Raw genomic sequence first — 52,483 nt, 5'->3', positions numbered from 1 at the left:
GAACAGGGGTTTCGCGAGGTGCTTCAGCGAGGGCAGGATCATCAAGCCGCCTCGTCTTTTTTCAGCGATCCAGGGATCCCCGCTGGACGGGATGACCCCAACAGAAGCGTGTCGGACGCTTTCGCAGCGGCCGGCTCTAGGCACGCCGGAGTTGAGGCCGCCGCCCCGCCAGTGTTAGCTGCCAGCCAACAGCAGATCCGGCCCTCGCCGGATGCGCTTGACCAGGGCAACCACCTGCCACCCCAGTGAGTCATCACCAACAATGAACATTCCACAGCGCTGTTGTGGCCAGCGGAGACGCAGAGGGCCCTGAATACGCCGCAAGCCGTCGCCATTCAGCAGCAGCTGAGCGAAATCGGCAATTCAGGCGGCCGCGTGCCGATGCAGCCTCCCATCCAGCAGTTGGGTGAATTGCCATTGGAAGGGGTACCCGTTCAAGGGATAGGGGCCGAACACATCCGAAGCCTGCATGCGGAGGCCGCGGCCTCCGCGAGGTCTGAGGCGCCCCGCTGCGATCGACAACTCCATAATTGTCTCATTCGCCGTCCCCAAAGGCTTCTCCCATGGGACTCATCGCGTCCCAGGCGCGATGCTCTTTTTCTTGGACCGCCATGACCCCTTGCCGGATGCGGAAAAGCCGGAATGGAACTACGATATTGAAGGTCATCACGGCTACACCGCCGGAAGCCCGGAGGGGCGCAACGACTTTTGGCTCGTCCATCGCGGTCCGATAAGTGAAGCTGCAGCGGCAGCAGTACCGGCAAGGGCTCCAGGACCCGCCTTGCCAGCGACCGCCAGGCTGTCAGACACCTATCGGGGTGTCCGTTAGTCGATCTGACCACCTCCTCCGATGCTCAGATCGGAGCTTTTCCGTCAGGCTCGTCCAACCTCCCCGATGGGGCGGTGCTCGGTGCCGACCTGCTGAGCGACGCGCATATCCACAGGGATTACCGGTTGCTGGAGCAGGACCTGCAGGAGGCCCACCCAGCGCTCGCCGCCCGAACGCGGCTGATGGATGCGTCGGTCTCCCATCTACTGCGCCGTCATGACGTGGACGTGCAAAGTAGGTTGTTGTCCATCTATCATCAAAACGACGCCCCAGCCGACTTCGTGTTCCTGCCAGTGAACCGTGCCGATCCTATGGATCCGGCGCCGGATCTTCAACGCATCCACCATTGGTCGCTGCTGCTCGTTGATCGCCGCGACCCGGAAAGAGCGGCCGCCTATCACTACGATCCATCCAGCACGATGGACAGGGACACAACGACGCGGTTGCAGGAGAGCTCGCAGCAAGACTGGACGCGCCCACTCTGGTGACACCCGCCATGGCCCGGCAGAACAACGGTGTTGATTGCGGCGTCTTCGTGGTGGACGGCACGCGCGAACTGGTTCATCGATTGGGAACGAAGAGCGGCCAGACCAGCAGCTGCCGCTGCACCTCAACTACCTCGTCGCGATCGGCAGGCGCTGCAAAACCGACTGAGGGGAGGGGCGCTGCCGCACGAGCTTACCGCAATCCCCGCGGAAGCTTTTGTAGCAGCTGGGTCGCAGGTGCAACACGCAGTCTTGTAAGAGCAGCAAGCCCGACAAGTCGCGCCAGCGCCGTTTGAACGGCACTTGGGCAAGACGCGCGAGGCCCAGGACGGACTGACGAGTACACTTGACAGGAGCAACCTCGTGAACAGCGGGGGCGTCATCATAAACAATGAACATTACACAGCGCTGTTGATACCGGCGAAGAGGCAGAGGACTGATAATCCGCAAAGCCTCGCCATGGGGCGGCAACTGAGTGAAGCAACCACGACGTCCATCAGCCAAGCCTCCGATCAAGCCCGAGCGGACCTAATGGCTTCCTTCAGAAGCAGGGAGCGCTCCGACGCGGGGCGTTGAGCTCCATGGCTGGGGTCAAGCAGAACAGCTCTCTTGACGACAGAGGCGCTGATGCGATCTCCGGACCGGTAGCTCTCGCCGTAATTGATCAGGCTGGCACTGTTGGAAGGCTTGATCAGCCTCGTCAGCCAATCTCCTGAATAGCTCCTGTCAGGCGGCCAAGGTTCCGTAGCTAACGTCTACGTCAGCGTTGAAGAAGTACCCTGCACCACGGCATGTCTTGACTAGGCGAGGATTGGCCGCATCAGCCTCCAGCTTTCGGCGCAAGCGCATGATTAGGACATCGATACTTCGATCGTACACCTCTTCTCCACGCACACGGCTCGCGAGCAAAAGCCGTTCTCTGGATAGCACGTTGCGGGGGTTCTCCAGAAATGCGATCAAGAGATTGAACTCACATGCGGTAAGCTTGACCTCGCCACGCTCCGCACAGATCAGTCGCCGCTGCCTCACGCTGAGCTTCCAGGCCCCAAAGCGAAATGAGCGCTGCTCTCTGGTTCGCGGACTAGAAATGCGCTCGCGTAGCGCTACTCGAATGCGGGCCAAGAATTCGCGCATCCCGAAAGGCTTGGGAATGAAATCGGTTGCGCCGAGCTCCAGTGCAACCACTTTTTCCGCCTCATCAAGCCGGTCGCCGCTGATCACTATGATAGGAACATCCGATTTTGTCGTCAGATTGCGGACGATCGCAAGTCCATCCTCCCGGCCTAGGTTAAGGTCAACAACCACGAGATCGACTGGCTCATGTGAAAGAACATAGTCAAACTGCTTGCTATCGTGGACTGCGGTTACCTTCAGGGCATGCATCGTGAGATACTCGGCGATGAGGCGCCGCATTGCGGCATCATCGTCAATGACAAGAACATGTTTCAACGGCACACCTTCAATCTTGAATCCCCTTGTCTAAACCTGTTGCCGAGCAACCCTGGGGCACCGACCCAGAACAGCTGCCCCTTGATACCACTCGCCGTTGCGTGCGGCCAATGTGAGGCCGTGCTCGTCCTGGTCTTTTCATCCCTAGCGAATTGACCGCACCAAGGCAGCCCGTGGCCACCAGACAGGTCCAAGCGCCGACATGACCCTGCCGTGTGGTCCTTCGCTTTTTCGCTTCGAGCTCCCCCGTTGGTGCAGGCCTGCCAATACCACTCGAGTTCGACCTCATGGATGCCAAGTTTCCTGCTATGCCCTTGCATCCTCGTCATCCTGGAGTTTGCGGACCTGGATCATCTCGATATCCTCCGGCTCGTGGATCCAGCTCGGACATGGTTGAGCAGCGCGGCGTTTAGCTTGATCGGAGAGGCGGTCGGCGGAAGAAGACCGTGATTCGCTGCAGCGGCCTTGTGCCAAATAGTATGTCTCCTGCCAAGCCGGCTTCGTCCAAGGTGGCCGGCGGCCTCAAATGCTGTTCGGGCGACCGGCAGGTCGCCGGTTGCGGTGAACGTCCGGGCTAACATTTCTCAGTTACTGCAACTCCTCCATCTTGAGCGTGTCACTATGCTTGTCCATTGCGCCGTCGGACTCCGTCAATGACGTGCGGTTTTCTGCCGATGGGACTGTGCATGATCCACCCGTTGGCGGCGGCGGCCGAACAGCTGAACCAGGCTCGCACCAGGATGGGCTGCGCCGCCACGTCTTCCCAGTTGACCCTCGCCCCCGCGGATTTGCGCCTTCGAGCCAGCTTCGCGGACGAGCTCGCGTCTCAAGCAATGATCTGAGTGTGCAGGGCCGCGCATGGCTGCTCTTAAAGCACCGGCAGCATACCGGCAAAGTTGGGCTGCTTTATCGCCTTCGTCGATTCCCCACGGTGATCCCGAGCCTGAACAAACCCGCCAAGCTCCCCATTTTGTCCTTGGCTTGGCGCTGACAGAAGTACCATCCATGACGCCGAAGTCGCGGCCCACGGTCCAGGAGCAACGGACGGCCGGGACGAGCAATCCTGCACAGGAGTCATCGTACCAAGATGCTCCGGATGTCGCTGGCTGATCGGGCCCGCGCCACCCACGCATGCGCAAGATGCTCACCCACGCTGACACGAACACGGTCTTTGCTTCAGTTGAAACCGAAAAGCTGAACTTGAACATCACACAGTAACAAACCTCCCCGATAAGCGCGTGCCGGACAGGGCCAGAACCCGTCCGGCGGCTTGGAAAGGTAGGTGATAGGGAATGTTTATTGCAGCTTGGCCGCTGGCCATCGTCCTGTTGACATCCATGTCACTCCCAGCCGAGCCCGCGCCACTTTCTCCGCGTGAGTTCCGCAGCCTGTCGCGCAAATGCGCTCCCTGGGTTGCGCCGTCCACCCTCGCCGCGATTGCCAAGATTGAAAGTGGCTTTGAAACGCTGGTGGCTCATGACAACACCACAGGTGAGCAGCTTCGCTGGATAGACCACCTGGAAGCCACGCGGGGCATCAAGGAACGCCTCGAAGCACAACATTCTGTCGATGTTGGATTGATGCAGATAAACAGCAAGAACTTTCCCATGCTCAATCTCACGCCGGAAAGGGCTTTCGAGCCCTGCGCCTCGCTTTCGGCTGCCGCCCACTTGCTTGAAAGCCGGTATGCCGGCGGCACCACTGCTGTGGCACAGCAACTGGCGCTTCGCCGTGCCATCTCGGCCTATAACACGGGCGACGTCACGCGTGGCTTCGCCAACGGTTATGTACGCAAGGTCGAGTCGGCCGCAAAGGACATCTCAAGTCTCCTTGAGCGAACGCTGGAGCCGACTGCTCGAGATGTGCCGCACCTTGAGGCACCCGGTCGGAAAGCCGTGCCGCCTCTGCTCCAGCAGAGCCAACAGGCCAATAGAAAGAAGCAGCCCAACCAAGATTCTTGGGACATCTGGGGCTCGTATCAGCCAGACCGCTCCGGGGCCGATCCCTCCGGTCCGACAGGCAGCCAGGCTGCGAAAGCACGGGAACCCGCGAACCCGAACAAACTCGTATTCGATTGAAACATGGAGATGCAATGATGACGCCACTCAAGATACTTCGTGCGCTTAAAACGCGTGTTCCTTCGCCTTTTTCCATGCTGCGCATGGCGGCTGAATATGTACCGGCCGCTGCTGCAGGCGCGGCGTGGACGGTCTTCTCCAGCGGGCCAGCCGCGGCTCAGGTGACCGGAGGGACGGATCCTGCCAAGATGGTCCAGAATATCTGCACGTTCATACTTGGCCCCTTCGGACAATCACTGGCCGTGCTCGGGCTCGTAGCCATCGGTATCTCTTGGATGTTCGGTCGTGCTTCACTTGGCCTGGTTGCGGGTGTCGTTGGAGGGATCGTCATCATGTTCGGGGCCAGCTTCCTGGGCAAGGCGCTCATAGGCGGTGGCTGATGAGCGACCGGTTGGAAGCGAGCACCCTCTATGTGGCGGCGACGCGCCCCGCACTGTTTCTGGGGGTGCCGCTGACGCTGGCCGGATTGCTCATGATGTTGGCTGGGCTTGTTATCATTATCCTTCAGAACCCGCTTTACGAAATCGTTCTCGCGCCACTCTGGTTCGGAGCACGGCTGGTTGTTGAGCGTGACTATAACGCGGCAAGCGTCGTGCTGCTCTATTTGCAGACGGCCGGCAGAAGCGTGGACGGGCCGGTCTGGGGAGGCGCAAGCGTCAGCGCCAATCCGATCAGAGTGCCGAAACGCGGAAGAGGAATGGTGTAATGTTCGGCGCCAGCGGCCGGACCGAGAGGTCTGGCGAGATCTACCTTCCGTATGTTGGTCACGTAAGCGATCAGGTTGTCCTTCTGGAAGACGGATCCATCCTGGCCATGGCACATGTGAACGGTCTGCCCTTTGATTTGGAAGACGCTGAGATGCGCAACTCGCGCTGCCGCGCGTTCAACACTCTCTTGCGAAACATCGCCGATGACAATGTCTCGATATACGCTCATCTTGTGAGACACAACGATGTGCCGGCGCCGGCGCCACGCCAGTTTCAAAGTGCATTCGCTGGCAGTCTGAGCGAGGCCTACGAGCGTCGTGTGCTGTCGGGAAAGCTCTTTCGCAACGATCACTTCCTCACTTTGATCGTGTCCCCCCGCACCGCAATCGGCAAGATCGGCTTGCGGATTGCCAGGTCCCCCAGACGGAATGAGCACGATCTAGCCACCCAAATGCGGAGCCTGGAAGACCTCTGGCACATCATTGCTGGCGCACTCGGCGGTTACGGTCTGCGCCGGTTGGGCATTCGAGAGAAAGGCAACGTGCTCTTCACGGAAATCGGCGAGGCGCTTCGGCTCATGATGACTTGCCGGTTTCTTCCGGTTCCGATGGTTACCGGCTCACTTGGCGCCTCGATCTACACTGACCAGGTCATCTGCGGGAAGCGGGCGCTTGAGATTCGAAGGCCCGGGGATAGCTCCGTCGGATCATTGTTTTCGTTCCGTGAATATCCGGCGACGACGCGGCCGGGCATGCTAAATTCCTTGCTGTCCGCCAACTTCCCGCTTGTCCTGAGCCAGAGCTTTTCCTTCCTCACTCGCCCACAAGCTCATGCCAAACTAAGCCTTAAGTCCAGCCAGATGACGAGTGCCGGCGACAAGGCCCTCACCCAGATCAATGAACTTGCCGAGGCAGAGGACGCACTGGCAAGCAACGAATTCGTGATGGGTTCGCATCATCTGAGCCTGTGCGTCTATGCCGACAGCCTCAATAGCCTTGCAGGTCGCGCAGCAAGTGCCCGCGCACGGCTGGCCGACGCGGGCGCCGTTATCGTCCAAGAGGGCATCGGCATGGAGGCCGCATATTGGTCCCAACTTCCGGGGAACAACAGGTGGCGCACGCGCCCGGGGGCGATCACCTCACACAATTTTGCCGGGCTCGTCTCATTTGAGAACTTCCCAAGCGGTTCCAGTTCCGGCCACTGGGGCAATGCTGTTGCGCGCTTTCGCACAAACGGTGGAACTTCTTTCGACTACATCCCCCATGAGAATGACGTCGGCATGACGGCAATATTCGGGCCCGTTGGCAAAGGCAAGACGACGCTGATGACCTTTGTCCTCGCGATGCTTGAGCAAAGCTTGGTCGATCGCAATGGTGCGATCGTCTTCTTCGATAAGGATCGGGGTGGTGAACTGCTGGTGCGAGCCACGGGAGGGACATATCTTGCGTTGCGCAGAGGCGCTCCGAGCGGCTTGGCCCCTCTGCGTGGACTGGACAACACCTCCGCCTCGCGGGACTTTCTGCGCGAGTGGTTGATGGCCCTGATCGAGAGTGACGGCCGTGGTCCGATCTCGCCGGAGGAAAGCCGTCGGCTGGAACGCGGCATTGTTCGTCAGCTTTCGTTCGAACCCCCTATGCGCTCACTTGCGGGCCTGCGCGAATTCCTATTGCACAGCCCCTCCGAGGGCGCAGGAGCACGGCTGCAGCGGTGGTGTAGAGGGGGGGCGCTTGGATGGGCCTTTGACGGCGACGTGGACGAAGTAAGGCTGGATGCCTCCATTACGGGCTTCGACATGACGCAGCTCCTGGAATATGAGGAGGTCTGTGCACCGGCCGCCGCATACCTTCTGCATCGAGTGGGCGCTATCGTCGATGGTCGTCGGTTCGTCATGAGCTGCGACGAATTTCGATTCTATCTACTCAACCCCCAATTCTCGGCCGTTATCGACAAGTTCTTGCTCACGGTCCGCAAAAACAACGGCATGTTGATACTCGCAACGCAGCAGCCTGAACACGTTCTGGAATCGCCTCTCGGAGCTAGTCTCGTTGCGCAATGTATGACGAAAATTTTCTACCCATCACCGACGGCGGACCGAGCTGCGTATGTCGATGGCTTGAAGTGCACTACGCAGGAGTTCGAGGCAATCCGCCAGGGAATGGCAATTGGCAGCCGCAAGTTTTTGCTCAAGCGCGACAGTGGGAGTGCTGTTTGTGAATTCGACCTTGGGCAGATGCGCGAGTACGTAGCCGTACTCTCGGGGCGGGCCAACACCGTGCGCTTTGCCGACCAGCTTCGTGACCAGTACGGAGATGCCCCAAGTGGATGGCTCGACAAGTTCATGGCTCGTTACCACGAAGTTCAAGACTGATGGAGGAATATTCATGAGATTTGCCAAGCTTGCAGCAATAACGCTTGCTGCTTCCTTTCTGCTTAGCACACAGGCCCGGTCGCAATTTGTCGTCAGCGACCCGCTAACAGAAACACAAGTGACCTTAACAGCGGTTTCCAATGCGGCGATCCTTGAGAGGTCAATCGCGACGCTCGCTACCACGATCGAAATGGTGGATATGCTAAAGTCGTCATTCGGTGTCACGGGACTGCTAAGCTCACTGAACCAAGGAAATCACTACCCGTCGAGCAATAAGCTGGAGGGGCAGATGTTTGATGCTCGGGCGCCAGCTTCGATTGTGGCCCGTAACATTGCGCAGGACCCAAATCGGATAGTCAACGGCACCGATTCAGAAGCGAAACTGTTACAGGGACAAATCGCTGGGGCCGCCAATGCCGCAGCTATTGCAGCCGACACTTTGGGCATAATGGACAAGCGCCTTAAGGATAACGCCGGCACGCTTGGTCAGCTTTCCCGCTCGGGAAATATTATGCAGGCCACCGTGACCAACGGTCTGGTCCTTAAGCAGATTCACGATGCGATGATCCAAAATGCCCAGGCCACGAGTCTGCTGACGATGGCCACTGCACAAGCGAGCCTTCACACCGCTGAGGAGGCCGCCACGCAGCGTCGCGAACACCAGAAGACCGCTCGCATTTTTGACGCCCTCCCGTAAACGACGCTGAGTTCATCAGGCTCAGCTGCGCTGATCAGGGACAAATCAGGCTCAGGCAATGCATTTCTCACTTCATGCCCCATTCACGGTTATACACACGATCTTTCATGGGGCCTTTACGTTGGGGCTGCACAAAGTGCTTGGAAAGATCCAAGAAGCGGTCAGTGCGCCTCTGGTGGCGTGTGTCACGCTTTGGATAATAATCCAAGGCTTTCTGGTCATGCGTGGTCAAGTCGATGCGCGCGGGGGTATCTCGCGCGTAATCATGGTGTCGATTGTCGTCGCCCTTATCTTAGGGCAGGCCAACTATCAGTTGTACATTGAATCGGTCTTCGACGACACGATTCCGAGGTTGGCTCACCAGATCAGTGGCAGCGACTTGCCCTTCCTCGGTATCACCCAGAAGCTCGACATGATGTTTGCTAAAAGTCAGGCTGCCTTTCAGGTGATTGCTTCCGAAATTGGGCCAATGAATAGCCAGGACATACTTGCTTTCGAGGGAGCGCAATGGATTTTCTACGGCGCGCTGTGGACAGCGTTCGAGATCTACGATGCCGTTGGAATTCTGACGAAGGTGCTCTTGACGATCGGCCCTCTCGTTCTTGTAGGCTATCTTTTTGATCACACTCGAGACATAGCCACCAGATGGATCGGCCAACTGCTCTCGTATGGGCTGCTGCTTCTCCTCCTCAACATCGTTGCCACGATAGTTATCGTTGCCGAAGCAGCCTCGCTGCTAGTCATGATTGCGGTGATCAAAACATCGGGTGAGACAGCAGCAAAGATCATCGGGCTTTACGAGCTCGACATGCTTTTCCTAGCTGGTGACGCTCTGATCGTCGCGCTTCCGACGATCGCCAGCAGCATCGCCGGCGCCTCTTGGGGAGGTGCGAACCGACCTCTTAACAGCCTCAATCGCCACTTTGCCAAAACGGCGGGTGGTTAATCAATCGACAAGCTCGGTGCCAAAAACATGAAATATTGCCTACTTCTGTCAATCCTCGCTTTGGCCGCCTGCAAGACAAGCCATGGGCTTGCGACGTGCGCGGGTGCCCCATTCCAACTGAACGTGGGACAATGGGAAACCACCCCTGAGGATCTTCAGGTCGAATGCGCGGAAGAGCCAAAGTGAAATTTCCTGAACATGCCCTTCTGGTGGAGAGAGAAACGCTAGCCGCCCACTATAAGAAGGTGGAAGCGTTTCAAACTTCACGAGCGAAGTCTGCGCGGCGCCTGTCAAAGGCCCTGATAGCCTTTGCCGCAGCGGCGGTCCTAGGGAATGTTGCCCAGGCATTTACCATCGCTGCCATGGTCCCGTTGGCCAAGCTCGTACCTGTGTTCCTCTGGGTCCGGCCGGATGGGACCGTCGACAGCGAAGTGTCAGTCTCTCGACTGCCGGCAACCCAAGACCGAGCCGTCATAAATGCTTCGCTGTGGGAATATGTACGCCTGCGCGAGGGGTACACAGCAGATACAGCCCAATACGCCTATGACCTCGTATCCAGTTTCAGCGCGCCGGCTGTGCGACAGCAATATCAAGATTTCTTCAACTATCCGAATCCCACCTCGCCGCAAGTCACGGTCGGCAAGCGCGGCAAGCTCGAGGTCGGGCATATTTCCTCAAACGACATCAGTCCGGAAGTTCAACAGATCCGTTACAAACGTACGCTTGTTGTCGATGGGCAGATGCCGATAGTGACCACCTGGACAGCTACCATCCGCTACGAGCGCTTGACGGGTCTGTCTGGGCAATCGAGGCTCACCAATCCGGGAGGTTTACTCGTCACTTCCTATCAAGGCTCGGAAGATAGCGTATCGAACCTGGGCTATGTGCAGCCATGACAAAAAGAGCGTTTCTCGCGCTGGTCTGTTCACTCTTCTTAACGATGGAAGCGTCCGCGGAAGACACACCACTTGCCGGCAAGCATGATGCGCGGATGCGCTACCTGGCTTACCGTCCCGACGAAGTGGTGCGCCTATCTACCGCAGTGGGGGCAACGCTGGTTGTCACATTCGCGGCCAACGAGACAGTCGCAGCCGTGGCCGTTTCCAATAGCAAAGACCTGGCTGCGCTCCCGCGCGCCAACTATCTCTTTTTTAAGGCTAGCCGGATGCTCCCGCCGCAGCCGGTCATCGTGCTGGCCGAGAGTGAGTCCGGTACACGGAGATACGTCTTCAGTATTTCAACGAGAGCGATGCCAAAACTCGATGAGCAGCAACCTGACCTATACTACAGTGTGCAGTTCACCTATCCTGCTGATGAGGCTGCTGCTCAGAGAAAGGACGCAGAAAGGCGCTCGATTCTTGGTCAGGCCCGGGCGAAAGTGCTGCACGACGAGAGAGTTCAGGATTTGTTGAATCGGCCCGCCGCAACTGCCAGTCCGGACGAAAGCAATTTTCACTACGTCGCAAAGGGCGATCGATCGCTGGCGCCGCTGGAAGTTTTCGATAATGGCTTTACCACCGTATTTGGCTTCGCAAGCAATTCCCGCATACCCTCCCTCTACATTATCAATCCCGACGGCAAGGAAGCCGCTGCCAATTACACGGTCAAAGGGGACTATGTTGAAGTATCCGCAGTCGCCCGGGAATGGCGTCTGAGAGATGGCAATACGGTCTTGTCCATTTTCAACAGGGCTTATGATCCTGTGGGACGAGCGCCAGGGACCGGTACAGTGACACCCGACGTGTGGCGCGTTTTGAAAAGGCTCGGCCGATGAATGAAACCGGCCCACAGTCGGGACATGATGTCCATGCCTCCGGATCGATGGTCTCGGAGCCGGCCCGCCGGCATGTTTCGGGATTGCAGAAGTTGGCCGTCGCTGCTCTTGTTCTCATCTCATCTCTATCGCTCATCTGGCTCGGAGGTCGTCCCAGCACACAAGACGAACCAACTCAGCCAAAACCTCCAATTGTCGCCAACGCCGAGCCATTCCGCCCCGTGCCGATTGAGATTGCTCCCGAACCTCCAGCACCCGTACAGGCGGCGCAGGCAGGAGATCCTGCGCCATCCACGCCGCCTCCGGCGCCAGCTGATCCGCCGCCGGAGGAAACACCAATTTTCGCCTACAGTGGCAGCAGTCAAATGCCCAACGACGGTCAGCGGAGCGAAGACAACCATAGGGATGCTCCCGCGACCTCGGATGAGATTTCAGACGCTGGCGATCTGTCAGGGCGATTGAAGCCAGATATACAGGAGCCAAGCCGGGCCACACTTTTGCCGCACCCTGATCTCGTGATTACTCAAGGAACGATCATTCCCTGCATTTTGCAAACGGCAGTCGACACAAATTTACCGGGTTATGTGAAGTGCGTCTTACCCAAAGACGTCCGCGGCGCCACCAACAACGTGGTGCTTTTGGATCGCGGGACGACCGTGATTGGCGAGATCCAGCGTGGTCTCCAACAGGGGGATGCGCGTGTCTTCGTGCTGTGGACGCGCATCGAAACGCCTGACCATGCCCTCGTTTCGCTAGCATCGCCGGGCGCTGACGAGCTCGGCCGCTCCGGAATGCCTGGCACGGTGGATAATCACTTCTGGCAGCGCTTTGGTGGAGCAATGCTCATGAGCGTCATTCAAGGCGCGTTTCAGGCCGCCGGTCAATACGCTGGCAGCTCAGGTGGAGGAAGCGGCATCAACAGCTTCCAGAGCAACGCCGGACAAGCCGTTGACACGACCCTTAGAGCAACGATCAACGTTCCGCCAACTCTGAAGAAAAACCAGGGAGATGCTGTATCCATCTTTGTGGCTCGGGACCTCGATTTCTCAGATGTATACGATCTTAGAGCGACCGCCGTGGCGCCAGCCCCCCAACATCGCCAAGTTCGGAGAGACAACAATGCGATCGGAGGCTGACCCTCAATTGCGTTTGCTTCTCAACCCTGTTCTGAAATGGCTTGAGGAGCCAAGGACCGAAGAGGTCGCTATCAACCGGCCTGGGGAAGCCTTTGTCCGACAGGCCGGCGTTTTCACGAAACATCCGCTACCGCTATCTTATGACGATCTGGAGGACATCGCGATCCTTGCTGGAGCGCTGCGCAAGCAAGATGTCGGACCGCAAAGCCCCCTCTGTGCGACTGAGCTGCCGAACGGAGAGCGGCTGCAGATCTGTTTGCCGCCCGCTGTTCCCTCTGGAACAATAAGCCTGACGATACGGCGTCCCTCAAGTCGTGTGACCGAACTCAAGGAAGTTTCTTCTCGCTACGAATACTCGCGTTGGAATCAATGGCGGTCACGAAAGGAGCGCCAAGAGCGGCAGGACGAAACGATTCTTCAGCACTACGACCATGGTGACTTGGAGCAATTTTTGCGAGCGTGCGTTTGCGGGCGGCTCACGATGCTGCTTTGCGGACCTACTGGAAGCGGCAAAACGACAATGAGCAAGACTTTGATCAACGCTATACCCCCGCAAGAGAGGCTGATAAGTATCGAGGACACGCTCGAACTTGCAATCCCGCACGAGAACCATGTCCGGTTACTCTATCCGAAGGACCGAGCAGGCGTAGGTGCGGTGACAGCCGAGCAACTGTTGCAAGCCAGCTTGCGCATGCGCCCTGATCGAATATTGCTTGGCGAGATGCGCGATGATGCTGCTTGGGCCTACCTTAGCGAAGTCGTCTCCGGCCATGCGGGATCAATATCAACGATTCATGGGGCGGATCCGGTCCAAGGCTTTAAAAAGCTCTTTTCACTCGTCAAGAGCAGCCCGCAAGGAGCTGCTGTGGAAGACCACACGCTTCTTGACCTGCTGTCGGCTGCCATTGACGTCATTGTGCCGTTCCGTACCCACGGCGACCTGTATGAGGTGGGGGAGGTGTGGCTCGCCGCCGATGCCCGGCGACGCGGAGAGACAGTAGCCGACCTTCTTAACAAGCACTAAGGCTAGAGCACGTCGGGGATCGGTAAGTCGATTGTGATATGATGGCGTAATTTGTTCGGATTCAACGTCCACTTTGATTTGACGGAGGTGGATAATGGGAGGAGGACTGAGCGTAGACCTTCGGTCACAAGTCTTGAAGTCTTCGGGCGCCCTGTCGGCGCGGCAAGCTGCGGCACGATTCGACTGGGTGTATCGAGCGCGTCCGCTGAATTGCGCGGGCGACGCTCAGCGAGCTGGTGCCGATGCCTGCTTCAAAAGCGGCATCGACACCCGGCAGGTCGTACCCTTGATTTACCTAGCCGCGCTCAATGAGCGTCTTCAAAGCCGCCGAACGTGGTGCGGAATGACCGGTTGGTAAATCGGGAAGTGCCATATAGGGAATCCTCCTGGTATTGCCTCCAGGGGGTCCTCTCAATGAACAAAGCCGCAACCTGCCCTTGCGACCTCAGCTGGAGTTTGCGACGCAACCCATGTAGGAGGATCGATGCGCAGAGAAATCGCAGGCAGAGTCGGTGGCATTGTGGGCTGGCCGACCGACGGTTTCAGCCCGTCAACAGGTCTTCACATGTTCCATCCCCGACTATTGCAGGCGTGCGGCTAGAATGCCCGTCGCTCCTTAGCTGCCTCAGCCAGCCCAAGCCATCGCCATCTGGCAGAGCCAACTCCAGCAGGAGAATTTCATAGGTTGCGCACTTCGGAGATCCCATGCTTGGGAGCCAGGTCCAGCATGTCCGATCTATCCACATTACAAGTGCAACCCGTTTCGACGTTGACGCTTCAAAATTTTGGATCTTCATTAAAGGACACGCTCCAATCGGCGCATTCGATATTGAACGGAGGTCCATTTGCCGCTCGGAAAACTTACATCATCTCACTCGGGGCTCAGTCAAACTGGAAACAGCGTTCGGCTATCACGTGAACTGAGTGCGCTTCTGGCCATTAATGCAGACGACTATGCACCGATGGACGATCCGATTCTGTTTCTGGAATCTCGTGAACGTCGGCTATAGCATTGGTAAGAGCTGTTAAGTCCCGAGATGAAAAACAAACGAAAAAAATTGCAGCTGAGTATCCAGGTTTATTGAAGGATCGCTTACATGGCCGATGATGATATGTCCGACGTCGAGAATCCGGAGGTTTCTGCTGACGAAGTCGATGGTTCCGCTAGACGATTGTCAGCGCTTCGACTCAACGCAAATTGACGCTCCGACGCCGCCACGTATCAAGAACAACTACATAGTGTCGTTGGAGTTGAAAGGTTCATTCACGTCACTTGCTCAAACTCTGTAGAGGGCTGACTAACAAAGGAATAAGGATAAAGCGCAGGATCTCCCAGCGAGCGTAACGGAAAGGCTTCTGTCGCGTCGGGGGGCGAGTCCGGCAGCACCAGCGAGCCGCAGCGGCCGCGAAGCAGTAGAGCTGGCCTCGACACGCGAACTGTGGCGAGCCTAGGTAGATGTTGATGTTGATCCTACCCTATCACAGGATTTCGGGTCACTTCTTCGGTCAAAGGAGCAGCCATGGCTACCGTGAAAGTCGATATCAATAACTTCCAGTCGGAAGTTCTGGAATCCGCGGCACCCGTCGTCGTCGATTTCTGGGCCGAATGGTGCGATCCCTGCAAGATGATTGCTCCGAGCCTCGAGGAAATCTCCGTCGAGATGGAAGGCAAGATCAAGGTCGCCAAGCTCAACGTCGATGAAAACCCGGAACTCGCCGCCCGATTGGGCGTGCGCTCCATTCCGACGCTCGCGATCTTCAAGGGCGGCGAAGTGGCCGATTTCTTGGTCGGCGCCAAACCGAAGACAGCTCTTTTGAACTGGATTTCGAACGCTGCCTGATCGATATCGCTCAGTACCGCAATGAAAAGACCGTAGATTCGCCCCGTAAAGCGGTAGGGTTCACAGTGATTTATGGGCGTTTTGTACAGGGCTCAGCCCTTTGAGCTTCAGCCTGATGTGGAGCGATCGAGTGGCGAAGAAGCTTTTCATTGCGGGGTTGTCGAGGCAGTTGCCGTTGCGTGAATGCTGCGGCTTTCAAGCATGCCGTTGCAGGCTCGCGTGACCGCACTCAAACCAATGATGCCCTGTTGTTGACAGGCTTTAGGCGACGCGTTTTGCTGGATCGGAGAGGGAATATGGGCAGCACCGGAGAGCTGGTCGGACAAGCAGGGCGTCCTGATGGCGAAGGAGGCCCGCACCGCGTCTCCGACGCAATGTCGGACCAGCAGAAGACGCTCGAAGCGACGCTTGCCATCGCCGGCGCGGTGGTTGCCCGCGACGGCAATCTCGACGGATTTTCGGATCCAGAGTTGGCCGATTTGGTTAACAGCTTCAGCAGATGGCCGGACCAGCAGAAGACGCGTGAAGCGACGGTTGCCATCGCCGGCGCAGTGGTTGCCCGCGCCGGCAATCTCGACGGATTCTCGGATCAAGAATTGGCCAATCTGGTGAACGGTTTCGGCAAGTGGCCGGAAGAAGAAAAAGCACGCAAGGCGATCGTTGCCATCGCCGGCGAGCTCGGTTCCAAGGGCCGTCGCTTCAGTACTTTCAGCACGCCTGCGCTAGTCAGGATCGCCAACGGTCTGTCGCGGGGTATCGAGGGGGGAGAGACCGCCGGCGAGGTCGCCGAACCCGCCTTGCTGAAGGACCGGCTGCATCAGCTGGCGCACTACCTCCAATATGCCGAGGATCGGCTGCAGCAGGCCGATGTCCATGCTATCGCGAGTATATTCAAGGCGTTGGGCAAGGCGCAGTTGTTGGACGATCTCGGTGCGCTGGCACAGCCGGGGCTGGACAGGCTCGAGGTGTTACGTGCCGCTCCCGGGTTTAAGCTCGACAACAACCTCGAGACGATGGGCAATCTTTGCGCCTCCCTGCTGCCACTAGCTCGCAGCCCGAAGCCGGCGTTGCGCTGGCACCGCAGGTCGGCGCTGAACCTGCTCAACGCCATCCAGCCGGTGGTGGAACACAAGATCGATGCCCATCTCAAACCAGGCCAGGCCGAGCGCACCAGCGGCGCCAATGCAAGCCGCTGCCCGGCGCTTTCGATCTATCAGGTGCTCAAGACCCGGGCGGTGCTGGAGACGCTCTACCGGCGGTCCTATGTCGAGGGCGACGAGCTCGCCTTGCGGGCCAGGCAGGAAGAGCTGCACGGCAAAACCAGGCAAATCCTGGACAGTGCCCGCGCCCTCATCTACGCCGACCTTTCCTCCATGAGCTGGAGCGTGATCGCCGAGATCGAGGCGAAGGAGCCGCTCGAAGCGCTCGACACCTTCATGTCGCAGAACGCATCGATGATCCAGGCCCAGCATGCAGCCGCCAGCTTCGATGTCCATCGGGTCCTTCAGGCCATGGACCACGAGCCGAGACCGCCGCAAGGCGATGCCGGACTGATGCGGCTGCCGGTGGTCGACATGCAAGGCCGGCCGCTGGCCAGCGAAGCCGAGTTGCGCTATTCCATTTTCCACCGCTTGACCTCGGGCGCGGTGAAGGTGGTGGCGGTGCAGCTAAAGGGAACTCCGACTGGCGCCATGCTGACACGCACGTTCACCGTGGAGGGCGTGCCCTACCGCATGGACCTGTTCGGCGGCAGCAAACTGAAGCCGCCGCAAAAGAGCCTGAACCAGCTTGCCTCTCACCTGCCCTTCGCGGTCGCAGAGGCTCCAAGCGGCAAGCTTTTGGCGATCCCCTATGCCGAGACGGCTCCGGGTACGGCCTTTGAGCAGCTGTCGCGGGCCTGGGCGCCGTTCAAGGAAGCCTATTACTATACCCAGCGCCGCGGATTTGCCGCGCCGCCGGGCATCCCCGACGTTGGCCCGCATGATTATGCGCTGGAAGGGGGCTTCAAGCTGTCCCTTCTGCCCGACCGCCCCGCAGGCGCAGTGCATCCCTTCCGGTTCGAAGGGCGAGACGGCGAGATCGCCTTGCGGCCGCATGACGGCTGCGGCTTCATCAGGGCCTCACTGGCCGAGCGCATGCCGGCCATTGCCCGGGCTCGCTACGACGCTCCCGAGCGGATGCCTGCCTATGCCGATAAAAGGCAATCGGCGGTACCGCCCTCGGCGCTGCAACATTATCCGCGCAGCGTCGAGGTGGCACAGGAGACCCGCGAGAAGGCTCTGGCTTGGCTCGAAACCCATCCAAGCCTCACCGCCGAGGAGCTGTTCCGGACGGTCACGGGCGGGCATATCGAGGGTTCGAGCGCTATCGCCGTGCCGTCCAGCGACGAATGCCTGCATGTGCCGACGGGCAAGAGCAAGACCTTGACCCGTGACGCTGGCGTGCTTGTCGGACGCTCCCCCTATGACAAGCCCAACCTGCGCCCGTTCGCCGCCGACCGGGTCAGGTCGGCGCGCGATGGCGATCGGACCGCGGCGTTCCTGGATCGGTGCGTGGCCTTCCAATACAGCTTCAACGTCGCGCACAGGTCGGGGGCTGGGCTTGCCGCCGACGATCCGACCTTCTTTGCCAAAGGCATCTTGATCGTTGTGCCCGACGAAATGTGGCCGGCGGACTTCGCCGAGCGCGGGGTGGTGATGTCTGCCGAGGACGTAAAGTGCCATTCGCGCTGGCTGGAGGAAAAGGACCGGGTCAAGGCCGACACCGCGCTCGAGTGCGTCGGCATCCTGCAGGCGACGGAGGTGTTCGCGCCCGGCTCTTTGGTTGCGGTTCCGAGCGCCGAACAAAAAATGCTCGACGGCGATTTTGACGGCGACTCCGTCGTCATCATCGGCGACCAGCCTCGCCTTTACGAGCATGTGCGCCAGTTCGACGCGCAGCTGCAGGCGCGCGGCATCGCCTCGATGAAGCCGCCGAAGTCGCACACGCCGGCCATTGAGAAAGGCGGCTACCAGTTCAGCCGGTCCAAGCAGATCCTGTCGGCCACCGGGCTGGTGCTGGAGACCTACAGCTGCCTGCAGCGCAACGTGCTGGCGCAGCCGCTGGAGGCGCAACGCTGGTTTGCCGAGCGTGCCATCTTCGGCACCTACGAGGGCGTTCATCAAGAGCTCAAGGCCGACATCCGCGCACTGTTGCAGGAAGATCGGCCGGATGGCCAGACCCTCCATGAGCTCATCGCCAGGGCGAGGGAAGACAGCAAGGCCGCCAGGCATCCGGTGGCCTGCGAACTGGCCGCGTTGCTAGTGGCCGAGCTCCAGGACTGGAACCTGCAGCTCAATAGCGAGCCGGCTCATGAGCAGTCGGACGTCAAGCAGCAGTTAGCGCGATACGTGGCCTCAACCGGCGCGAAGCCTGCCGTCAGCGCCGACGCCGGCGCGCTCTTCCCGAAACTCAGCGAATCCTATCCGGCAACCGCTGACGCCAGGAAGCGCATCGACTTCCTGCTCAACCACTACCAGCCGCGCATTGATCCGCGGCCCGACGGCTACAACCCGGACGATCTGCATGAAAGCGCCATCAATCTGTTGAGCGTCGGCATCAAGGTCGGCACGGACGCCTACAAGTCCGATACCGGTGCGCGGGTGTTCATGCAAAAAACCACCGAATTGCAGCGGCTCTTGGAGCGGAGGCCGGGCTTCAAGTCGGCGCCCTATGTCAAGGCGCAGGCGGCAAAGCTCCACCAGGGCCGGTTCGACGTCGATGGCAGCCTGGCGGATCTGAAGGACAACCCCACGCTAGCGGCCTCGGTCATGGAGGCCTCGATCAGACTCGCCGTCGAAAAGCGCATCCTGCCCAGCGCCTTAGCAATCTCGGCCGACCACGACCCCGCCAGCAGGATAACGCTGAGCAGCGAACAGGCCCTGGAGCGCGCCAGGCTCGAAGCCGCCCCCGCCGAAGCGCAAGAAAGCGCGATTACCGAAACTGTGCATGCGGTTGCCGAGCTTTTGCGGCAGGACGGCATCGAGGTGAAGGTGCCGCATCTTGACCAACGGTCGCGCGGGCAGGTCTGGATAGCCGACGAGTTGACCGGCCAGAGCGTGAGCGCGGCGCCGGAGGCCCAACTGGTCACCGATGCCGTGCGCCATGTCTTCGAAATCCCGGACGAGGCTTTTACGCGCGCCTTCAGGAAGGCGGCACTGGCCTTCGCGGAGCGGGACTGCAGCGAGGTCGAGACCACCAACTGGTTCATCATGGACACGCCGCGGTTACGCGGCGTTCACACGGCGTTCAGAACCGCGCAGAACTATCGCTTCGAGGTCGAGTTCCATACGCCGGCCAGTTACCGGGCCGAGCTCGCGCAGCGCGCGCAGAGCGAATGCGAGCTGGTCCCCATTCCCCGTGGTGCCTGGGACATATTACACTGGGGCTCGTCAGGAGAAAGCAGGTCGAGGGCGGCAGGGACCTCCAGGTCGCCCACCGTCGCAAGACAACAGATTGCGGTCGCTCGCTCGCCGCAAGCCGGCGAGATCCTCGCGGCCCTCGGTACGCGGCCGGTCGTGCTCGTCGGCATGCCGGCGAGCGGCAAGTCGACCATCGGCGCCCAGCTTGCCAAGGAGTTGGGGGTGGAGTTTGTCGACATCGATAAGCGTATCGTCGCCGAGCACGGCAATCTGATGGAGATGTTCGCCGACCCTGGCCGCGGCGAGGCGCACTTCAGGGACCTGGAGACCAAAGAGCTCGCCAAGCAGCTGGAGAGAGGGCCCATAGTCATCGCAACCGGCGGCGGCTGCTTTGGCAAGGAGTCCAATCAAGCCCTGATCCTTAATAAGGCGAAGTCGATCTGGCTCGACACCGAGCTGAAAGAACTCCGCAGGCGCCTCAAGATGGACACCAGCCGGCCGCTGCTGCAAGGAGCCGACATCGAGCAGAAGGTTGGCCAGCTGTACGAAGAGCGCAGTCCGTTCTACCAAAAGGCCGATATCAGGTTGCCCCTTGTCCCGCCCTTTCAAAAAGACAAGAAGGACGCCCGCATTTGCGTGAAGGAACTCTACGCTTTCCTGTGCAGCGACAGAGAAGCCCCTCTGCCCGCTGCCGAGATGTCACATGTCTCCGGTGCTTCCGGCACCGCCATCAGCATGTCCCCAACAGCGCAGCGCATGCACGATGATCATCACAACGGCTACGATTGCGGGGCCGGCGTCGTGGAAACCATCCAGGCACCCGCGGCACCATTGAGTGAAGGGGAACGACCGCCGCCCCTCGACACCCTCACCGCCGACCCGCAGCCTTTGCTGGCCGGCAATAACGCACGAGCGGATTTAGCGTCTTCCACGAGAAGCAGAGAACGCTCAAGTCGAGGAGGATAAGCCCCTCACCAAACCTGCGAAAGAACCCTTGATTGTTGCCGCCTAAAGCTGCGGCCAGTCTCCCTCGTGCGTACCAGGCGCTCGACCATCGTATCCATATCCTCGCCAGCCTCGACGATATCAATCCAGTCCGGCGCAATATCTTCCGGCAGCCCCGCCTCGATCAGCAGCTTCGCGGCAAGACCCTGATCATAGTCGAGCTGGGCGTCATGCCGTTCCGCGACATCGTCCCACGGCGCCGCAAGGAAGGTCCGAGCACGGAATTCGTCATAGGATTGGTCGAGGCGTCTGGGATTGGGAAGCCAGATCACCTTTCGGCACCCCGTCTCCTCTCGCTCGGCGATGTCGATCACGTAACGCCAGTCCGTATCGAGGGCGGCATCGACCGCACATAGGAAGATGTGCGCGTTTATGACTTCCGCGCGCAGCATGTAGGATCGCGCGATCACCATTTGGCTGTGGAAGCAGCCGCAGCGTTTTTTGCATTTCAGCCTTTGTCCCCAGCGTCACGGGCGCCACAATCGCCGGCTACGCGCCAAGCCGGATCCCGTAAGCAATCGGTGGCAGCGGCACGCCAAGCTTCAGCGGTTCGTGTCCATCCATGATCCGATTGCCAACCTGTTCCACTTTCCCCGCAATACGCTGTCATCTGCTCAACATCGAGACCTGCGTAACGCCGCCATGCAAATCTGGAACAAAATCGCGTGTGTCGCCGCAGCGTGACAGCCGTCCCGGCCAGCTATTGCTGCATGAAGCCGCTGATAACGTTACAGTGCCGCCACACCGCATGGGCGATGATCTCAGCCGGAAAGCGGTGGCGGCGGTAGAGCGGATCACAAACCTTCAACATGATCGTCCGATCGCAGATATCCGTCACCCATCAGTTAACATTACAGTGCCGTCGGGCCGGTGCCGGACCTTTGTCGCCCAGGCTCCACCTTTTCCAAAAGAGACAGCCTCTCCGCTTCGAGCGGAGGGGCTTTCTTCATGGCCGAAATTTTTGATCACGCGACCGTGTTCGTGTTCTTGCCTTGGTCCGCCCTTATATCTGCACTGCAACATAGGTCGGCGATGGCTGCTTCCTTCCGTGACGTTGGGGCAGGCTGGCGCATCAGGATGATAGGAACGCCATGACGAAAAACGGCAAGGCGGAGGAAAACAAGAAGATCAACATCGCGCTTCAGGGCGGCGGCTCGCATGGCGCCTTTTCCTGGGGCGTGCTCGACCGGCTGCTGGAGGACGGCAGGCTGGAGATATCGGCGGTATCCGGCACCAGCGCTGGTGCCATGAACGCCGTGGCGCTGGCCGACGGATTTGTGCGTGGAGGGGTCGAGGGCGCGCGCAAGAAGCTCGACGATTTCTGGCGTGCGGTGGCGGCGAAAGGCCGGTTCAGCCCGGTGCAGCGCATGCCGTGGGACGTCGCCTGGGGCAATTGGTCGATCGAGAACACGCCGGGCTACGTCTTCTTCGACACCATGTCGCGGGTGTTTTCGCCCTATGTCGCCAACCCGCTCGGGCGAAATCCGCTGCGCGACGTGGTCGCGCAGGAGATCGATTTCGGCAATGTCCGCGCCTGCAAGTCGATGGAGCTGTTCATCTCCGCCACCAATGTCGAGACCGGGCAGTTGCGGGTGTTTTCCGACGGCGAGATCGATCTCGACACGGTGATGGCCTCGGCCTGCTTGCCGCAACTGTTCCGCGCCGTCGAGATCAAGGGTGTGCCCTATTGGGATGGCGGCTATGGCGGCAATCCGGCGCTGTTCCCGTTCTTCAAGACGGCGGCGACGGAGGATGTGCTTTTGGTGCAGATCAATCCGGTGGTGCGCGAAGGTACGCCGAGGAGCGCCAACGAGATCCAGAACCGCATCGACGAGATCACCTTCAACGCCGGGTTGCTGCGCGAATTCCGCTCGATCGCCTTCATCAAGGAACTGATCGCCGCCGGCCGGCTGCCGCATGGCGAATACCGCGACATCCGCATGCACCGCATCGATGCCGACGAGGCGTTCAAGGACCTGTCGGCGTCATCGAAGGTCAATGCCGAATGGACCTTCCTGACCTATCTGCGCGATCTCGGCCGCACCGCCGCCAGCGACTGGCTGGAAGAAAACTACGACGCCGTCGGCCAGCGGCCGACGCTCGATCTCTCCGGCGAACTCGATGACGGTTTTAAGCCGGTGCACGGTCCCGCACCCGGCCGGCGGGTCAAGGAATTCCTCGCGGTGCGCAAGAACCCCGAGGCGGAGCGCCGCCGGGCCTGAGCTCGCCATGTGCCGAAGAGGCCGATAGCCGATCCGCGTCAGGCGCCGCCGGCAAGCAGCGCGTGTGAGGAGCGCAGCATCATGCTGACGCCTGCTGCCACATAGTGCCAGCGATACCACGCGTGATCGCACGGTATTGCTGAAGACCGTCGAGCGGGCACCGTAAAGTTATTGGACAGTGGATCCCAGTTGATGTGCCTGGTCGGATGTCAGGCGGCAGCGAGAGGTGCAATTTCGCGCCAGGTTGCCGTGGCGGCACTGCGAAGATCGCGATGGTCGCAGGATGAGAGGGCGTGGCGGGGAAAGTGAAACAGGTTGGCAATCGGATCGTGGATGGACGCGAAACGCTGCAGCTGGCGTGCTGATTTGAAGGGTGTTGTCACGTTGTTTGAAGAAGGGGCGCATGAGACCCTCGGTACCCGCTGCTCAGGCAAGCCGCCGGCTTGCGGCGTTCCATTCGGCGATGGCCTGAAGGCGATGTTTTCGGATCTGGGAAGCGGAGCGGTTTATATGGGATGGAACGAAGAGGTTGCGGACGGCGGAGAAGATGGAGACGAAGTGCTGCAATGACCCGATCGACCGGAAACCCTGGCGTACACGTTCTCGTTTGCGCAACGGGAGGTGAGAATTCGGTTCTGTCGCAAACCTGGAAATGGGGTTGTGAACGGCCATTTCGGCCTGTCCGTCAGGCAGCGTTGATATCGAATTACTCAGCGATCGACAGACTGGGATTGTAGGCATACCTCGCCTGTCGCTTGCGCATCATGTGGATCATCTCGATGCCGGAGAGGATAACCACGGCGCTCGCCTGCGACTTGAAGCCGAGCATGGATCGAATGCGGCGCTTGATACGTCGGTGAGGTGTTGTCACGTTGTTTGAAGAAGGGGCGCATGAGACCCTCGGTACCCGCTGCTCAGGCAAGCCGCCGGCTTGCGGCGTTCCATTCGGCGATGGCCTGAAGGCGATGTTTTCGGATCTGGGAAGCGGAGCGGTTTACTTCGCGATCGGAGAGCGCAAACCGCGCCCAGACGAGCCTCAAAGCTCGCCCGCCTCGGCTTTGCGAAGCGCTGCCGCTCGCCGTCCAGCAAAATGAGCCTCGGCGTCAGCGTCATCGACGTCAGGCCGGTTATCCTCAAGTGCCTGCAAAACTTTCGCGCGGAACCAGGCATCATGGGCGTTGCTGTTGCTGACAACTTCGAGCGGCAACGCGCCCTCATTCGCCGTGCGGGTCAAAAGGATACGGACGGCATCCGATACCGTCAGCCCCATGTTTTCCAAAACCGCCGTGGCGCGTTCCTTCACCTCGGCGTCAATTCGGGTCTGGACCAGTGCGTTCGATGCCATATGGCAGGCTCCTTCGCTGATAGTCAATGTAATGCATCTGCATGACAATTGCCAGATCTCACAAGCCGCATAGCCGATCGATTTGACGTCCCTCAAGCCTTAAGCAGGTACAATCGACCGTTCCAGCCGACGCCTTTCGGCGTGCAAACGCCGATTGACGACCTAATTTGAGGTCAGGCCTTGAAGATCTTCGTGAAATGCCACGCCAAGTAAGCTCTGAGCGTCCCGGCTAGCGGCCGGTCAGCCCGCAGGTGACCCTCTCCAAGTCGGGCGCGGGCTGCTTTGCTGAGTGCCGGGCTAAACAGGGCCGCACCACTTGTATTAAAGGTCACGAGACCAGCATCGAAGGCGGCGTCCCAATCAGCGGTGAGCAGAAAGCCGTTATGGACGTTAAGACGCTCGGCGTTGTTTTCGCAGTGAGCCCAGGGTTTGATATGGCTGGCACGCAGGAGCTCCGGCTGCGCGATACCGGTGACGGCACAGCGGCCTTGCCAATAATCGAGCAGCCCAGCGCGAAACTCGGTCTGCCCAAGTCGGCGACGGACGAGTGCTTCCACCTCAGTGCGGACGTCTTCCCCGACATGGGCGAGCGCCTCCTCGAAACGCTTCAAAGGAGCGTCCGGCAAGGCGCGCGAAAGTTGCCAAACTCGGTGAATGAGAGCGGTCAGACTTTCCGGCCGCTTGATGACGAAGGTCTGCCGCGCATCATGTTCCTGTCGGCCTTCGACCGCCAACTCGCGGGCGAGTACGGCGTCGTCCATGGTCACCACAAACCCCGCATCATCCGCGCTGACTGTGAGCCGACCTTCCGCGTCCGAGCTGGCGAGGACCACTGTTCCATCCGACCGAGGTTCGATCGGTTCTGTCGCAAACCTGGAAATGGGGTTGTGAACGGCCATTTCGGCCTGTCCGTCAGGCAGCGAGGAAATCGAATTGCTCAGCGATCGACAGACTGGGATTGTAGGCATACCTCGCCTGTCGCTTGCGCATCATGTGGATCATCTCGATGCCGGAGAGGATAACCACGGCGCTCGCCTGCGACTTGAAGCCGAGCATGGCTCGAATGCGGCGCTTGATACGCCGATGATCCGGTTCGATCCGATTGTTGAGATACCGGCTATTGCGGATGCGGATCGGCTTCAGCGGTCGCCGCGATCGCTGCCGCAGCCGGCTTTCAGCGTCGCAGGAAAGGATCGCCTCGTAATTGGTCTGGCTGCCGTCGATGACGATGCGCTCCGGCCGGCCATGGCGCGTCAGCGCCTTGCGGAGCAAGCGTTTGGCCGCCACCAGGTGATGGTTTTCGCTGAAGAAGAACTCGACCGTGTCGCCGAGGCTGTCGATGGCGCGGTAGAGATACATCCATTGGCCACGGACCTTGATGTACGTTCTTTAATTGATCGTCAGCGCTCGGTGAGTTTGTCGCTTATATCGGCCACCTGCAAGGTTCTTTTCGAAGTCATCCCATTTGACGCTTCATCTCGGCATCCAAGGCGCCGGCTCCCCAAAGGTCTCATTCGCGATGCATTGGCTCGCATGTAAATCAATCGGGTTATCCGGTAGCCTGCCGCTCTGACCGATACGGCAACTCTCGCCAGCGCGCTCGCCGCGCGGCTTTCTGATCAGGCCTCCCTGGGTTCAAACTCCGTGCCATCTTTCCAAATGGCGTGCATGATCACGGCAAGCTTCCGCGCCAATGCCACAACAGCCTTCTTGTGGCTCGTGCGCTTCTTTATGGCCTTCGCCCAGTTCTTCAGATGCTGAGCAGGCCCGGATTTCACCCGGCACAGCAAGCTGTTGGCCGCTTCATAAAGGACCGTACGCAACATCCGATCTCCTCGCCGGGATATCCGCCCGCCATAATCAATATCGCCCGATTGGTACCGCCTCGACGTCAGCCCAATATATGCTCCGACCGACCTTGATCTGGCAAAACGATCCGGTGTGTCGATTGTGGCAACGTAAGTGACAGCGCTGACGGCGCCGATGCCCGGAATCGTCATCAAGCGCTGACAAGCATTGTCTGCACGGGCCTGACGCGCCATATCCTTTGTCAGAACCGCAGCCTGACGTAACGCCTCGGTCCGCAGGCGTAGAAGCGGCAAGATGATGCCCAACAAATCGGACTGATCTTCCAGCGCTTTTCGAACCCTGTGTTCATCGGTCTTCAAATGTTTGGGAAGACGGATGCCGAAGCTGGCCAGCAGCCCTCGGATCGTATTCTCCACATTCATTCGGGATTTGATCGCAACGTCGCGCGCTCGCAGCAAGGCTCTGCGTTCCTGGGCAACACGGCTTTTGACTTCGATGCGTTTGTAAAATCCTGTGCGAGCAAGTTCCGCCAGCATGGCGGCATCGTTCTCATCGGTTTTATTGTGCATCTGGCTCAGCACGGCATGTGCCTGACGTGCATCGATGCAAACCACCGGCAAGCCGCGCTGGCTGAGCTCGTTGTAAAGCCAGTTCGCCATCCGGCCGGTCTCCAGAACGACGCACCGGATATGCTGCAGTTCACAGATTAAGGCACGATATATGACGTTAGGGTCGGTCGGCTCGCTGCCTTAATGATCCCGCATTGCGTTCGAACGCAAATCGCCGTCTCATCCTTCGACACGTCCAGGCCAACAAAAAGCTGTTCCATTCTGCTCTCCTTTTTTTAACGCGGCCATAGTAGCCGCCAGAGAGCGCTGACGATCAATTACTCAGAGTCTCGTCCATATACCACTTGCTGCCGGCCGCACGCTTGCGCCGGTTGAAGCGCTCCAGCAGCTGCGGCGAGAAGTGGGCGACCCAGCGATGCACGGTGGAGTGGTCCACCTTCAAGCCGCGTTCGGCCATCATCTCTTCCAGATCGCGCAGGCTCAGATTGTAGGCCAGGTACCAGCGCACGCACAGCAGGATCACCGACTGGTCGAAATGGCGGCCCTTCGAAACAAAAGCGTCCGATTTTGGATTCCTTTTCGGCATAGGGTGTGAGACGATAACGCATGCGTACAGGGATCACATTTGAAGTTTCCGCCGCCGACCGGGGTCCGCTTTGATTTGCGAGAGGTGGTGAATGCCCGCAATGATGGCGACCGTTCCCAGACCCTCGCCGCTCATCAAGATGAGCTTCGCCCGCCACACGTGCTTTTGTGGCGAGCTGCCTGCCGAAACGATCGCGTTCAGCCGAACACGGTCGGCAGCCGAAACTTCAAATGTGATACCTGTACGCATTCAACATGAGTTGCATCTCAATCAATCCACTAGCAAGGTATGGATTTCGTTGAACGCTTTTTCGAATCCGACTCTAAACGGGTAAAGCCAGAAACAGATTTACGGACCGCTGATCGAAACAGACGGGAGACTTAAATGGTGGATTCGTCCGGCGCAACAGACCCTCTCAACATCGGCAATCTGCCAGATGATATGCTGAGAGAGACATTCAAGCGGGTAGTCAAGCAAGCCGACAGCGTCGCAGCTTCCCAGAGAAGCATCAATGCGTTGCGCAATGTCAATCAGAAGTTCCGAGCAGTTGTTGATAGCGAGTTTCGCGAGGAAACACGATCCGCTCGTTTCAAAGAGGCCATAATTGACGCGGGTAATTCAGCTGGGACTAGAACTGCAAATGACATCATCATCTATCATGGCGTGGACGGTCTGGCCACGAAGTACCGTATCAAAAAGTTAGCCGCGGAGCGCGACATCAATGCCGGAATGAATCCCCGTGCCGCCATTGAGCGCCATGACGTGGACGATCCGGTCGCGCAGAACATGCTTAAAGAGCACGCTGCGTTGCGCGACATCAATGCCGGAATGGATCCCCATGCCGTCATTGAGCGCCATGACGTGGACGATCCGGTCGCGCAGAACATGCTCAAAGAGCACGCCGCGATGCGCGACATCAACATGGTTGCCGGTACAGTCGTCAAGCCCCATCCCCTTGTTGCCGCCGGGAAAGTTGCGACACGCGCAATTCGTGGCTTCTTTTTGGCAACAGGACGGCGCATCAGGAACCTAGGCTCCGCGGGTAGGCTGCAAGCCGCGATGCGCGACATCAACGCCGATCCCGAGATAGTTGCCGGTACCGTTATCGAGCGCAATGGCGTGGACGATCCAGTCGCGAAGAACAAGATCAAAGAGTACGCCGCGATGCGCGACATCATGGCTGGCGTGGTTGCCGGTACCGCTATCGAGCGCAATGGCGTGGACGATCCGGTCGCGAAGAACACGCTCAAAGAGCACGCCGCAGTGCGCGACATCGAGGTTGGCATGGTTGCCGGTGCTGCTATCGAGCGCAATGGCGTGAACGATCCGCATGCGCGGGACCGTATCGAATTGCGCGCCGCGGTGCGCGACATCAAGGTTGGCATAGTTGCCGGTACCGCTATCGGGCGCAACGACGTGCACAATCCACTCACGCAGGACCGTATCAAATGGTATGGCGCGGAGAGCGACATCAAGGGTGGCGTGGTTGCCGGTAATGCTATCGAGCGCAATGGTCTGAACGATCCGGTCGCGAAGAACACGCTCAAAGAGCTCGCCGCAGTGCGCGCCATCAACGCCGGCGTGGTTGCCCGTATCGCCTTCGAGCGCCATGGCGTGGACAATCAGGACACGCGGGACCGTATCAAAGAGCAGGCCTTGAAACGCGACATCGGCGCCGGCATGTCTGCCGCTATCGCCCAGGAGCGCCATAATTTAAATCCGTGCACTCTGAACAGCAGCAACCTCTACACCACCAGGGGGCTGGATGAACGTTCTCGTCAGGAGGAAGGACGTGAGCTCTGATCTTTGGACCAAATGCCGGCAACCTTCCACCGGCTGTCACGTTATCAGGAGCTTAGACCAATTCTCATCATTTTGAGGGATTGGGGAATGCGCCCATTCGCGCAGGCCGATAGACATGATGCGCCACGGCTGAGCCGCGAGTTTTCGACAAGCATAGCAGCGTGGTCGAGGATATCGTCGTACGACGTGAAGATGCGGTTACCCAGAGTGTCTATACATATACTCTAGTAGATTGATTCCAACGCTTGGTGCCCACGTTTGACGACCGCAATAATTTCGTCTGGATCTGTTCTCCATAGGAACGGCTTTGGTTCCTGATTATGCTCTTTGACGAACCGATTGATGGTAGCCTGGAGGTCGACGACGGAGTGAAAGACGCCGTACTTGAGACGTTGTCGTGTCAGCTTCGCAAAGAAGCCTTCGACGGCATTCAGCCATGAACAAGATGTCGGGACGAAGTGGAAGGTCCAGCGCGGATGGCGTGCCAGCCAGGCGCGAACCTTCGGCTGCTTATGGGTCGCATAGTTGTCGAGAATGTGACCTGCCACGGGTAATTTCCTCCGGTTTTGATTAGAGTCCGGCCTCGATTGAAGGACGGACAGATGAAGAGAAAGCGATTTACGGAAGAGCAGATCATCGCGGTTTTGCGCGAACACGAGGCGGGGGCGAAGGCAGGCGATCTGGCCCGCAAGCACGGGATCTCCGAGGCGACGCTGTATAACTGGAAAGCGAAGTATGGCGGCATGGACGTCTCCGACGCCAAGGCTGAAGGCGCTGGAGGAGGAGAACGCGAAGCTGAAGAAGCTTTTGGCCGACCAGATGCTGGAAGCCTCGGCGCTGCGCGAGCTTCTGTCAAAAAAATGGTAGGGCCCGTCGCCAAGCGCGAAGCCGTCGCGCATCTGAGGGCCGCCATGGGCCTGTCGGAACGGCGGGCCTGTTCCATCGTCAGCGCCGATCGCAAGATGGTCCGCTACCGGTCACGGCGCCCGCCGGACAGGGAGCTGCGAAGTCAGTTGCGCGACCTTGCCAACGCGCGCCGGCGCTTCGGCTACCGGCGGCTGTTCATCCTGCTGCGGCAAGGCGGCGAGCCGTCGGGCATCAACCGCATCTACCGGCTCTATCGCGAGGAAGGGCTGATGGTTCGCAAGCGACGGTCACGCCGGCGCGCGGTTGGCACCCGCGCACCGATTCTGGTCGAGGCAAGGCCGAACGCCCGCTGGTCGCTGGATTTCGTCCACGACCAGTTCGCCTGCGGTCGACGCTTCCGCATCCTCAACGTCGTCGACGACGTGACGCCGAGTGCCTGGCGGCAATCCCGGACACCTCGATCTCGGGCCGCCATGTCGCACGCGAACTGACCGAGTTGATCGCCCACCGCGGCAAGCCGGGCATGATCGTCTCCGACCACGGCACCGAGTTCACCTCGAACGCCATGCTCGCCTGGGCACAGGAGAACGGCATGACTTGGCACTTCATCGCACCGGGCAAGCCGATGCAGAACGGCTTCTGCGAGAGCTTCAACGGCCGGATGCGGGACGAGCTCTTGAACGAGGGCATCGTCAACTTAACGAAGCTTGGATACCGATGTGCGATGACGGGCTATGACAGAGCGTGACCCACTCTACCGCCGCCACCGTTTTCCCGCCGAGATCATCGCCCATGCTGTCTGGCTCTATTTCCGTTTTTCCTCTCAGTTTGCGAATGGTCCAGGACTTGCTGGCGGCACGAGGGATTATTGTCTCGCATCAGACAGTCCGGCTTTGGGCAGAGAAATTCGGGCGGACCTTTGCCAGCGAGATCCGCCGCCGCTCAGCGGGTCGGCTGGGTGACAAGTGGCATCTCGACGAGGCCGTCGTTTCGATCGGCGGCAAGAAGCACTGGCTCTGGCGCGCCGTCGATCAGGACGGTTTCGTCCTGGAGGTTCTGGTGCAAAGTCGTCGCAATGCCAAGGCGGCCAAGCGTCTGATGCGCAAGCTGTTGAAGGGCCAAGGCCGCGCGCCGCGCGTGATGATCACCGACAAGCTTCGGTCTTACGACGCTGCAAAGCGAGAGATCATGCCGGGTGTCGATCACCGTTCGCATAAAGGCTTGAACAATCGGGCGGAGAATTCCCATCAGACAGTCCGGCGACGGGAACGGATCATGAAACGCTTCAAGTCACAACGCCATTTGCAGCGCTTCGTCTCCATTCATGATCCGATTGCCAACCTGTTCCACATCCCCCGCCACGAAATCTCCTCCAGCCATCATCGCGAACTGCGTTCAGAGGCAATGAACCTGTGGGCAAAAATCGCGCGGGCTTGAACCGCCGTGGGGCAAGCGGGCTACGACCGCCTCGCGCTCTTTAAGTTTACGATGCCGATAGACCGCATCAGTCGCTGGCCGCGATGTCGCTAAGATCCACAACACCAGGTACGGCAAGACAGCACCCTTATTCCGAATTGTTTCGATCAGCTTTTCAGCTTCAGGCAAAGACAGACGCCGACGGCGTTGCCAAGATCGTGCTCGAGTCCATTCAGGAAATATTGCTGAAGCTCGCCCTGCAAATGGCTCGGGACGACTTCGAGGATCGCCGCGAACGCCAGAGGCAAGGCATCGAATTGGCAAAGGCGGGCGGGAAATATGCCGGACCAAGCTGACTTGGTGACACACGAACGCATTATTGTCTTCCGGTCTGGCGGCAACAGTATCAGCAGGACGGCAAAGCTGACCGGCTGCAGCGAAGCGCAGGTGAAGCGCGCTGGGCTCGACATCAGAAGGAAAGCGGGAAGCAGGAAATGTTGTCGCAAAAGTTGAGTTCTGCGAGGTGCAAAAGTCAGTTGCAAATCGTCGCGACAGAGGCTCGGCAGCTCCCCGAAGTAGCCATTTCAGATTGCTTGCAGGTGCGGATAAAGTCCTTTATGCATCGGCACATGATCAAGTCCGCGCTCATCGCTGCAATCTATTATGCGACGCTTCCATAAGGAGCGGCGCGTTTCGATCATGCCTTGAAACAAGCCGCCGTCAGGCGGCTTTGTTCATTGAGAGGACCCCCTGGCGGCAATACCAGGAGGATTCCCTATGGCACTTCCCGATTTATCAACCGGTCATTCCGAACCATGTTCGGCGGCTTTGAAGACGCTCATTGAGCGCGGCTATGTAAATCAAGGGACCGACCTGCCGGGTGTCGATGCCGCCTTTGAAGCAGGCATCGTACCCGCTTACGCTGGTTTCGATGCGACGGCTGACAGTCTTCATGTCGGCCATCTTCTTCTGATCATGGCGCTTCGTCATCTTCAGCAGACTGGCCATAAACCCATCGTTCTCATTGGGGGTGGGACCACCCGCATCGGCGATCCCAGCTTCCGTTCGGACGCGCGGCCGATGCTGACGGACGAGCGGATCGCCGCCAACATTGAAGGGATCAGAAAGGTCTTTGGCCGTCTCCTTGTCTTCGGAGACGGCCCGACGGATGCCGTGATGGTGAACAATGCCGACTGGCTGGACAGCATTCGTTGGATCGACATGCTGAGAGACGTCGGCAGGCATTTCTCCGTCAATCGGATGCTCTCTTTCGACAGTGTGAAGTCGCGGCTGGAAAAGCAGGAGAATCTGAGCTTCTTAGAATTCAACTACATGATCCTCCAAGCGTTCGACTTCCTTGAGCTATCCCGCCGGACCGGTTGCCGTTTGCAGATGGGTGGAGCCGACCAGTGGGGGAACATCATCAATGGCATCGACTTGATACGGCGGACGGATGGAAAGGAAGTCTTCGGAGTGACTACGCCGCTTCTGAAGACTCCTTCAGGTGTCAAGATGGGTAAGACGGCTGCCGGAGCTGTGTGGCTCAACGAAGATCGCCTTTCGCCATACGATTACTGGCAATTCTGGCGTAACACGGAAGACGCTGATGTCGTTCGGTTTCTGAAGCTTTTCACCGATCTGCCGATGAACGAGATCGAGCGATTTGGACAGGCTGAAGGAACCGAGCTAAACGCCGTCAAAGAACGTCTCGCCAACGAAGCTACGGCCCTGGCACATGGAACTAACGCCGCCAAACAGGCGGAGGCCACGGCTAGCCAAGCATTTGGGCAGGGCGAAGCCGCAGAGGGGCTACCGACGCTTCATCTAAATGACGCCGAGGGGTTGGCCGGAGTAGCCCTTGTGGATTTGCTGGTACGCGCCGGATTGACCTCCTCCAAAGGGGAAGCGCGAAGGGCGATCTCGGGACGAGGTGTGCGGATCAACGGCAACGTTGTCGAGGTTGATACAATGATATCTTCCCAAGACCTCCCGATCCGGCTTTCGCTCGGCCGGAAGCGCCACACTGTTGTAAAGTAGGGTTTCAGCAAATGCTGTCGCAGAAATTCTGCCCGCTTAGCGGATATTGCAGACATTCGCGTCGAGTTCCCTGAGGACTGTCGAGAGACATTCCTCAGGGGGTAGTTAGAGCCGGGCAAAGGCAGCAAACTGGCCGGGTGGGTGATTGGCTACTATATTGCGTGATGCATTAACATGTAGGAGGTCGAGCAGCATGTCACGCTTCCATGCGGCAATGGGCGGGCCGTTTCCTTTGATGTGATCGGCATTGACGGCGACCGCACACCAGGTGTCCACCTATTTTGGTGACGCCTCATGCATCAGAGCACTCAACAGTAAAAGGTGCGGGGAAATTCGCGCTTACTAATTAACTGCCAAGCGACACACGTTTCGCGCGCGGATCTGCAGATCATCTGTAAGCGCTATTTTCGCTGTTCTTGCGGCGCGCGGCATTGATGCTCAGAAACGTCGCCGGCGTGCCGCTGGAACCGGCCACCGAGGACGCTCTCAACGCCATTGCTGCCGAAATGGAAATCGGCCGGGCGGACCTCATTCAGATCGTGCTGCGGGAATGGTTGGAAACGAACGCCTATCTGCCCGTGCGCGAAATCGATGAGGAGAATGAAACGGACGGGAGCGCGTAAATGCAAACTTCCGCGATCACGCTATGCACGGCGAAGCTGCGACTCATCTATCGCTAAGGCGCGGCGGACCTGATGGCCTGTCGTATTCGTCGATGGCCATGGTTCGAGCGATAGGAACGCGGAACGCCTCCGTGGCGCCCCGAATGTCGTCATCATATACGGCTTGTACGCGTCCCCAACTGCCGCAGCTTTCATCGGCTGCGCACTTCGCCATCCGGACTTGAGACAGTGCCGGCTCTGCTTCGGTGCAACGTCCGCGATGGCGGCTCGATTCCTGGGCCAAGACTCCATTTTCGGGCGGCAATTCCAGCACCGACCTTGACCGAGTCATGCCGCATATCTGTTGGATGTCGCATCGTCGTAGCCCCGCTAAGCCGACCAGGCCTCCCGACCGCCGGATCGACAATGATGATCGCCTCTGGAGAATTGTTCTTGTTGTCGAGCGCGATGGTCTCCACCGTCTTGCCGTGCTCTATTTCCGCTCAGTCATGAGCAACGCCAGCCAGCCTGTCGACACTTTCGACGAGGTCCCGTGCCTTATCTGCATCGTGTGAAGGCTTTGTGGGTTCGCTCGGGCCGCGCCATCCCCAGCCTATCTTCCTTCACGCCCAACAGCGAAGCATCCAATGCTAATTCGTGAAGCGTCGAGAAAACAAAATTTGGCAATCAAGTTTCTGTGGCGCGACCTTTCCTGGATGCGACAGCCAAACAGCCTGACTTCCCCACTGGGAATGCTTGCTGCCTCGACCTCCCTCCGGCCGGCCGAACGCCCTTTGCGGTGCCGGCCGACGCATTCCGTGCCGGTGCCGGAGCCGAGGAGAGCCCGAGGCCTTCACCATCATCAATCCGCTATATGGGCCATGCGCTCACCAACGCGCTGCAGGACACAGGACGTGCCGTCCCACGGGGATTATTGAATCCCGCTAGGATTTAAACGCCATATCCAATCGCAGCCATCCGCTGAACGCAGCTATCGCCGTCGACGCGAACATCGAACAGAACCGACTCTGCGGTTTTTCCGCAGCGTCAGCCACACGATCGCAGAACGGTCGATTGAGGTAACAGGCACAGCAATAATCGTGTTGGGGAACAACGGAGAACTTAGATGCGCGTCGGTAAACGGGGACACCGCCCTTTTGGTGGCGGAATTGGCTGCGTGGAATGCGTCTCCGCTGAGTTCCGAAGTCGGAGCCCGCACCCTCGGCATCGCCGGCGTCGAAGATTTCCAGGAAATCATTATCCGGCATTCCTAATATGCCGCCTCGCGTTTTGCCCTGAAAGCCGAGCCAGCGCTGATCCAGTTCGCGGAGTCTTCGCCCATGCCGTTCGTCAACGGCATCAAGGCTTCGCGGGAGCGTGTCGTCGCTCGGGACGACGAAGATCGCCAAAGCTTCCTGCGCAAGCGCGGCTTCTCCAAGGCGGAGACGACGAAGATCATCGATGCCGTGCTTTCGGAGGAAGGGCACCCGCCCGCCTCGATTTTCGACTTCGTGCAGGGCATTACACGGGTGGCGCGCGACAAGCCGCATCAGGATGTTCGCCTGGAGATGGAGGGCAAGGCCAAGAAGCTTCTCGATCTGGCAGCATGATGCTGCCATGCTGCGCGCGGCGGGAGTAGGTAACGTCACCGGGCTGCTGATGCCGCCAGTTTCGAACATGTGCATCGCTGCGGCGCAGCACACGGCCTGCGCTGCCGGTCTGGCAAACACACCTCTCAGGTCTAGGTGTGCGCTGCACAGATCGCAATGCTGCTATGCACAATTAATGCTTCTCGGGAGCGTGGAAGGGAGTAGGTTGTCGGTATCAAGTTTCGTCCGGGTCACCTCCTCCCGACCTCGGCGATCAGGGACGGCATTTATTCCTCCCGAATGCTGTCGTCCAAATCAAGCCCGCCGCACCTCCTCCCGCGGCGGGCTTTTTCGTTGTGCGAGCGGCGGCTTCTTCCAGCCCGATGAAGGAAACGAACGCGGAGGGTCCGTCAATCGGGGCGGTTGAACCGTTCGATGGGTACGCGCGACATCCACCGTAATCTCCAGCACTTCGTTCCATGCCTCCTCGCCACCGAGTTCCGAAAGGGCGAGATGAAAGAGCCTGTGCTGGAGATCGAGGCTCATCAGGCCAGGGGCGGTTGAAGGCGACCAGCCCGTCATCGATCCTCGCTTCGAACAGCAACTTAAGTTTCTTGTAGTTCTCTAGCAAACGAGTGTCGCGCAAAACGCGGGTCTCGTCTTTCTCCAGAAGCTTGTAAGCAATTTCCAACCAAAGAACGTACTCCCAGAAGGCAGCAACGACTTCCTTCCGCGTGCCGAAGCTAAGTTTGTCTAAAATAAACTCCTTCATCTTGATAAGCTGATAGCCATCGGGGATTAAGTCGATAAAGATGTTTTCCTTATGCGCCCGGGTCCGGTCGCGGACCTGAAGGAACACGGCGGTTTTGCCACTTCCCTTTCTCCCCACAAGAACGTTGGCTTCGCCAGCTAGTGTACGCTGATAAGCGTCCGTTTCCAGAAAATAGTCCGCCAAGGAGCTGGCTTCGTTCTCAGCAACCGGATCGCCGCAGCTTAGGCTCTGGAGCAATTTTTCATGATGAGGTTTGATGGAGACGAATTCGTTCTGCAGGTCAGCGCCAAGCAGTCTGAAATCCGAAATGATCTTGTCTAGATCTCCCAGTCTCCACCATCGTGCGGCCTGATCACGAAGATCCAGAGGGAGCGTAGATTTCTGGTGCGTGATCAGCAGTGCCGGAATATTGCGGCCGCGAGCGATCCCGTAGATGAAAGCTGCACGCTGATTGTTCCGCAGTGCCTCCTCGCTATCACCCTCCAAAAAAGCGATGACACCAAACGAGGAAACAACCTGTTCGTAGGCTTCGCTGGCAGTTAGACGGCTGATTTCGGATGAATTAAAGTTCCGGAACTTAATCCGCGCGATCTTCTTAAAGGCGCTCGTCGCTCGCAAAGTCGAGTCGGTTGGCACTGGGGGCTGGAGGATGAAGACGGGCTGGTCCTTGTTCTTCGCTAGCTCTGCCCACCGTGTCGTCTCATCCGGCTTTGCAAGTATCTGCTCTAAAACATGGTCATAATTGTATCCGTCGTAGCCCAAGGTGTCCAAAAGGCCGATGGCCCTCACAGGCGCAAAGTCCATATGAGACGATCGGATCAGACGCGTAGGCTTCTGCAATCCGATCGCAAACCCTTCTCTTGGACCGCTGACCCCGACAAAATCATCGCCGCCGTCAAACGCGGGCACCAAGTGTTAGAATCCAACCAAGAGTCTAGTTTCCGTCCACAAACGTCAAACTGTTGATTTTATTGCCTAAATCGTGACTTTGCGCGGGCAAGGCCCGGCGGTTTCAGGTACACTTTGGTCTCATGCCACTGATTCCAAAGTACAATCTGCAACCGCCGGAGCCGACAATGCGCCAAGAACGCACCGTCCAAGCCAGCATATTCGATCTTTTCGCCACACACGAGATCGGCCACGAGTTGAAGGCGATGTCGCAATGGCTGGATGAGCATTGCGATCTACTTGGTTTGGTGGCCCGCGATCTGGTTCGGGTCTGTGTCAAGGCCACCGGACGGCAAGGCCTGCCCGCCGAAGCGGTGCTGCGCTGTGCGCTGCTGAAGCAATACCGGCAACTGAGCTATCAGGAACTGGCGTTCCATCTCGAGGACTCCGCCTCGTTCCGCGCCTTTGCGCGGCTGCCGTGGTCATGGAGCCCGCAGAAGTCGGTGCTGCAAAAGACGATCAGTGCGATCCGGCCCGAGACCTGGGAGCAGATCAATCGGGCACTGCTGTCGGGCGCTCGGCAGGCGAAGCTCGAAGATGGCGCGGTCGTGCGGCTGGACAGCACCGTGACCTCGGCACTTATGCATGAGCCGAGCGACAGCAGCCTGCTTTGGGATGCCGTGCGCGTCATGGTGCGCCTTCTGAAGCAGGCCGATGTGTTGACCGGTGGTGCCCGCTCACCATGGCATGATCATTGTCGGGCGGCTAAGAGGCGTGCCCGCAAGATCCAGTTCACACGCGGTCGACCAAATCGGTTCCAACTCTACCGGGAACTGATCGCAATCACCCGCGCGACATTGGCATACCTGCAGCAAGCGACCGAGCGGTTGGTCGCGGCGGGCAGTCCGCTCATCGAACTGTGGCAGGCCCAGGTCTGCCACTATCGGCCGCTGATCGAACGCATCATCACACAGAGTGAGCGGCGGGTGTTGGCCGGCGAGTTGGTGCCGGCCAGCGACAAGCTGGTCAGCCTGTTCGAGCCCCATGCCGATATCATCGTCAAGGGCAGCCGCGACACCGAATACGGCCACAAGCTCAACCTGACCACCGGCAGGAGCGGCATGATCCTCGATCTGGTGATCGAGGCGGGCAATCCGCGCGACAGCGATCGATTGCTGCCGATGCTGGAACGTCACATCGCCTTCTATGATCAAGCGCCGCGGCAGGCGGCGGCCGACGGCGGCTTTGCCAGTCGCGACAATCTGGCTACAGCCTTGACCTTGGGCGTCCGCGACATGGCATTCCACAAGAAAGCCGGCCTCAGGATCGAGGACATGGTCAGAAGCAATTGGGTCTATCGCAAGCTGCGTAACTTCCGTGCCGGCATCGAGGCCGACATCTCATGCCTCAAGCGCGCTTACGGTTTGGCGCGCTGCACCTGGCGCGGCCTTGATCACTTCAAGAGCTACGTCTGGTCCTCGGTCGTGGCTTACAATCTCGTCGTCTTCACGCGCCTCAAGCCGACCTGACGTCGAGCCATTGCGCGGGTCAGCAGCCCGCCGGCAGGCGCCGGCTCCATAGCCATGACTAACTTCCGTTCGGCGAGTTCTTTCTGGCGCGATCCACTGGACTTCGCGTCGGCCCGGTACCGCAAACGACGTTTCTTCCTGCGGCAAACCTCTGTAAACGCTCACCAAAATGGGCGTTTGTGGACGGAAACTAGTCTAGAAGCGCGCCGGCAGCCTGGGCGGGGGGCTTGGGGTTAGACTGCCGGCGCACGCCACTCATGAAGAGCGGTCCCTTTTTGCGGTTCCGACACCCATAGTCAACCCGGCAGCGTCTGAATGCCCGCTGTGCTCTTTTCAGAGCGGCTCACGATGCCGGCCATGTCGGCCGATCCTGCCTAGGATGGTGGGCCACTCTCGTCGGCCGAGTTGATGCTCCAGCCAGTATCGCCTTGCCGACCAGCATGGGTTCGCCGTTAGCAATCCATCCTCGCGAGCCAATGCTATCGTGCACGTGTCGCAGCACTCCGGGCGGCTATATCGCCTAAGACAGCATGACGAAGCGTTCCAACTTCCTGTTCGGCGAGCCCGTGTGCAGTTCCTGACTCGGACAGTGGACGAGAATTCTCTTGGCGGTACTGCGCCAGAAGGCATTCGCGTCCAACGGAATCAAGCGACGACTATCAGCCGCAAACGTAACATCACAAGAGCGGTCTTCCACCCATTGCAGATTATCCGACTGATCAGGCGGCATCCGATATGTCCGACTCTGCCTCAAGAATTCCCACAGGTATGGACAGCGATCTCGCTATTGGTCGCAACGTGCTTAGGTTCAAGACTTGATTCATAGTTTCTCGAAGGCGATGACAAGGACATCACGATATGCGAACGGCATTTTCGGATTTTCGGTCACGATCGGTGATACATCATGAAACGTCTTGCGATCGTTGCAAATCACAAAATCAGTTGGAAGGTTCATTTCGACATCGCCGAGGAACCGCTTTGAGGCATCAGTAATCGTGCTCATACCGCCGGTCACGTTAACCCGCCCGATCATGTAAGAAACGATGAAATCCACCCCGTCCTGATGAAGGCCCTCGGGTCCTGGTTTGCCGTTTACACCGTCGCGTGCAACAATCCGGTAGGGATGGAGCTTAATATCCCAACGATCATGTCCAGCGGTTTGACATAGAATTCTGCAGAAACCTGTCAGAATCTTGTTTAAGACAGGATGATATATAAACGATTGTTCAAAGGGCTCGAAGTAGCGCTTGAAGCCGCCATTCAAGTGGTTGATGGCTTTCGATTGCTCATAAGGGGCATGCGGCAGGAGCCGAAAAATTCCGTCAACTGCGTCATATTCAAACGCGCCATAGCGCCGGTAGCGATAGGTCCCGCCGTCACGCATGTATTCATCGAGAAGCAATCGATTCCAGTGGTCAGCAAAGTTCTTCCAGCCAGCATCAATTTCGATGCCGAAGCCGGCTTCGGTGCGCTTACCTCTGGAAAACCACCATCCATTCGTGACCAGATGATCAGTGCATTCTTGACCGAGGCTGCATAGCGCCTGGGGTGCGACCTTTTTCATGGGTGTCTCCCGTCTTGGTAATTTAGCGAGGGGGAAGTTTTAAAGGACGCTTGGTGGCTCGCGGCTTGGTGTTCCCAAAGGTGGCGGTCCGTAATGTATTTCGGCGTGCTGGCTATGATGGACCGAGGTAAAAAGCGCGTATTATCGACTATGTAGCTGACGCTCCCGCTGACGCCCTCGAGCGCGGACGCTATGGCCCGTTCGCACATCTTGTGAATAGTACTGCCCCATTCACCTGAAACCGCCTCCTGGGACCAGGCTTGCTCAAGCCCTTCCTTCAACACGATTGATCCGACGCCAAGGGAAGCGGTTTCGAGGTGCCGCAGCGCGTCCATGATGATGGCCGCTGCGGGGGCCTCGCGGACTTCGAGAACCTTTTCACCGGTTGAGATGTGTTCGAGCCCGACAAAGCGGCCGTGTCCGAATTTGCCAACTGTTTTATTCAGGAGCGGGATTGTGTCGATCAGTGCAACATCACGGTCATCAATTGACACGAGATTTCCGTCGATAAACCCGAGTTTGATCTCTACCGGCTGCTCTGCGGCAGTGTTGCGCGTCCAATCAAATGCCTCTTCCGGGATAGAAAAGTTCTCGGGATCTTCCAAAGGTCCAGACTCGAATTCCCGGCACCAGAGGTTTTCGTCTCCGCTCCAGGTGCGGTCCGTCACAAAAGTCAGTCCGAACTTAGAGAGGGCGGCGGCCTTCTGCTGCCGGGAAATCACCGAGCATTCATACGGACTGCCGAAGTTGCCGGAAAATCCCGAGCGCTTGATGCTATTGTTAAGGCGCGGAAGACTATTCTGCGAAAGACTTGCTGTATGAAGAATCAGCCGTGAGCCGATTGATGTTGCATGATCAACAATCAACGAGGCGATTACGGGACGGCTCAAGGAACTGCTTAACGGATAGTTACCAAGGTACTTGGCGTGGGCCCGAATGGCGGGTTTCACGCCTTGTTCGACAAAAGCTTCCCGCCCTTCGAGACAGACAAAGCGCGCGCCGAACCTGGCTGCCGTCTGTTCCAGCAAAGGCTTATCGATGGAAGTTCCGACATCCACCGCGACAGCTTCAATATTCGAAAAGCCAAGGCTTTGCAGCTTGTAGAGAAGGTAGGTGCTGTCGAGACCGCCGCTGAACATGGTTGCAACTGGTGCGTTTCGGTCCGGAAAAGCCTCCAGATCTTCGAAACTCAAAATGCCGCCGGTAGATGGTTTGATCGAAGTTGAGACGGGGTTCATTTGTCAGGTCCTGCTCTCAAAAAAGATGCCGGAAAAGGTTCCGGCGAGGATGAGGCCGGCACCTATCAAGCCCGTTGCGGTCAAAGATTCTGTCAGGAGAAGGTGCGCGAGGACGAAACCAAAAAAGGGTTCTGTTCCCATCAGCAAGCCAACCCGTGTCGGCGTGGATTTTCTGACCGCGGCGTTTTGAATGTAGAATGCAGCGATCGTGCAGAAGAGTGAAAGGAAGGCGACGGCGCCCCAAAACTGAAGGGGGGCCTTCACAATAAGGCCGTAGATTCCGAATTGACCCACGGCTAAAACGAAAGTGAGTGTTGCCACCGCCGATCCCTGGATGGCCGTCAGTGCCGCAGACGAAATCTGCCGGCCGGCCAGAAGGCGTTTGGTGGAAACGACCATAATTGCTCGCAGAATCGCAGCCCCCAGCACAAGCGCGTCACCCGGACTGAACTTGCCGATCCCGCCAGTGAGAAGGCCGACACCGATGCAGGATATGGCGGCACTTGCCAATATGCCCGGAGGTGGAAGTCGCCCCGATAGCCCATAGTCAATGATCGGCGTGAAAATTACACAAAGCGAAATGATCAAGGCCGTATTCATTGCGCTTGTCGATGCAACACCGTAAGTTTCAGCAATAAAAATTGAAAAAAGTATTGTCCCCAATACGAGGCCACGGATGCAATCGCCCCAAGAGATCGACGCGATCTCATGTCTTGCCACCACTGCCATAAAGATCGTGGTAATCAGGAAACGATAAAGAATGAGGATCAAAACCGGCGCATAGAATAGTGCGCTTTTCGCGACCGGATAGCTCGCGCCCCAAACGAATGCGGCACCCAGTACGGCCAGGTCGGCCGAGAAGGATGAGGTCAGTGACCTCCTCGCAGGTATTGAAGCACGTTCGAAAACGTCCACGTTCAAGTATCCTTTGTGCTAGCCACCCATCCTACTGTGCAGAACGAGTCAAAACAGATTAGGCCGTCCCTATAACGTTGGTATCGCGGAACTGTCCGGCCTTCCGCGAGGCGCTCATCGATGTCCCACCACTGGACTTCATTAAGCGGCGGGACGATCGAGCGGCTTTTTGTCCAGTCGTGGCCCGCGTCGCGAGATTTTGGCGTGCCCACATGCAGTAGGGGGAGTGTTTGGTTACAAGCTCGGCCCATTCCGATTGCAACCGGAGGGCGGATTCGCATGCACAGATCTTGCTGTAGCGACTGCCTGAGGCTGTTCATGGAGGAACTCCTGCAGGTTCGTGCCGTAGGTATTTGTGATTCAGCAAAGCAAATGCCGTGCCAATCCAGAAAACCATTTTTAGACAACACGATCGTTTTGATAGTGCAGTGTTTCATACCCAACATTGTCAGAAGGCCGACAATGAGTCCGACTGCCGGGCATGCAACCGAACGCTGTGATCCTGTTATCCTGACAGGTTTCCCGCTGCAGCCCGGCTTGGCAATTCATCAGGGCCTGTCGCAAATGAAAAGTCGAAGGGCGAGGCGGCTTCCGGCTCGCAGAGCGGCCCGAACGACCTCGGCGCGGTCTCTAAGCCTCGCCCCGATGCAGCTTGGCCTACATACCGACGATCTCGTTGACTACGCCGCGCGCAAGGAAACGCGGCACGAGCACCTTGCCGTAGTTGCGGACGCTGTACAGCTTCGTACTTTCTCCGGGCGGTGCGCGCGAACTGAAGGAATGGCTGTTTCGGGAAGCCGACTTGGCAGTGTCGAACGAGGATATTGCCCGTCGCTTCGTGGCCGACTGCCGTCGCACCCGCACGGGTCGGGAGTTCCCCGCCTGGCTCGGGCCGACACCTTCGCAAAACTCGAGGGGCGGCAGCGGATCCTCGGCTTGTCGCGTTGCTCGCCAGGAAACCCGTGCGCTTGGCGAGTGTGGCCATGGCGAACAAGATGGCCCGTGTGGTCTGGGCGATCATGGTACGCGTGAGACCTCAAGCTCGTCATGCCGCGAACCTTGCGGTGTAAGGTTGCGAAGAAGATAAATTTTAGGACAGAGAACAGGCGGGCCGATCGATCGGCTACCAGTAGGTTGTGAGAGCGACGCGATGTGATGGCGAGACTGGTCAGGCCGGGAACAGGGACAACCCGTCGAATGTCCGAGCACCATAGCCTGATAGGCAGATTGAGATCCAGTTCGCCGGTCCCATCAGGGCCAGCAGTCTCGGATGGCTGCATCAACAGGCCGGACAGAAGACTGCACCCGCCCAACGCGCTGTAACGTCCAATTACCTCTTGCATCGCGGGAGCCATCCACAGAGGACGTTTCTCGGAGAAGGCGACGGCGCTGCATGCGGAGTACCACCGACCGGCGGTCTGCCGACCGCCCGCGCTCGTGTCGGTAATGTCGAGGCTTCCTTCAGCGAATAGCGACCAACAGGAGAACTTTGACCGATCGCGGGTGCGAAGCCGCATTGGCATGTGAGCGCCCAAATAGACTGCCAAGCCACGCTCGAGTCAGCGTGCAGATCTTTGCCCAATGGCCCGAGGTGATGGGCTGCCAAACCGTGACTCTCAAGCTCCCCTCCGAAGACTGCACCAGAGGACTACGACCCGCTGCCTTCCTCTTAAACCGTCATCGCTCTGACAACACATTCTGCAATGCTCGGCGGATGTCGATGAGGCGGCTCATCACGCAAAGTAGGTATTCAGCAGGTCGGGAGGAACGAATGAACCCTGATGCTTTCCGCAGCCCAGTTTTCGTTAAGCGTGCAACGTACATCGTGCAAGAGATTGCCAGCCTGGCCGACGCCATCGATTTCCTCAACGAGTGGCCAGGAAACCGCAGAGACTTGATCCACGAAGCCGCCCTCAAGGCGTGCTATGATGCATACGACGAGCGAATACCTGTAAGCGCAGCGCACAATGCCTTTTTCGGCTTTGCGAAACGGGCCGCTATATTGGAAGATGCAACCTCCGCGATGCAGTGGCTCGCTGCCTGCAAGTCGGGCAGTGGAAAAGTGAAAGTGTAGGCGTACGCGAAATGTGCGAGGCTGGCGCGGGTAGCACGCCAAGGAGGGCACTGTGTCGAGATTTCACAGTTCGCCGAAAGCAAAAGCTTCTCAAAATCAACAGCAAAACGGCAGATCTCGCGCAACCCCCATCATAACCAGACCCACTGCACTCGGTCGCTAGGCTAGTGCCAAGTCCAGCGACGAAGATGCAGCGGAACCATTCGGCTGGCAAAGAAGTGCGACCGAGGCCTGTTGCCGTAGAGGAGGCGGAGAGATGATCGGCTTGAGCAGATTTGAGCGGCCAATGGTTATTAAGGTTAGCCGTCACAGATCGGAGCGTATCGTGTTCGACGTCAATGACGCGGCCGCTATCTTGCTCCGTGATCTTAGTCGTCGACCGAGAAACGGAAGATACCGATGGACGCCTGTCGGCAAGTATTGCGTGGCGAGGCTCATCCACCAGCTGCACGAAGAGCTTTCGTCGCAGCCGCGCTCGAAGCAAAAATCCTGCGCAGTGACTAAAAAATGAAGCCGCGCGATATCGGTTGGCTATGCCCAGGTTCGAGCACGCCGTTCGGCTTCAGCGTCGAGCAGCCGTTCGCCGCGAAGAGGGGCACTGCGATATATTGACGGAAAGGAGAAGGGAGTTCGCGCGGCTTGTGCCCCGGAGCGGGTCTCCACACAGACGGCGCAGCAACTGGCTTCGCAGGATCGGCCTCGGATGATAGGCAGGCCGCTGGTCGCTTCCAGCACGACCCGGCAAAGCCGACGGCGCCGAGGTCGAGTTCTCGATGAAGACTTCGATGAGTCGGACCGGATTGTCCTGCATCACGTAAACGTCTAGGCACTCGGGAAAGAGTGTCGCTTGCCGGCGATCCTCGCCCTCGACAAACCGATTCATCCCATGTCCCTTCTGAGCCTTGTCCACCGAGAGCGGGATTAGCCCGACCGGCCTTGGCCTGCACTGGCCGCAGCTCGATGCCGATGTGGATGTGCCGGCGCTGCTGCAAGGTGTGTTCGGCTCCAAGCGTTGCCAACGTGCCAAGAGAATCGCGGGCTCCCGCTGTTGGCCGGCCTCGTGCCAAAGTTGCTCGATGACATGGGCATGGTCGCAACCAATGCCTCCGCTCGCGCGCGAACACATCCGTGAAAGTTGATGCAATCAGTCAACAAACGTGATAGCGGCGTCCCCGCCTGCACTGATGGGTGCAATAAGCCTTTCAGATTGACGGAGATCAGGGGAATGGGGTTAACCCGACGCTTGGACGAACACGGCGATCGTCCGGCGCTGATCTTTCCCGGCCGCACGCCGATCACCTACCGCGATCTTGCGCTACGTGTCACAGCGGTGGCAGCCGAGTTCGGACCGGAGAAAAAGTTGGTCGCGGTAGCAGCCGAGCCGACGGAACACGCGGTCATCTCCTATCTGGCAGCCATGCACGGCAGGCACGCCGTCGCATTGATCCCGCCCTGCAACGCATCGGCTCTGGACGACTTCGTCGCCGACTATTCGCCCGAAATCATCTGCAGACGCGTAGACGCCCGCTGGCGCTGCCGCGCGGAAGCCGGGAAGTCCTGCATCCCGATCTCGCGGTGCTGCTCGGTACCTCCGGCAGCACCGGCAAGAGCCGGTATGAACAGTTTGCGCGCGGATCTTTCGACAAGTCATTGCTCCACGAGCCGAAACGCTTGTGGAAAAGAAGCGCGGCGCTCGGGAGGACGAATGAAGCGATATTACAAGGTCGTTCGTCCTATTGGCCATCTTGGGCTGGCTGACGTGGCGGCTCTGTGGTCGCATGACAGCAGCCGGCCACTTGGGTGTGTTGGCCGCCGCGACAGCAAATATCGCAGCGGCCGGTCCACCCGCCGAGCAAGTCATATTCTTCCACCATGTAGCTCTTGATCTTCAGCCAACTGCCGTGCCGCCAACCGGCTTCCATGGATGCAGGTCAATTCACGATTTGCTGAAACGCGCTGTTTCCGCCCGGGTGGAGCTAGCCTGTCAGTTTAGTGAAGTCGTGGCGCCGCGCGCGAACATGTGCCAGCAAATTCGTTTCGTTTACGACCCCTGATTGAAAGAGATTCAGCATGGTCGAGGCCAGAATCTGACCGTCTATCGAAGTGCTGTACCATTTAGCGTCGGCGGTTATCTGGTCGACAACCCGCTGGCAAATCGCCCGATCTTTAGGTCTAAGGAACTGACTTTTCGGCGCTCGTAGCATCTCGATGCCTTTAAAGGGGAGTCACTTGTCTCCCACGCGAGCCCATGCGCGGGTCTCCGGAGAATGGATACTAAACGCATCCAGACAGAAAATTGCCATTCGTTTGAGTGGTACCGATGCGGGGCCTTGGCATCGGTGACGTGGTTGCGATCACGGCCGCGGTACGGAGGGGGTCACCGACGACCGTATCAGTGATACAACGCACTTCCTTAGCGGGCGGCCCAGCAGCTTGGGTTAGGGGGCGGCCGCTGGGCCTGACCAGCGAGCCTTTAGGGAATGCTCGACTGGCTGGTTGGTATTTTAGATACCTCTAATATAATCGAACCATGCGAACGAAGTACGCGGCGGTAAGAAAGTGGCTGGCGTCCGATTCACTTACCGCGCGGTTTTGCCTTGGGTTCTGGCGAGCTTTCGGACGGGTTTGCAGCCAATTTTGCAGATCGCCGATCTGTTACCCACAGGGACTTTTTCCTCGTCAACAAATCGTCACGATCGCCCTCAGCGGTCGCTCGGCTATGCATGGCAGCTATGGCGTAGTCGGCTCTGTTGGTTCGATAGTCTTCTCTTTGGACAGTCATCGTTTGCTCCCAGTTTCATAGCCCCTCTTTTGCCCTGGCGGGGAGATTAACTGCCGGTGCATTACGCGAGTCAATCGATGAAACGACCACTCCGCGGTTGCGAGGGCGGGAAGCAAGCCGACAATTTTAACGTTGGAACGGCTTACAGAGTGCCGGCAACACAGCCGCCCTTTCGTCGGGCTGCGTTGTTCGCGTCCATGTTGCCCTTCAGCTCGGCTCTTGGCTTCACGTGCCTTGATGTCTGTGTTGTCGCATCATGCTGCCAACCGGCAACCCAAGCCAAAACACGCCGTCCACGTCACGGCGGGCGGTTCTGTCTTGTACGGCCATTATCGGCGCCAGGTCGGAATTCGTTCGGTAAAGTTCGGCTTCCAACTGGCTGCAGGACTTGCCCGCGTATACGATGGACGAAACCAGCATGGGATTGACGTCGGCTGGGCGAGTAGCGCAGCCCGGCAAAACGCTGATGGCTACAAATGCACATAACTTGATTCATGCTTCCCCCCAAAATGCCCGCGGCGAGCATGCGTTGAGGGCAGGACGAAGTCTATGTGCCTTGACGGCATGCCGAATATATTCCTATTCTGCGGGATGCCGCACCCTCGCCGACACGAAGCCGTTTCCGAATATCACCTCGCCAAAATTGAACGACAGGCGTGGCGCCTTGTCTCTGTCGGTCGGGGCGACGCTTTTGGACCTCAAAGTGTCCGCTGCCGACCTCGGCCCGCGGGTTGGTGAACCCGTTGAAATCATCGTTGATCTGATCGCCGCACAAAGCCTTCAGATCATCGGCAGCATCGCGGTGTCATCCGGGGTGGCGCACAACGAGAGCAACACGGTCAACCCGGCAGTGGCGGGCGGGCTGGGCTACATGAGCGTTGGGCTGACCGTCACGCCGACCCAGAACGATGTCACGTTTGGCACGAGCCTGCTGGTTCGGCTCAACATCGCTGCCGGCGTCGGTGCGAATGGCCTGTTCGTGCTCGGCTGGGCTGTCCAGAAGGCCAAGTCACGCCTGACCTACATCGGCGGGGCTCTCCAATCTGCGGCCATGGTGGCGGAGGATGCGCACCCGAAGCTTAACATCGACCCGTTCTTCCGCATTGCGGCCAGCGGCGTCACCAACGACTATGCTGGCAACCCCCTGATCGGAGCATCGGCTGGCGGGTTTCCTCCTGTTCTGGTCAACGCGCCGGCAGGCTCGCCCTTCGGCACCAAGGCCATCAAGCTGCCGGCCGGCCACGCTGCACGACATCAAGACGCCCGTAGCCGAAGCAGGGTTGACGGTGGGAGAAACTGTCTGGTGTATCTTCGCCTTCATGGCGGGGAGTGCCCAGTCCATCCAGTTCATCCACTACATTCCGGTGTCGTCCGGGGTGACCCAGACCGTTCAGATAACCAAAACGGTCAATGGCCTGACGTATATTTCGCTGCCCATCGTGGTCACCCAGAACGACGTTACCTACGGCCTTAATCACCAGCTCCGCATCCTTCCGACAGGGGCCTTGGCCGCGGATGCCTACCTTCCCGGCTGGGCCATCCAGAAGGCACCGGGCCGGCTGATCGATAACCATGGCCGGTTTGACAAACTGGCCAAGGACGTTGCCTCCGTGCCGGCCTCGCAGTTCGCCGGCAAGATCGGTGCGCACTTCGGCGATAGCATCATCGAAAGTGTCATCTGGCCGGGCATCACGCCGACCGCCAAGATTGCCCAGCGCACCGGCATGACGATCACCAACTGCGGCGGCGGCGGTACCCGCATGGCCAACCATGCTGCGAACTATGACAAGTTCTCGTTTTACCGGCTGGCCGATGCCATTGCCTCCGGTGATTTTTCCCAACAGATAGCCGCAGCAACGGTCATCGGAGGCACCTTTCCAGCGATTGCAGCGCGCATGGCATCGGTGGATTACAGCCTGCTGGATTACCTGATCCCCTCGTTCGGCACCAACGACTTCACCGGCGCCGGCCCGACGTGCCCCATCGGCACCAATGCGGACATAACCGGGGCGACCTTCAAGGGAGCCATCAACTACGGCATCCAGACGATCATGACCGCCCGGCCGAACCTGAAGCTCATCTTCACGACGCCGATATGGCGGACGCTGGACGGCACTGCGGGAGGAGCCGGAAGCCAGCTGATCGACTACGCCAACGCCATGCTTGAGGTCTGCGCCCTAAACAGGGTGCCAGTGGTCGATCTGTACCGCCGCTTCATCATCAACCAGTTCAACTACGTTCATTGGATGGGTCCTGGAGACGGAACTCACCCCAACAATCTTGGACAGGACCTGATCGGCGGCATGATGGCGGCGGGGCTGTTCGACACCTTCTAAGTTGCGCCTAGACAATCTCGGCGCGGACGAAATGCCATGACGCCGTGTTAATGATCGTGTCCGGGGTGTAGGGATTGGTGAGTTTCACTAGCGTCCCATCAACTTCCGCGACCGTCCAGACGCCAGTTTCGTCGCTCCAGTCGCCCGGAACCGCTACAATCATGGTGATGCGGTAATCTCTTCCGATTTCGAACATTCGGCCCTCCCCACTTTTTTGGTTCGGGGCAGAATGCGCGCGTGCTTGGGCCGGCGCAAGCGTCACCGACCTCGCAGGCGCGGATGGCGTCGACCAGCGCGACAACCGCGCCACGGGCCAGGTGGATGCCATCCTCGACGTGATCTCGAGCAACCTTTTCACGGCGATGGCAAATCTACCCTAGTGGAAGTCAATCTTTTTCGACGGCTGCGCGGTGTGGCTTTTGAGACTGATGAGCGCAGGCGTGTCGATCTTCGACGCTATCCGCCGGGCCAGTTCCCGCAATTCGAAAAAGCCGTCAATACTCATCAGGCTCAACGGTGTGCCTGACGAAGTATCCCACCGCAAAGGTACTTTGTCTTGCCTGTACGAAGATCCGTTCATCTCGCAAATGGCGTCGTAAATCGCCTGTGCGATCGACATTTCGGCACGGATACGCTCTGCGTCTTTTTGGCTGTTCATAAGAATTTTTCCACAAACCATGGTCCCCCTTAGCCGCTTTCATTAGGTGTCGCTGGATCACGCGGATGTGACACGTCGGATAAAATCGATTGATATGGCCGAGGGAGCGCACGCGGTTTTCTTTGGTCTTCGCCGTGTTGAGCGCCGTGCAAGACTCGTGCCGCGTCCATCTTGATCGCAGCGTTGAATGGGCACTATTCGCAATGTATATTGCGCCCATGAGCACTGCAGCTGACAACAATTTTTTGCTGCCGCCCCCGGCTCCAGCGTATCTGCCGGCGCGCGTCATCGGCGACCCGAAGAAGGCGGCGTAGTGGTCAGCCCGCTTCCGGATCCCGAGGTCGCGGACGAAGCGCCAAGCGAGCCCTACCTCACCCCATACGACAATAAACGCGTCGCCATGTATATGTGGCTGCTGGACGCCGCCTATGACGACGAGGATTGGCGCGTGGTTGCCAGGACTGTGCTGCATATCGATCCCGAGAAGGAACCGAAGCGGGCGCACCGAGCCTGGGAAACTCATCTCGCCCGCGCCCGGTGGATTCTCAAGGAAGGGTACAAGTTCCTGTTCCCGAGCCCCACGACTCACTGACGAGTCTGTCCGTTAGGGCCGAAATTGGGGCCGCAAGAAGATACCGACAAAAGGTTTAATGAAATCAACGGCATCTGGCGGAGGGAGTGACCGTCCGGCTGTTTTTTCGCGCCGACGTCATGCCTTTTCTTCGCACCGGTTAAAGGTTTTGGTTCCCTGGACCAGGAAACATCGATGGGGCTCGCGGTCACCCAGGTGAACCCACCGCATCCACCATGCGCATCAAGCGCACTGGTCAGTCGACGCGACAATACACGAGACCCGCCGCGCAGTGCCTGCAGTTCTTTGAGACTGGCACTGATGAAGGCAAGTGCCTCGCCGCGGTTGGGAACCGGTCCCTTCTTCATAGCACGAACCCTGCTGCCACGAATTGACCCCAACTTAATTAAACGCGCTCTCATGGCGTGAAAGTGACTGTCAGCATTGGAGGCGCGGAAATTTCTCCCAATGCAGATGCTCAGGACGTCCTTCGCACTGCCGGACGGTGCCTTTTTGAAGCGAAACAACATGGACGAAATCGTGTTTCGTTCGTCTATGAAGCCGCCATGTTGCGGGTCGTGACGCCCTAACCTACCGCTGGCCCAGCCCTGACGCTGGCAGAGTATCGCGAGAATGGGGCCTGCCTTCCAACCGATTGCGGATGCACCAACAACCCGGCCACGTACGACGTTTCACAGCTTGGGGCCTATTTTTCAGGTAACCGGCAATTCGTTGGAGTCCGTTCTCCTAAGTGACGCAAAAAGGCCCGCCCCATTGTCTGGAGCAGGCCCTTTGACTTGCGCGGTACTCAGAACCTTGCCGCTTCGCGAAAGATAATAGCGAATGGTAAACATCGACTGAACGTCCGTGCCGCTTCGGTGGCCTTGGGTTAGGTGCGGCCTGTCCTTGTTGCTTGGCGAGATCGGGGCGGCTGATGCCGGCTCAGTGCGACGCGGATTTCGTGCAAACCCCAACAATGCTGCCCCCGCATCGATCACCGCAAGCAGATTGGCCAGCTAAATGTCATCCACTGCAGGGCAAATTCGTTCCGAGCGCGCGCATGCAGTGCCTCCCAGCATTTGTCGGCCGGCGAGCAAAGGACAGACGAGCCAACATCCCGAAACTTGCTTACGTCGAACTCGCGGGAGACCGGCACCAGGGGGCCTGACACCAAGGTCCTCGAATGCCCTCGATGTGTGTTCAAGATCCTAGGAAGTTCTCTCCTTACCACTGGAAGACAGCTCGTCCAGCCGCATCTGAACAGGAGGCCGGTGCTCAATCAGTGCCCGCGCAGGATGTGCCCGATTGACAGGCATCAGGGAAGCCCAGGTCCTTAGTCCACAACGCTGTGACGAGCGCGACAACCGCGGCGGGGTTAGCCAGCTCACAGTTCAAGTCGATGACTCAACTGTTGTGTGGGGAGAGCTCTTACTTCTCATTCGCTCCAAATGCGGACGCGGCGCACGAGCTCGGAAGTTGAGATCCCATAGCGATCGTGAAGCGTCGGCAGCGCGCCAGCGTCGAGGAACTCGTCGGGCAGGGCGATCTGGCGAAAGACTGGGGTCACTCTCT

At 58.7% G+C, this 52,483-nt stretch carries 40 protein-coding genes and 14 pseudogenes; 31 read left to right on the top strand and 23 right to left on the bottom strand.

Going from position 1 to position 52,483, the window contains the following annotated elements; genetic code table 11:
- Window positions 1–535: 535 nt before the first annotated feature.
- Window positions 536–667, bottom strand: coding sequence for a hypothetical protein (locus tag NKH01_RS31120; RefSeq protein WP_353024130.1), 132 nt, complete (start codon window positions 665–667; stop codon window positions 536–538).
- A gap of 236 nt (window positions 668–903) precedes the next feature.
- On the opposite strand from NKH01_RS31120, the gene NKH01_RS31115 reads away from it, so the two are divergent.
- Entirely contained in the window at window positions 904–1,317 is a 414-nt protein-coding gene (locus NKH01_RS31115; RefSeq protein WP_353024128.1) for a hypothetical protein, read from the top strand.
- A 723-nt stretch (window positions 1,318–2,040) separates the two neighbouring features.
- On the opposite strand, the gene virG is transcribed toward NKH01_RS31115, so the two are convergent.
- A complete protein-coding gene (gene virG, locus NKH01_RS31110) occupies window positions 2,041–2,763 on the bottom strand; it encodes a two-component system response regulator VirG (RefSeq protein ID WP_353024126.1) in 723 nt (240 codons plus the stop codon).
- A 1,292-nt stretch (window positions 2,764–4,055) separates the two neighbouring features.
- On the opposite strand from virG, the gene NKH01_RS31105 reads away from it, so the two are divergent.
- The 11 genes from NKH01_RS31105 to virB11 all read left to right on the top strand — a co-directional run bounded on the left by NKH01_RS31105 (window position 4,056) and on the right by virB11 (window position 13,493).
- Window positions 4,056–4,841 (top strand): type IV secretion system lytic transglycosylase VirB1, encoded by a 786-nt coding sequence (locus NKH01_RS31105; RefSeq protein WP_353024124.1) that lies wholly within the window; start codon window positions 4,056–4,058, stop codon window positions 4,839–4,841.
- A gap of 74 nt (window positions 4,842–4,915) precedes the next feature.
- Window positions 4,916–5,221, top strand: coding sequence for a pilin major subunit VirB2 (gene virB2, locus NKH01_RS31100; RefSeq protein WP_353024136.1), 306 nt, complete (start codon window positions 4,916–4,918; stop codon window positions 5,219–5,221).
- Window positions 5,221–5,547 carry a type IV secretion system protein VirB3 gene (locus tag NKH01_RS31095; protein ID WP_353024121.1) on the top strand — a complete coding sequence of 109 codons (327 nt, stop codon included), beginning with the start codon at window positions 5,221–5,223 and terminating at the stop codon, window positions 5,545–5,547. The genes virB2 and NKH01_RS31095 overlap by 1 nt, the downstream gene beginning before the upstream one ends.
- Complete coding sequence (gene virB4 / locus NKH01_RS31090; RefSeq protein ID WP_353024119.1) at window positions 5,547–7,916, top strand: type IV secretion/conjugal transfer ATPase VirB4; 2,370 nt, start codon at window positions 5,547–5,549, stop codon at window positions 7,914–7,916. The genes NKH01_RS31095 and virB4 overlap by 1 nt, the downstream gene beginning before the upstream one ends.
- A gap of 13 nt (window positions 7,917–7,929) precedes the next feature.
- Complete coding sequence (locus NKH01_RS31085; RefSeq protein WP_353024117.1) at window positions 7,930–8,613, top strand: TrbJ/VirB5 family protein; 684 nt, start codon at window positions 7,930–7,932, stop codon at window positions 8,611–8,613.
- Between the two features lie 58 nt (window positions 8,614–8,671).
- On the top strand, window positions 8,672–9,559 hold the full coding sequence (locus tag NKH01_RS31080) for a type IV secretion system protein (protein ID WP_353024115.1): 888 nt from the start codon (window positions 8,672–8,674) through the stop codon (window positions 9,557–9,559).
- A 27-nt stretch (window positions 9,560–9,586) separates the two neighbouring features.
- Window positions 9,587–9,745 (top strand): type IV secretion system lipoprotein VirB7, encoded by a 159-nt coding sequence (locus NKH01_RS31075; RefSeq protein WP_081731114.1) that lies wholly within the window; start codon window positions 9,587–9,589, stop codon window positions 9,743–9,745.
- The gene (locus NKH01_RS31070) at window positions 9,742–10,455 is read left to right on the top strand and encodes a type IV secretion system protein VirB8 (protein ID WP_353024113.1); all 714 of its coding nucleotides are present in this window, start codon (window positions 9,742–9,744) and stop codon (window positions 10,453–10,455) included. The genes NKH01_RS31075 and NKH01_RS31070 overlap by 4 nt, the downstream gene beginning before the upstream one ends.
- Window positions 10,452–11,333 carry a TrbG/VirB9 family P-type conjugative transfer protein gene (locus tag NKH01_RS31065; protein ID WP_353024112.1) on the top strand — a complete coding sequence of 294 codons (882 nt, stop codon included), beginning with the start codon at window positions 10,452–10,454 and terminating at the stop codon, window positions 11,331–11,333. Before NKH01_RS31070 ends, NKH01_RS31065 begins: the two co-directional genes overlap by 4 nt.
- Window positions 11,330–12,469 carry a type IV secretion system protein VirB10 gene (gene virB10, locus NKH01_RS31060; protein ID WP_353024110.1) on the top strand — a complete coding sequence of 380 codons (1,140 nt, stop codon included), beginning with the start codon at window positions 11,330–11,332 and terminating at the stop codon, window positions 12,467–12,469. The genes NKH01_RS31065 and virB10 overlap by 4 nt, the downstream gene beginning before the upstream one ends.
- Window positions 12,453–13,493 carry a P-type DNA transfer ATPase VirB11 gene (gene virB11 / locus NKH01_RS31055; RefSeq protein ID WP_353024108.1) on the top strand — a complete coding sequence of 347 codons (1,041 nt, stop codon included), beginning with the start codon at window positions 12,453–12,455 and terminating at the stop codon, window positions 13,491–13,493. Before virB10 ends, virB11 begins: the two co-directional genes overlap by 17 nt.
- A 578-nt stretch (window positions 13,494–14,071) precedes the next feature.
- Here the strand turns inward: virB11 and NKH01_RS31050 are convergent.
- Window positions 14,072–14,185 (bottom strand): annotated as a pseudogene (locus NKH01_RS31050) (DNA-binding response regulator); the annotation flags it as partial.
- A gap of 828 nt (window positions 14,186–15,013) precedes the next feature.
- Between NKH01_RS31050 and trxA the strand changes: the two are divergent.
- Both trxA and NKH01_RS31040 read left to right on the top strand, forming a co-directional pair.
- Window positions 15,014–15,334, top strand: a complete 321-nt coding sequence (gene trxA, locus NKH01_RS31045) for a thioredoxin (protein WP_353024106.1) — start codon at window positions 15,014–15,016, stop codon at window positions 15,332–15,334.
- Window positions 15,335–15,630: 296 nt separating this feature from the next.
- Complete coding sequence (locus tag NKH01_RS31040; RefSeq protein ID WP_353024104.1) at window positions 15,631–20,700, top strand: shikimate kinase; 5,070 nt, start codon at window positions 15,631–15,633, stop codon at window positions 20,698–20,700.
- Between the two features lie 5 nt (window positions 20,701–20,705).
- Here the strand turns inward: NKH01_RS31040 and NKH01_RS31035 are convergent, their stop codons facing one another.
- Complete coding sequence (locus tag NKH01_RS31035) at window positions 20,706–21,131, bottom strand: hypothetical protein (protein ID WP_353024102.1); 426 nt, start codon at window positions 21,129–21,131, stop codon at window positions 20,706–20,708.
- A gap of 145 nt (window positions 21,132–21,276) precedes the next feature.
- On the opposite strand from NKH01_RS31035, the pseudogene NKH01_RS31030 reads away from it, so the two are divergent.
- A pseudogene (locus NKH01_RS31030) lies at window positions 21,277–21,423 on the top strand (IS6 family transposase); the annotation flags it as partial.
- Between the two features lie 407 nt (window positions 21,424–21,830).
- Window positions 21,831–22,961 (top strand): patatin-like phospholipase family protein, encoded by a 1,131-nt coding sequence (locus NKH01_RS31025; protein ID WP_353024100.1) that lies wholly within the window; start codon window positions 21,831–21,833, stop codon window positions 22,959–22,961.
- 209 nt (window positions 22,962–23,170) lie between these two features.
- Here the strand turns inward: NKH01_RS31025 and NKH01_RS31020 are convergent.
- The 9 genes and pseudogenes from NKH01_RS31020 to NKH01_RS30980 form a co-directional block, all read right to left on the bottom strand.
- Window positions 23,171–23,332: pseudogene (locus tag NKH01_RS31020) on the bottom strand (IS6 family transposase); the annotation flags it as partial.
- A 55-nt stretch (window positions 23,333–23,387) separates the two neighbouring features.
- Window positions 23,388–23,591 (bottom strand): annotated as a pseudogene (locus NKH01_RS35375) (IS6 family transposase); the annotation flags it as partial.
- Window positions 23,592–23,667: 76 nt separating this feature from the next.
- Window positions 23,668–23,880 (bottom strand): annotated as a pseudogene (locus NKH01_RS31010) (DDE-type integrase/transposase/recombinase); the annotation flags it as partial.
- A gap of 117 nt (window positions 23,881–23,997) precedes the next feature.
- A complete protein-coding gene (locus tag NKH01_RS31005; RefSeq protein ID WP_353024134.1) occupies window positions 23,998–24,306 on the bottom strand; it encodes a type II toxin-antitoxin system RelB/DinJ family antitoxin in 309 nt (102 codons plus the stop codon).
- A 173-nt stretch (window positions 24,307–24,479) separates the two neighbouring features.
- Window positions 24,480–25,205, bottom strand: a complete 726-nt coding sequence (locus tag NKH01_RS31000) for an HNH endonuclease (protein WP_353024096.1) — start codon at window positions 25,203–25,205, stop codon at window positions 24,480–24,482.
- A gap of 13 nt (window positions 25,206–25,218) precedes the next feature.
- A pseudogene (locus NKH01_RS30995) lies at window positions 25,219–25,692 on the bottom strand (IS6 family transposase); the annotation flags it as partial.
- A gap of 233 nt (window positions 25,693–25,925) precedes the next feature.
- Window positions 25,926–26,813 (bottom strand): IS110 family RNA-guided transposase, encoded by an 888-nt coding sequence (locus NKH01_RS30990; protein ID WP_353024132.1) that lies wholly within the window; start codon window positions 26,811–26,813, stop codon window positions 25,926–25,928.
- A 196-nt stretch (window positions 26,814–27,009) separates the two neighbouring features.
- Window positions 27,010–27,270 (bottom strand): annotated as a pseudogene (locus NKH01_RS30985) (hypothetical protein); the annotation flags it as partial.
- A gap of 99 nt (window positions 27,271–27,369) precedes the next feature.
- A pseudogene (locus NKH01_RS30980) lies at window positions 27,370–27,519 on the bottom strand (IS630 family transposase); the annotation flags it as partial.
- 135 nt (window positions 27,520–27,654) lie between these two features.
- On the opposite strand from NKH01_RS30980, the gene NKH01_RS30975 reads away from it, so the two are divergent.
- Window positions 27,655–29,073: a hypothetical protein gene (locus tag NKH01_RS30975; protein ID WP_353024094.1), complete on the top strand. Its 1,419-nt coding sequence runs from the start codon at window positions 27,655–27,657 to the stop codon at window positions 29,071–29,073.
- A gap of 224 nt (window positions 29,074–29,297) precedes the next feature.
- Here NKH01_RS30975 and NKH01_RS30970 read toward each other — a convergent pair.
- Window positions 29,298–29,609 (bottom strand): annotated as a pseudogene (locus NKH01_RS30970) (transposase); the annotation flags it as partial.
- Window positions 29,610–29,675: 66 nt separating this feature from the next.
- On the opposite strand from NKH01_RS30970, the pseudogene NKH01_RS30965 reads away from it, so the two are divergent.
- A pseudogene (locus NKH01_RS30965) lies at window positions 29,676–30,625 on the top strand (IS3 family transposase); the annotation flags it as partial.
- Window positions 30,626–30,674: 49 nt separating this feature from the next.
- Window positions 30,675–31,377: pseudogene (locus NKH01_RS30960) on the top strand (IS6 family transposase).
- A 146-nt stretch (window positions 31,378–31,523) separates the two neighbouring features.
- Here NKH01_RS30960 and NKH01_RS30955 read toward each other — a convergent pair.
- Window positions 31,524–31,733 (bottom strand): hypothetical protein, encoded by a 210-nt coding sequence (locus NKH01_RS30955; RefSeq protein ID WP_353024092.1) that lies wholly within the window; start codon window positions 31,731–31,733, stop codon window positions 31,524–31,526.
- Window positions 31,734–32,133: 400 nt separating this feature from the next.
- Between NKH01_RS30955 and tyrS the strand changes: the two genes are divergently transcribed.
- From tyrS to NKH01_RS30940, 3 genes and pseudogenes are all read left to right on the top strand, one after another.
- Complete coding sequence (gene tyrS, locus NKH01_RS30950) at window positions 32,134–33,393, top strand: tyrosine--tRNA ligase (RefSeq protein WP_353024090.1); 1,260 nt, start codon at window positions 32,134–32,136, stop codon at window positions 33,391–33,393.
- 434 nt (window positions 33,394–33,827) lie between these two features.
- Entirely contained in the window at window positions 33,828–34,016 is a 189-nt protein-coding gene (locus NKH01_RS30945; protein ID WP_352509850.1) for a hypothetical protein, read from the top strand.
- Between the two features lie 1,178 nt (window positions 34,017–35,194).
- Window positions 35,195–35,605: pseudogene (locus NKH01_RS30940) on the top strand (hypothetical protein); the annotation flags it as partial.
- 253 nt (window positions 35,606–35,858) lie between these two features.
- Here NKH01_RS30940 and NKH01_RS30935 read toward each other — a convergent pair.
- Window positions 35,859–37,160, bottom strand: coding sequence for a P-loop ATPase, Sll1717 family (locus NKH01_RS30935; RefSeq protein WP_502912701.1), 1,302 nt, complete (start codon window positions 37,158–37,160; stop codon window positions 35,859–35,861).
- 272 nt (window positions 37,161–37,432) lie between these two features.
- Between NKH01_RS30935 and NKH01_RS30930 the strand changes: the two genes are divergently transcribed.
- Window positions 37,433–38,773, top strand: coding sequence for an ISNCY family transposase (locus NKH01_RS30930; protein WP_353024087.1), 1,341 nt, complete (start codon window positions 37,433–37,435; stop codon window positions 38,771–38,773).
- 820 nt (window positions 38,774–39,593) lie between these two features.
- Here NKH01_RS30930 and NKH01_RS30925 read toward each other — a convergent pair.
- The 3 genes from NKH01_RS30925 to NKH01_RS30915 are packed head-to-tail and all read right to left on the bottom strand — an operon-like array spanning window position 39,594 to window position 42,490.
- Window positions 39,594–40,337: a 2OG-Fe dioxygenase family protein gene (locus NKH01_RS30925; RefSeq protein WP_353024085.1), complete on the bottom strand. Its 744-nt coding sequence runs from the start codon at window positions 40,335–40,337 to the stop codon at window positions 39,594–39,596.
- Complete coding sequence (locus NKH01_RS30920; protein WP_353024083.1) at window positions 40,334–41,575, bottom strand: argininosuccinate synthase-related protein; 1,242 nt, start codon at window positions 41,573–41,575, stop codon at window positions 40,334–40,336. Before NKH01_RS30920 ends, NKH01_RS30925 begins: the two co-directional genes overlap by 4 nt.
- A 3-nt stretch (window positions 41,576–41,578) precedes the next feature.
- Window positions 41,579–42,490: a DMT family transporter gene (locus NKH01_RS30915; RefSeq protein WP_352509681.1), complete on the bottom strand. Its 912-nt coding sequence runs from the start codon at window positions 42,488–42,490 to the stop codon at window positions 41,579–41,581.
- A gap of 917 nt (window positions 42,491–43,407) precedes the next feature.
- On the opposite strand from NKH01_RS30915, the pseudogene NKH01_RS30905 reads away from it, so the two are divergent.
- From NKH01_RS30905 to NKH01_RS30875, 7 genes and pseudogenes are all read left to right on the top strand, one after another.
- Window positions 43,408–43,560: pseudogene (locus NKH01_RS30905) on the top strand (IS110 family transposase); the annotation flags it as partial.
- A 701-nt stretch (window positions 43,561–44,261) separates the two neighbouring features.
- On the top strand, window positions 44,262–44,564 hold the full coding sequence (locus tag NKH01_RS30900; RefSeq protein WP_353024080.1) for a DUF982 domain-containing protein: 303 nt from the start codon (window positions 44,262–44,264) through the stop codon (window positions 44,562–44,564).
- 399 nt (window positions 44,565–44,963) lie between these two features.
- Window positions 44,964–45,068, top strand: coding sequence for a DUF982 domain-containing protein (locus NKH01_RS30895; protein WP_352509683.1), 105 nt, complete (start codon window positions 44,964–44,966; stop codon window positions 45,066–45,068).
- Between the two features lie 398 nt (window positions 45,069–45,466).
- Window positions 45,467–45,703 (top strand): DUF2442 domain-containing protein, encoded by a 237-nt coding sequence (locus NKH01_RS30890; RefSeq protein ID WP_352509685.1) that lies wholly within the window; start codon window positions 45,467–45,469, stop codon window positions 45,701–45,703.
- Window positions 45,704–46,342: 639 nt separating this feature from the next.
- Window positions 46,343–46,618: a hypothetical protein gene (locus NKH01_RS30885; RefSeq protein WP_156948355.1), complete on the top strand. Its 276-nt coding sequence runs from the start codon at window positions 46,343–46,345 to the stop codon at window positions 46,616–46,618.
- A 1,392-nt stretch (window positions 46,619–48,010) separates the two neighbouring features.
- A complete protein-coding gene (locus NKH01_RS30880; RefSeq protein ID WP_353016962.1) occupies window positions 48,011–48,820 on the top strand; it encodes a hypothetical protein in 810 nt (269 codons plus the stop codon).
- Window positions 48,723–49,682 carry an SGNH/GDSL hydrolase family protein gene (locus NKH01_RS30875; RefSeq protein WP_353024078.1) on the top strand — a complete coding sequence of 320 codons (960 nt, stop codon included), beginning with the start codon at window positions 48,723–48,725 and terminating at the stop codon, window positions 49,680–49,682. The genes NKH01_RS30880 and NKH01_RS30875 overlap by 98 nt, the downstream gene beginning before the upstream one ends.
- 7 nt (window positions 49,683–49,689) lie before the next feature.
- Here the strand turns inward: NKH01_RS30875 and NKH01_RS30870 are convergent, their stop codons facing one another.
- Together NKH01_RS30870 and NKH01_RS30865 are read right to left on the bottom strand one after the other, a co-directional pair.
- Window positions 49,690–49,878 carry a hypothetical protein gene (locus NKH01_RS30870; RefSeq protein WP_023722438.1) on the bottom strand — a complete coding sequence of 63 codons (189 nt, stop codon included), beginning with the start codon at window positions 49,876–49,878 and terminating at the stop codon, window positions 49,690–49,692.
- 180 nt (window positions 49,879–50,058) lie between these two features.
- Window positions 50,059–50,340 (bottom strand): hypothetical protein, encoded by a 282-nt coding sequence (locus NKH01_RS30865; RefSeq protein WP_023722439.1) that lies wholly within the window; start codon window positions 50,338–50,340, stop codon window positions 50,059–50,061.
- Window positions 50,341–50,653: 313 nt separating this feature from the next.
- Between NKH01_RS30865 and NKH01_RS30860 the strand changes: the two genes are divergently transcribed.
- Window positions 50,654–50,932, top strand: a complete 279-nt coding sequence (locus NKH01_RS30860) for a hypothetical protein (RefSeq protein WP_023722441.1) — start codon at window positions 50,654–50,656, stop codon at window positions 50,930–50,932.
- Here the strand turns inward: NKH01_RS30860 and NKH01_RS30855 are convergent.
- Together NKH01_RS30855 and NKH01_RS30850 are read right to left on the bottom strand one after the other, a co-directional pair.
- A complete protein-coding gene (locus NKH01_RS30855) occupies window positions 50,926–51,441 on the bottom strand; it encodes a hypothetical protein (protein WP_353024076.1) in 516 nt (171 codons plus the stop codon). The genes NKH01_RS30860 and NKH01_RS30855 overlap by 7 nt on opposite strands.
- 905 nt (window positions 51,442–52,346) lie before the next feature.
- Window positions 52,347–52,483, bottom strand: a pseudogene (locus tag NKH01_RS30850) (transketolase family protein); the annotation flags it as partial.

The sequence above is a fragment of the Mesorhizobium sp. M1403 genome (assembly GCF_040317695.1).
GTDB lineage: Bacteria > Pseudomonadota > Alphaproteobacteria > Rhizobiales > Rhizobiaceae > Mesorhizobium.
Note: the sequence above shows the minus strand (reverse complement) of the source record. Positions and strands in the feature narration are given on the sequence as shown.

Coding starts and splice junctions, on each gene's coding strand:
- NKH01_RS31120 (WP_353024130.1), bottom strand. CDS start 667: ATGACCTTCAATATCGTAGTTCCATTCCGGCTTTTCCGCATCCGGCAA.
- NKH01_RS31105 (WP_353024124.1), top strand. CDS start 4,056: ATGTTTATTGCAGCTTGGCCGCTGGCCATCGTCCTGTTGACATCCATG.
- virB2 (WP_353024136.1), top strand. CDS start 4,916: ATGCTGCGCATGGCGGCTGAATATGTACCGGCCGCTGCTGCAGGCGCG.
- NKH01_RS31095 (WP_353024121.1), top strand. CDS start 5,221: ATGAGCGACCGGTTGGAAGCGAGCACCCTCTATGTGGCGGCGACGCGC.
- virB4 (WP_353024119.1), top strand. CDS start 5,547: ATGTTCGGCGCCAGCGGCCGGACCGAGAGGTCTGGCGAGATCTACCTT.
- NKH01_RS31085 (WP_353024117.1), top strand. CDS start 7,930: ATGAGATTTGCCAAGCTTGCAGCAATAACGCTTGCTGCTTCCTTTCTG.
- NKH01_RS31080 (WP_353024115.1), top strand. CDS start 8,672: ATGCATTTCTCACTTCATGCCCCATTCACGGTTATACACACGATCTTT.
- NKH01_RS31075 (WP_081731114.1), top strand. CDS start 9,587: ATGAAATATTGCCTACTTCTGTCAATCCTCGCTTTGGCCGCCTGCAAG.
- NKH01_RS31065 (WP_353024112.1), top strand. CDS start 10,452: ATGACAAAAAGAGCGTTTCTCGCGCTGGTCTGTTCACTCTTCTTAACG.
- virB10 (WP_353024110.1), top strand. CDS start 11,330: ATGAATGAAACCGGCCCACAGTCGGGACATGATGTCCATGCCTCCGGA.
- virB11 (WP_353024108.1), top strand. CDS start 12,453: ATGCGATCGGAGGCTGACCCTCAATTGCGTTTGCTTCTCAACCCTGTT.
- trxA (WP_353024106.1), top strand. CDS start 15,014: ATGGCTACCGTGAAAGTCGATATCAATAACTTCCAGTCGGAAGTTCTG.
- NKH01_RS31040 (WP_353024104.1), top strand. CDS start 15,631: ATGGGCAGCACCGGAGAGCTGGTCGGACAAGCAGGGCGTCCTGATGGC.
- NKH01_RS31035 (WP_353024102.1), bottom strand. CDS start 21,131: ATGCTGCGCGCGGAAGTCATAAACGCGCACATCTTCCTATGTGCGGTC.
- NKH01_RS31025 (WP_353024100.1), top strand. CDS start 21,831: ATGACGAAAAACGGCAAGGCGGAGGAAAACAAGAAGATCAACATCGCG.
- NKH01_RS31005 (WP_353024134.1), bottom strand. CDS start 24,306: ATGGCATCGAACGCACTGGTCCAGACCCGAATTGACGCCGAGGTGAAG.
- NKH01_RS31000 (WP_353024096.1), bottom strand. CDS start 25,205: ATGGCCGTTCACAACCCCATTTCCAGGTTTGCGACAGAACCGATCGAA.
- NKH01_RS30975 (WP_353024094.1), top strand. CDS start 27,655: ATGGTGGATTCGTCCGGCGCAACAGACCCTCTCAACATCGGCAATCTG.
- NKH01_RS30955 (WP_353024092.1), bottom strand. CDS start 31,733: ATGCGTTCGTGTGTCACCAAGTCAGCTTGGTCCGGCATATTTCCCGCC.
- tyrS (WP_353024090.1), top strand. CDS start 32,134: ATGGCACTTCCCGATTTATCAACCGGTCATTCCGAACCATGTTCGGCG.
- NKH01_RS30945 (WP_352509850.1), top strand. CDS start 33,828: ATGCTCAGAAACGTCGCCGGCGTGCCGCTGGAACCGGCCACCGAGGAC.
- NKH01_RS30935 (WP_502912701.1), bottom strand. CDS start 37,160: ATGGACTTTGCGCCTGTGAGGGCCATCGGCCTTTTGGACACCTTGGGC.
- NKH01_RS30930 (WP_353024087.1), top strand. CDS start 37,433: ATGCGCCAAGAACGCACCGTCCAAGCCAGCATATTCGATCTTTTCGCC.
- NKH01_RS30925 (WP_353024085.1), bottom strand. CDS start 40,337: ATGAAAAAGGTCGCACCCCAGGCGCTATGCAGCCTCGGTCAAGAATGC.
- NKH01_RS30920 (WP_353024083.1), bottom strand. CDS start 41,575: ATGAACCCCGTCTCAACTTCGATCAAACCATCTACCGGCGGCATTTTG.
- NKH01_RS30900 (WP_353024080.1), top strand. CDS start 44,262: ATGAACCCTGATGCTTTCCGCAGCCCAGTTTTCGTTAAGCGTGCAACG.
- NKH01_RS30895 (WP_352509683.1), top strand. CDS start 44,964: ATGGACGCCTGTCGGCAAGTATTGCGTGGCGAGGCTCATCCACCAGCT.
- NKH01_RS30885 (WP_156948355.1), top strand. CDS start 46,343: ATGACAGCAGCCGGCCACTTGGGTGTGTTGGCCGCCGCGACAGCAAAT.
- NKH01_RS30870 (WP_023722438.1), bottom strand. CDS start 49,878: ATGTTCGAAATCGGAAGAGATTACCGCATCACCATGATTGTAGCGGTT.
- NKH01_RS30865 (WP_023722439.1), bottom strand. CDS start 50,340: ATGAACAGCCAAAAAGACGCAGAGCGTATCCGTGCCGAAATGTCGATC.
- NKH01_RS30855 (WP_353024076.1), bottom strand. CDS start 51,441: ATGTTGTTTCGCTTCAAAAAGGCACCGTCCGGCAGTGCGAAGGACGTC.